The sequence below is a fragment of the Pseudomonas sp. FW305-70 genome (assembly GCF_058783925.1).
Window position 1 is genome coordinate 1 of sequence record NZ_JBYSYZ010000032.1, and the last position, 55,646, is coordinate 55,646.

At 60.6% G+C, this 55,646-nt stretch carries 55 protein-coding genes and 1 pseudogene (1 of these 56 running past the window's edge); 34 read left to right on the forward strand and 22 right to left on the reverse strand.

Features of this window, described 5'->3' with window-relative positions:
- Positions 1–246: 246 nt before the first annotated feature.
- Positions 247–486: pseudogene (locus tag AC3WN7_RS20805) on the reverse strand (YebG family protein); the annotation flags it as partial.
- A 276-nt stretch (positions 487–762) separates the two neighbouring features.
- Here AC3WN7_RS20805 and AC3WN7_RS20810 point away from each other — a divergent pair.
- Positions 763–1,263 carry a phosphate-starvation-inducible protein PsiE gene (locus AC3WN7_RS20810; protein ID WP_015093539.1) on the forward strand — a complete coding sequence of 167 codons (501 nt, stop codon included), beginning with the start codon at positions 763–765 and terminating at the stop codon, positions 1,261–1,263.
- Here AC3WN7_RS20810 and AC3WN7_RS20815 read toward each other — a convergent pair.
- Both AC3WN7_RS20815 and AC3WN7_RS20820 read right to left on the reverse strand, forming a co-directional pair.
- Positions 1,260–1,577, reverse strand: a complete 318-nt coding sequence (locus tag AC3WN7_RS20815; RefSeq protein WP_102674856.1) for a DUF3509 domain-containing protein — start codon at positions 1,575–1,577, stop codon at positions 1,260–1,262. The two genes, AC3WN7_RS20810 and AC3WN7_RS20815, sit on opposite strands and share 4 nt — an antisense overlap.
- Positions 1,578–1,888: 311 nt before the next feature.
- Positions 1,889–3,265 carry an L-serine ammonia-lyase gene (locus tag AC3WN7_RS20820; protein WP_102674854.1) on the reverse strand — a complete coding sequence of 459 codons (1,377 nt, stop codon included), beginning with the start codon at positions 3,263–3,265 and terminating at the stop codon, positions 1,889–1,891.
- Between the two features lie 135 nt (positions 3,266–3,400).
- Here AC3WN7_RS20820 and AC3WN7_RS20825 point away from each other — a divergent pair, with 135 nt between their 5' ends.
- The 5 genes from AC3WN7_RS20825 to AC3WN7_RS20845 all read left to right on the forward strand — a co-directional run bounded on the left by AC3WN7_RS20825 (position 3,401) and on the right by AC3WN7_RS20845 (position 9,432).
- Positions 3,401–4,348, forward strand: a complete 948-nt coding sequence (locus AC3WN7_RS20825; protein WP_102674853.1) for a LysR substrate-binding domain-containing protein — start codon at positions 3,401–3,403, stop codon at positions 4,346–4,348.
- A gap of 214 nt (positions 4,349–4,562) precedes the next feature.
- Positions 4,563–4,970 carry an HPF/RaiA family ribosome-associated protein gene (locus tag AC3WN7_RS20830; RefSeq protein WP_007970346.1) on the forward strand — a complete coding sequence of 136 codons (408 nt, stop codon included), beginning with the start codon at positions 4,563–4,565 and terminating at the stop codon, positions 4,968–4,970.
- Between the two features lie 235 nt (positions 4,971–5,205).
- A complete protein-coding gene (locus AC3WN7_RS20835) occupies positions 5,206–5,778 on the forward strand; it encodes an RNA polymerase sigma factor (RefSeq protein ID WP_102674852.1) in 573 nt (190 codons plus the stop codon).
- Complete coding sequence (locus tag AC3WN7_RS20840; protein ID WP_102674851.1) at positions 5,775–6,764, forward strand: FecR family protein; 990 nt, start codon at positions 5,775–5,777, stop codon at positions 6,762–6,764. The genes AC3WN7_RS20835 and AC3WN7_RS20840 overlap by 4 nt, the downstream gene beginning before the upstream one ends.
- Before the next feature lie 238 nt (positions 6,765–7,002).
- Positions 7,003–9,432 (forward strand): TonB-dependent siderophore receptor, encoded by a 2,430-nt coding sequence (locus tag AC3WN7_RS20845; RefSeq protein ID WP_102674850.1) that lies wholly within the window; start codon positions 7,003–7,005, stop codon positions 9,430–9,432.
- A gap of 156 nt (positions 9,433–9,588) precedes the next feature.
- Here AC3WN7_RS20845 and AC3WN7_RS20850 read toward each other — a convergent pair whose 3' ends face one another.
- Positions 9,589–10,464: a helix-turn-helix domain-containing protein gene (locus AC3WN7_RS20850; RefSeq protein WP_095965845.1), complete on the reverse strand. Its 876-nt coding sequence runs from the start codon at positions 10,462–10,464 to the stop codon at positions 9,589–9,591.
- Positions 10,465–10,615: 151 nt separating this feature from the next.
- On the opposite strand from AC3WN7_RS20850, the gene AC3WN7_RS20855 reads away from it, so the two are divergent.
- Entirely contained in the window at positions 10,616–11,518 is a 903-nt protein-coding gene (locus AC3WN7_RS20855) for a DMT family transporter (protein ID WP_102674849.1), read from the forward strand.
- Positions 11,519–11,524: 6 nt separating this feature from the next.
- On the opposite strand, the gene AC3WN7_RS20860 is transcribed toward AC3WN7_RS20855, so the two are convergent.
- The gene (locus AC3WN7_RS20860; RefSeq protein ID WP_095965843.1) at positions 11,525–12,034 is read right to left on the reverse strand and encodes a DUF2165 family protein; all 510 of its coding nucleotides are present in this window, start codon (positions 12,032–12,034) and stop codon (positions 11,525–11,527) included.
- Positions 12,035–12,227: 193 nt separating this feature from the next.
- Positions 12,228–13,202 carry a 2-hydroxyacid dehydrogenase gene (locus AC3WN7_RS20865; protein WP_095965842.1) on the reverse strand — a complete coding sequence of 325 codons (975 nt, stop codon included), beginning with the start codon at positions 13,200–13,202 and terminating at the stop codon, positions 12,228–12,230.
- A gap of 213 nt (positions 13,203–13,415) precedes the next feature.
- On the opposite strand from AC3WN7_RS20865, the gene AC3WN7_RS20870 reads away from it, so the two are divergent.
- Positions 13,416–13,673: a hypothetical protein gene (locus AC3WN7_RS20870; RefSeq protein ID WP_095965841.1), complete on the forward strand. Its 258-nt coding sequence runs from the start codon at positions 13,416–13,418 to the stop codon at positions 13,671–13,673.
- 93 nt (positions 13,674–13,766) lie between these two features.
- On the opposite strand, the gene AC3WN7_RS20875 is transcribed toward AC3WN7_RS20870, so the two are convergent.
- The 4 genes from AC3WN7_RS20875 to norR all read right to left on the reverse strand — a co-directional run bounded on the left by AC3WN7_RS20875 (position 13,767) and on the right by norR (position 17,395).
- Positions 13,767–14,093: a hypothetical protein gene (locus AC3WN7_RS20875; protein ID WP_095965840.1), complete on the reverse strand. Its 327-nt coding sequence runs from the start codon at positions 14,091–14,093 to the stop codon at positions 13,767–13,769.
- A gap of 175 nt (positions 14,094–14,268) precedes the next feature.
- Positions 14,269–14,727, reverse strand: coding sequence for a GNAT family N-acetyltransferase (locus tag AC3WN7_RS20880; RefSeq protein WP_015093552.1), 459 nt, complete (start codon positions 14,725–14,727; stop codon positions 14,269–14,271).
- A 27-nt stretch (positions 14,728–14,754) separates the two neighbouring features.
- Positions 14,755–15,657 carry a chemotaxis protein CheV gene (locus AC3WN7_RS20885; protein ID WP_007970363.1) on the reverse strand — a complete coding sequence of 301 codons (903 nt, stop codon included), beginning with the start codon at positions 15,655–15,657 and terminating at the stop codon, positions 14,755–14,757.
- A gap of 187 nt (positions 15,658–15,844) precedes the next feature.
- Positions 15,845–17,395: a nitric oxide reductase transcriptional regulator NorR gene (norR, locus tag AC3WN7_RS20890; RefSeq protein WP_095965838.1), complete on the reverse strand. Its 1,551-nt coding sequence runs from the start codon at positions 17,393–17,395 to the stop codon at positions 15,845–15,847.
- Positions 17,396–17,551: 156 nt separating this feature from the next.
- On the opposite strand from norR, the gene hmpA reads away from it, so the two are divergent.
- A complete protein-coding gene (hmpA, locus tag AC3WN7_RS20895; protein WP_102674848.1) occupies positions 17,552–18,733 on the forward strand; it encodes an NO-inducible flavohemoprotein in 1,182 nt (393 codons plus the stop codon).
- Between the two features lie 271 nt (positions 18,734–19,004).
- Positions 19,005–19,514, forward strand: coding sequence for a disulfide bond formation protein B (locus tag AC3WN7_RS20900; RefSeq protein WP_007970367.1), 510 nt, complete (start codon positions 19,005–19,007; stop codon positions 19,512–19,514).
- Positions 19,515–20,065: 551 nt separating this feature from the next.
- Here the strand turns inward: AC3WN7_RS20900 and AC3WN7_RS20905 are convergent.
- Positions 20,066–20,326: a hypothetical protein gene (locus AC3WN7_RS20905; protein ID WP_041474780.1), complete on the reverse strand. Its 261-nt coding sequence runs from the start codon at positions 20,324–20,326 to the stop codon at positions 20,066–20,068.
- 27 nt (positions 20,327–20,353) lie between these two features.
- Between AC3WN7_RS20905 and cyoA the strand changes: the two genes are divergently transcribed.
- From cyoA to AC3WN7_RS20940, 7 genes are all read left to right on the forward strand, one after another.
- Positions 20,354–21,298, forward strand: coding sequence for a ubiquinol oxidase subunit II (cyoA, locus tag AC3WN7_RS20910; protein ID WP_095965836.1), 945 nt, complete (start codon positions 20,354–20,356; stop codon positions 21,296–21,298).
- A gap of 3 nt (positions 21,299–21,301) precedes the next feature.
- A complete protein-coding gene (cyoB, locus tag AC3WN7_RS20915; RefSeq protein WP_015093557.1) occupies positions 21,302–23,332 on the forward strand; it encodes a cytochrome o ubiquinol oxidase subunit I in 2,031 nt (676 codons plus the stop codon).
- Between the two features lie 3 nt (positions 23,333–23,335).
- A complete protein-coding gene (locus AC3WN7_RS20920; RefSeq protein ID WP_015093558.1) occupies positions 23,336–23,962 on the forward strand; it encodes a cytochrome o ubiquinol oxidase subunit III in 627 nt (208 codons plus the stop codon).
- Positions 23,963–24,298, forward strand: coding sequence for a cytochrome o ubiquinol oxidase subunit IV (cyoD, locus tag AC3WN7_RS20925; RefSeq protein ID WP_015093559.1), 336 nt, complete (start codon positions 23,963–23,965; stop codon positions 24,296–24,298).
- Positions 24,299–24,309: 11 nt separating this feature from the next.
- The gene (gene cyoE / locus AC3WN7_RS20930; protein ID WP_015093560.1) at positions 24,310–25,197 is read left to right on the forward strand and encodes a heme o synthase; all 888 of its coding nucleotides are present in this window, start codon (positions 24,310–24,312) and stop codon (positions 25,195–25,197) included.
- A gap of 230 nt (positions 25,198–25,427) precedes the next feature.
- Positions 25,428–26,066, forward strand: coding sequence for a DUF6036 family nucleotidyltransferase (locus AC3WN7_RS20935; protein WP_173862114.1), 639 nt, complete (start codon positions 25,428–25,430; stop codon positions 26,064–26,066).
- Complete coding sequence (locus AC3WN7_RS20940) at positions 26,050–26,502, forward strand: hypothetical protein (protein WP_095965834.1); 453 nt, start codon at positions 26,050–26,052, stop codon at positions 26,500–26,502. The genes AC3WN7_RS20935 and AC3WN7_RS20940 overlap by 17 nt, the downstream gene beginning before the upstream one ends.
- A 100-nt stretch (positions 26,503–26,602) precedes the next feature.
- Here AC3WN7_RS20940 and AC3WN7_RS20945 read toward each other — a convergent pair whose 3' ends face one another.
- Both AC3WN7_RS20945 and AC3WN7_RS20950 read right to left on the reverse strand, forming a co-directional pair.
- Positions 26,603–26,881, reverse strand: coding sequence for a DUF3077 domain-containing protein (locus tag AC3WN7_RS20945; RefSeq protein ID WP_102674847.1), 279 nt, complete (start codon positions 26,879–26,881; stop codon positions 26,603–26,605).
- 620 nt (positions 26,882–27,501) lie between these two features.
- Entirely contained in the window at positions 27,502–28,920 is a 1,419-nt protein-coding gene (locus AC3WN7_RS20950; RefSeq protein WP_102674846.1) for an aminotransferase-like domain-containing protein, read from the reverse strand.
- A gap of 148 nt (positions 28,921–29,068) precedes the next feature.
- On the opposite strand from AC3WN7_RS20950, the gene AC3WN7_RS20955 reads away from it, so the two are divergent.
- The 10 genes from AC3WN7_RS20955 to AC3WN7_RS21000 all read left to right on the forward strand — a co-directional run bounded on the left by AC3WN7_RS20955 (position 29,069) and on the right by AC3WN7_RS21000 (position 38,382).
- Positions 29,069–30,169 carry an MFS transporter gene (locus tag AC3WN7_RS20955; protein WP_102674845.1) on the forward strand — a complete coding sequence of 367 codons (1,101 nt, stop codon included), beginning with the start codon at positions 29,069–29,071 and terminating at the stop codon, positions 30,167–30,169.
- Between the two features lie 43 nt (positions 30,170–30,212).
- Positions 30,213–31,493: an ATP-grasp domain-containing protein gene (locus AC3WN7_RS20960; RefSeq protein WP_102674844.1), complete on the forward strand. Its 1,281-nt coding sequence runs from the start codon at positions 30,213–30,215 to the stop codon at positions 31,491–31,493.
- 48 nt (positions 31,494–31,541) lie between these two features.
- The gene (locus AC3WN7_RS20965; protein WP_046040191.1) at positions 31,542–32,036 is read left to right on the forward strand and encodes a RidA family protein; all 495 of its coding nucleotides are present in this window, start codon (positions 31,542–31,544) and stop codon (positions 32,034–32,036) included.
- 84 nt (positions 32,037–32,120) lie between these two features.
- Complete coding sequence (locus AC3WN7_RS20970; protein ID WP_095965829.1) at positions 32,121–32,606, forward strand: cupin domain-containing protein; 486 nt, start codon at positions 32,121–32,123, stop codon at positions 32,604–32,606.
- Positions 32,607–32,838: 232 nt separating this feature from the next.
- Positions 32,839–33,483 (forward strand): glutathione transferase, encoded by a 645-nt coding sequence (gene yfcF / locus AC3WN7_RS20975; RefSeq protein ID WP_095965828.1) that lies wholly within the window; start codon positions 32,839–32,841, stop codon positions 33,481–33,483.
- Between the two features lie 32 nt (positions 33,484–33,515).
- Positions 33,516–34,856 (forward strand): KamA family radical SAM protein, encoded by a 1,341-nt coding sequence (locus tag AC3WN7_RS20980; RefSeq protein WP_102674843.1) that lies wholly within the window; start codon positions 33,516–33,518, stop codon positions 34,854–34,856.
- Positions 34,857–34,887: 31 nt separating this feature from the next.
- Positions 34,888–35,760: a branched-chain amino acid aminotransferase gene (locus tag AC3WN7_RS20985; RefSeq protein ID WP_102674857.1), complete on the forward strand. Its 873-nt coding sequence runs from the start codon at positions 34,888–34,890 to the stop codon at positions 35,758–35,760.
- Positions 35,761–35,781: 21 nt separating this feature from the next.
- Positions 35,782–36,540 carry a TauD/TfdA family dioxygenase gene (locus tag AC3WN7_RS20990; protein WP_102674842.1) on the forward strand — a complete coding sequence of 253 codons (759 nt, stop codon included), beginning with the start codon at positions 35,782–35,784 and terminating at the stop codon, positions 36,538–36,540.
- 67 nt (positions 36,541–36,607) lie between these two features.
- On the forward strand, positions 36,608–37,567 hold the full coding sequence (locus AC3WN7_RS20995; RefSeq protein ID WP_102674841.1) for a diiron oxygenase: 960 nt from the start codon (positions 36,608–36,610) through the stop codon (positions 37,565–37,567).
- A 14-nt stretch (positions 37,568–37,581) separates the two neighbouring features.
- The gene (locus tag AC3WN7_RS21000) at positions 37,582–38,382 is read left to right on the forward strand and encodes an N-acyl homoserine lactonase family protein (protein ID WP_102674840.1); all 801 of its coding nucleotides are present in this window, start codon (positions 37,582–37,584) and stop codon (positions 38,380–38,382) included.
- Positions 38,383–38,496: 114 nt separating this feature from the next.
- Here AC3WN7_RS21000 and AC3WN7_RS21005 read toward each other — a convergent pair whose 3' ends face one another.
- Both AC3WN7_RS21005 and AC3WN7_RS21010 read right to left on the reverse strand, forming a co-directional pair.
- Positions 38,497–39,927: an aminotransferase-like domain-containing protein gene (locus AC3WN7_RS21005; protein ID WP_095965823.1), complete on the reverse strand. Its 1,431-nt coding sequence runs from the start codon at positions 39,925–39,927 to the stop codon at positions 38,497–38,499.
- Positions 39,928–40,326: 399 nt separating this feature from the next.
- Entirely contained in the window at positions 40,327–41,031 is a 705-nt protein-coding gene (locus AC3WN7_RS21010; RefSeq protein WP_007970398.1) for a hypothetical protein, read from the reverse strand.
- 116 nt (positions 41,032–41,147) lie between these two features.
- On the opposite strand from AC3WN7_RS21010, the gene AC3WN7_RS21015 reads away from it, so the two are divergent.
- Positions 41,148–41,279, forward strand: coding sequence for a hypothetical protein (locus AC3WN7_RS21015; protein WP_256585698.1), 132 nt, complete (start codon positions 41,148–41,150; stop codon positions 41,277–41,279).
- A gap of 52 nt (positions 41,280–41,331) precedes the next feature.
- Here the strand turns inward: AC3WN7_RS21015 and AC3WN7_RS21020 are convergent, their stop codons facing one another.
- From AC3WN7_RS21020 to AC3WN7_RS21040, 5 genes are all read right to left on the reverse strand, one after another.
- The gene (locus AC3WN7_RS21020; protein WP_102674839.1) at positions 41,332–42,159 is read right to left on the reverse strand and encodes an ABC transporter permease; all 828 of its coding nucleotides are present in this window, start codon (positions 42,157–42,159) and stop codon (positions 41,332–41,334) included.
- A gap of 7 nt (positions 42,160–42,166) precedes the next feature.
- On the reverse strand, positions 42,167–43,039 hold the full coding sequence (locus AC3WN7_RS21025) for an ABC transporter permease (protein ID WP_095965821.1): 873 nt from the start codon (positions 43,037–43,039) through the stop codon (positions 42,167–42,169).
- Positions 43,040–43,049: 10 nt separating this feature from the next.
- A complete protein-coding gene (locus AC3WN7_RS21030) occupies positions 43,050–44,162 on the reverse strand; it encodes an ABC transporter substrate-binding protein (RefSeq protein ID WP_102674838.1) in 1,113 nt (370 codons plus the stop codon).
- An 89-nt stretch (positions 44,163–44,251) separates the two neighbouring features.
- Positions 44,252–45,343 carry an ABC transporter ATP-binding protein gene (locus tag AC3WN7_RS21035; RefSeq protein WP_095965819.1) on the reverse strand — a complete coding sequence of 364 codons (1,092 nt, stop codon included), beginning with the start codon at positions 45,341–45,343 and terminating at the stop codon, positions 44,252–44,254.
- Positions 45,344–45,606: 263 nt separating this feature from the next.
- Positions 45,607–46,512 carry a LysR substrate-binding domain-containing protein gene (locus AC3WN7_RS21040; RefSeq protein WP_102674837.1) on the reverse strand — a complete coding sequence of 302 codons (906 nt, stop codon included), beginning with the start codon at positions 46,510–46,512 and terminating at the stop codon, positions 45,607–45,609.
- Positions 46,513–46,791: 279 nt separating this feature from the next.
- Between AC3WN7_RS21040 and AC3WN7_RS21045 the strand changes: the two genes are divergently transcribed.
- The 4 genes from AC3WN7_RS21045 (at position 46,792) to AC3WN7_RS21060 (ending at position 51,925) form a co-directional block, all read left to right on the forward strand.
- Positions 46,792–48,396: a 5-guanidino-2-oxopentanoate decarboxylase gene (locus tag AC3WN7_RS21045; RefSeq protein ID WP_102674836.1), complete on the forward strand. Its 1,605-nt coding sequence runs from the start codon at positions 46,792–46,794 to the stop codon at positions 48,394–48,396.
- Positions 48,397–48,477: 81 nt separating this feature from the next.
- Positions 48,478–50,226, forward strand: coding sequence for an amidohydrolase (locus AC3WN7_RS21050; RefSeq protein ID WP_102674835.1), 1,749 nt, complete (start codon positions 48,478–48,480; stop codon positions 50,224–50,226).
- Positions 50,223–51,173 carry a CobW family GTP-binding protein gene (locus AC3WN7_RS21055; RefSeq protein WP_102674834.1) on the forward strand — a complete coding sequence of 317 codons (951 nt, stop codon included), beginning with the start codon at positions 50,223–50,225 and terminating at the stop codon, positions 51,171–51,173. The genes AC3WN7_RS21050 and AC3WN7_RS21055 overlap by 4 nt, the downstream gene beginning before the upstream one ends.
- Positions 51,170–51,925 (forward strand): class II aldolase/adducin family protein, encoded by a 756-nt coding sequence (locus AC3WN7_RS21060; protein ID WP_095965814.1) that lies wholly within the window; start codon positions 51,170–51,172, stop codon positions 51,923–51,925. Before AC3WN7_RS21055 ends, AC3WN7_RS21060 begins: the two co-directional genes overlap by 4 nt.
- 127 nt (positions 51,926–52,052) lie before the next feature.
- On the opposite strand, the gene AC3WN7_RS21065 is transcribed toward AC3WN7_RS21060, so the two are convergent.
- Together AC3WN7_RS21065 and AC3WN7_RS21070 are read right to left on the reverse strand one after the other, a co-directional pair.
- Entirely contained in the window at positions 52,053–53,573 is a 1,521-nt protein-coding gene (locus tag AC3WN7_RS21065; protein WP_095965813.1) for a sensor histidine kinase, read from the reverse strand.
- Entirely contained in the window at positions 53,570–54,289 is a 720-nt protein-coding gene (locus AC3WN7_RS21070; protein WP_102674833.1) for a response regulator transcription factor, read from the reverse strand. The genes AC3WN7_RS21065 and AC3WN7_RS21070 overlap by 4 nt, the downstream gene beginning before the upstream one ends.
- Positions 54,290–54,564: 275 nt before the next feature.
- On the opposite strand from AC3WN7_RS21070, the gene msrB reads away from it, so the two are divergent.
- Together msrB and msrA are read left to right on the forward strand one after the other, a co-directional pair.
- Entirely contained in the window at positions 54,565–55,083 is a 519-nt protein-coding gene (gene msrB / locus AC3WN7_RS21075) for a peptide-methionine (R)-S-oxide reductase MsrB (RefSeq protein ID WP_102674832.1), read from the forward strand.
- A 43-nt stretch (positions 55,084–55,126) separates the two neighbouring features.
- Positions 55,127–55,646 carry the 5' portion of a peptide-methionine (S)-S-oxide reductase MsrA gene (msrA, locus tag AC3WN7_RS21080; protein WP_102674831.1) on the forward strand. The gene runs 188 nt beyond the window's last position, so 520 of the gene's 708 nt are visible here — the first part of the coding sequence; it begins with the start codon at positions 55,127–55,129; its stop codon lies off the right edge, out of view.

The following is a 55,646-nucleotide window of genomic DNA, read 5'->3' on the forward strand; positions in this document are numbered from 1 at the left end:
CGCCGCCTTCGGCAGCTCCTACAAGTTGAACGTTATCCCGTGTAGGAGCTGCCGAAGGCTGCGATCTTTTGATCTTCGGACATGAAAAAGGCCCTGACTCCATCGGACTCAGGGCCTGTTCAATTTGGGCCTTGCTTACTTGGCGGCTTTGGGGGCCTTGGCAGGCTTGGCCGGGGTGATCGGCTCAGCGGCTTCAACCACCTCAGGCGCTACAACCGGTTCCACGACTTCAACAGGTGCCGCAAGCAGTTCGGACAGGGCGTCCGGCTGGCTCTTGAACGCCTTGGCGAACACATCGCGATTCTTCGCCATGTAGATCCCGGCTTCTTCCACTTGCTGCTCGGTCAGGGACGGAACGGCTTTTTGCAACACTTCAGCCAGCAACTCGGCCAGTTCGAGCATTTTGTCATGACGGTCAGCTTCGGCTTTATCCATGAACAAGCGCTCCAGATCTCGGCTGCTGCGGTATACCACTTCGACGGCCATTCACCACCTCACATGCCTTCACATTGGTTGTCGGTTTCGACTACTGTATCTATATACAGCTAAAGGATAAGCGAAACCCTGTCGTTTGGGTAGTGGCTTTTTAATGTAGTCCGGTTTCGGCATTTGTCAGGCGAGGCCCTGCACAGGTGCGACCAAACGTCACGGCGCGCAATCCAGAACGCCTCGCCATCATGGGCTGGCCTTTTTTCTGCATACAGAAAAACCGTCACGTCCAACCCGCATCATCCGGTCGAACCGACCTAAGGAAGCATCATCGTGAAAATCAACTGGGCCGAGAAACTGCGGCAGAGCGTGCATGAACTGGCCGAGTCCCTGGGCAATCTGTTCGTCGAGACCTTTCATTACCTGGCGCTGTTCGCCATCGGTGCGGTGACCGCGTGGGCGGCGGTGATGGAGTTTCTCGGGATGATCGAAGAGGGGCACATCAAGATCGATGACATCCTGCTGCTGTTCATCTACCTGGAACTGGGGGCGATGGTCGGGATTTACTTCAAGACCAACCACATGCCCGTGCGCTTCCTGATCTACGTGGCGATTACCGCGCTGACGCGACTTCTGATTTCCAACGTATCGCACCACAACCCGCCGGACCTGGGGATCATTTACCTGTGCGGCGGGATCCTGCTGTTGGCGTTTGCGATTCTGGTGGTGCGTTACGCTTCGTCGCAATTTCCCTCGGTGAAGATTGAAAATCCGCATCGCAAGACCGGCGCGGGCTCCAGTGAACATCCAGAGGTCGAGAAGGGCGAAATCTAGAGCCCGAGCGTGGGGCGCAGCCGCCCTTTGACGGCAGGGGGCGGCAAGTTCCGTCCGCTGCCGGTGGTCATGGCTTCGAGGATGGCCACGGCGCTGTGGCCCTGTTCGATGGCAATGCCGAATTGAATGCTTTGAACCAATCGCTTGAGGCGTTGGGGGTCATTGCGTTGTTCGGCGCTGATCATGCGTTTGGCCACTACGCGCCCACTGTTGGAGAGGGTCAGCATGATGCTGCCGTCCAGGCCCTGAATGCTCAGGTTGATCTGGTAATCCGCTGCAAAGGCATCGGTAATGAGCTGGAAAGGGTTGTCCATGATGCGTCACCGCCTGATTGAACGTGCAGTTGTTGACCGGCCGATATCGGGATTAGTTCGCAACACCAGACCATCGGCCATCTCGCCATCATTGTTCCAATAGGGAAGTAGCAAGGCCCATGCCGGAAAAATTGTCGGACAAAGAACAAGTTCTGCAGGAGCGAGCTTGCTCGCGATGGTCGTCAACGATAACGCGTAAACCCAGACACCCCATGGTGCGTTTTGGTTTTCCGCGAGCAAGCTCGCTCCTACAGCGGGCCGCGTTTTCTGCACGTTTCAGGGCAATAACGGCGGGCGTGCAACCAAAACGGTCAGCACTCCACCCAGTTCACCGCCAGTCCGCCCCGTGACGTCTCCTTGTACTTGTCGTGCATGTCGGCTCCGGTGTCGCGCATGGTGCGGATCACCCGGTCCAGGGAAATGAAGTGCTTGCCGTCACCGCGCAGGGCCATTTGTGTGGCGTTGATGGCTTTCACGGCAGCGATTGCGTTGCGTTCGATGCACGGCACTTGCACTAGACCGCCAACCGGGTCGCAGGTGAGGCCGAGGTTGTGTTCCAGGCCGATTTCGGCGGCGTTTTCCAACTGTTCGGGGCTTGCGCCCAGCACCTCTGCCAACCCCGCGGCGGCCATGGCGCAGGCAGAGCCGACTTCGCCCTGGCAGCCGACTTCGGCCCCGGAGATCGATGCGTTTTTCTTGCACAGGATGCCAACGGCGGCTGCGCCCAGGAAGAACGCGACCACGTCGTCGTCAGACGCATCGGCATTGAATTTCATGTAGTAATGCAGCACCGCCGGGATGATGCCCGCTGCGCCGTTGGTCGGCGCCGTGACCATGCGCCCGCCTGCCGCGTTTTCTTCGTTCACGGCAAGGGCGTACAGGTTGACCCATTCCATCGCTGACAAGGTGGAGGTGATGACATTCGGCTTGCCGATTTCCTGCAGGCTGCGATGCAGTTTTGCCGCTCGGCGTGGAACATTCAGACCGCCGGGCAGGATGCCTTCGTGACGCAAGCCCTGCTCGACGCATTCGCGCATCACCGACCAGATATGCAACAGGCCCTCGCGGATCTCGGTATCACCACGCCACGCCCGCTCGTTGGCCATCATCAGTTCACTGACCCGCAGCCCGTGCTCGTTGCACAGCCTGAGCAATTCGGCGGCGCTGGAGAAATCGTAAGGCAGCACCACATCGCCGGCCGGTGCGATCCCGGACTCGGCTTCGGCGGCTTCGATGATGAAACCGCCGCCCACCGAGTAATAGGTTTGCTCGAACAGCTCGCCGGATTCACCGAAAGCCGTCATGGACATGGCATTGGGGTGGTAGGGCAGGCTTTCGTCACGCAGCAGGAGATCGTGTTGCCAGTCGAAGGCAATGTCCGCCACGCCTGCCAGACACAATTTGCCGGTTTCGCGCAGGGTGTGAATGCGGCTGTCGATGGTGGTGGGATCGATGCTGTCGGGCCATTCGCCCATCAGGCCCATGACGCAGGCGCGGTCCGTCGCGTGACCGACGCCGGTCGCCGACAGGGAACCGTAAAGGCGAATCTCCACGCGTCGCACGTCCGTCAGAAAACCCTGTTCGAGCAGTTGTTGAGCGAAGGTCGCGGCGGCGCGCATCGGACCGACGGTATGGGAACTGGACGGGCCGATGCCAACTTTGAAGAGATCGAAAACACTGATAGCCATGCTAAAGCCTGTACAAGCAATGGAAGAGGAATCGCCGCCATTTTTGTAGGACAAGCGCTATGTCGGCGATACTGCCCGCCAAGGTCCTACGTGACCAACGAAATTTCCTAAGACATCCTTTAGCAGGACTAAACGATGAGCCGTCAATTACATGCCCAGACCTATGTCTGGCTGAACGTGTTTGCCTGTGCCGCGCGGCACCTGTCGTTCACCCGTTGCGCCGAAGAACTGCACATCACAGCGGGAGCCGTCAGCCAGCAGATCCGCCAGCTGGAAGAACGCCTGGGCTTTCGCTTGTTTCACCGCCGTGCCCGTGGCGTGGAACTGAGCGCTGAGGGCCAGCGCCTGGCCATTACCGTCAACGAGGCTTTTGGCAGTATTGACGCGGAATTGCGACGACTGGATGCGGGCATGATCAGCGGGATTCTGCGGGTGCGTTCGATTCCGTCGTTCCTGAGCAAATGGCTGACGCCGCGCCTGCCGCGTTTGCAGCAGCGTTTTCCGGACATCCAGTTGCGCCTGGTGGCCGAGGACAGCAGCGTGCCGTTGCATGAAGGTGACTTCGATCTGGCGATCGACCTGAACGATGGCAGCTACCCGGGCCTGTTATCCACAGCCTTGCTCGATGAGCAGATTTTTCCGGTGTGCGCGCCGAGCCTGTTGCGGGGGCGTCCGCCGCTGCACGGTCCGGCAGACCTGATGCACTTTCCCTTGCTGCACGACATCACTGCCTGGCGCGGCAGCTACGAATATGCGGAATGGGAGTTTTACCTCAACGCCATCGGCTTCGAAGGGGCGGATGTGCGGCGCGGGCATACCTTCAATCGCAATCACCTGACCATCGAAGCGGCCATCGCCGGGATGGGCGTGGCAATTGCCCGACGAACCTTGCTCAATGATGAGCTGGAACGCGGGGCGTTGATCGTGCCGTTTGGCCTGGCGGTGCCCAATCACAAGCGCTACATGCTGCTTTACGCACCGGGGGCATTGAGCCATCCGGGTGTGCGCGCGGTGCACGATTGGTTGGTGGAGGAGGCGGGGGTTTTTCGCAGTCTGCATCCGTTGGGGGAGCAGCAAATGTGAGCAATTGTTACGCAAGAGCAGGGCGACCCAACTCCCGACCTTAACAGCGCTTTTACCGGTTGTCCGGCTTTTTTTGCGATTGAACATTTATCTTTTTTTAGGGGTTGAATTGTTCAGCGTACAGACCGATTGTGTAACCAAGAGGTCACGGTGATGACGCCCAAGGGCTTAGCTGACCGGCCTCTCGCGAGCTAGCTGAAATAAGGGATGAACTATGCAAATCCAAGTCAATAGCGATAACCATATTCAAGGCAGTAAACGACTGGAGGAGTGGGTACGTACGACCATTGAGAGCACGCTCGAACGCTACGAAGAGGACCTGACACGCGTCGAGGTTCACCTGCGGGACGAGAACGGCGACAAGCCGGGTCCCCACGACATGCGCTGCCAGCTGGAGGCGCGGCCAAAAGGCCATCAACCGGTTTCCGTCACCCATAAAGCCTCCACCATGGAGCAGGCGATCGACGGAGCAGCCACCAAACTTGAACATGCGCTGGAGCATATGTTCGGCAAATTACGCGGCAAACGAGCAAATGTGGTGCCCATCGAGAGTGGCGCCCATGCCGACCAGCTGCTGGAAGAAGAGTTTCTGGAAAACGAACAGGCGGCGCTTAACGGCTGACACCTGATTCACTTTTTACCTTCCCATGAGAACGGGCCTGCATTGCAGGCCCGTTCTCGTTTCGGTGGCTTTTGGATTCCATGGTCATTGGCATGGGCTGTAGTGAATCAACGGGCGAGATAGAGGGCTGCACCCGATCTTTTTGCATATGAGAATATTTATCATTAATATTGCGGCCTTGCCGGGCCCCTGACGCTGTCGTGGCCTCCCCGGTTTCCAGGTCGAAACATGAACGATGATGACTCTCCCACCCGACCCCCACGATATCGAGCGTGATCAACCGCGCGGCGACCGTGCACATTTTCTCCAGGTGTTTCTCTCCCAGCGTTCGCAAATGGAAGCGCTGGTGAGTCGGCGTGTCGGTTGCAAGGCGACGGCAGCGGACCTGGTTCAGGATTTGTTCCTGCGGTTCTGGCGGCGGCCGCTGGTGCAAGTCGAGGAGCTCAGTACCTACCTGTTGCGCTGCGCCGGCAACATCGCCATCGATCATTTGCGCAGTGAAGGCACGCGGGTGCGGGCCAGCGAAGGCATGCTGGTGGATTCACCGGACAGCCATGGCAGCGGACCGCAAGCGGCGCTGGAGGCGGGCAACGATCTGCGTCACGTCGAAGCCGCATTGCGCGCGTTACCGCAGCGCACGCGGCAGATCTTTCTGCTCAATCGCATTCACGGCCGTAAATACACCGAGATCGCCAAGGCCATGGGCTTGTCCCAAAGTGCCGTGGAAAAACATATGATGCGCGCCCTCGAAGCCTGCAAGGCTAGCCTTCGGGAACCCGAACCGCGTACGCCAGGGAAAGCACCGTGAACCACTTCGAACGCGTCACCCCGACGCCCGCTCAGGAACAGCAAGCGCTGGCCTGGCTGAGTCTGTTGCATGACCAGCCCGGCAGTGGTGATCAGGCGACTTTCAGTCATTGGTTGCAGGCCGATCCCGCTCATGCCGAGGCCTATGCCCGGGCGCAGGTCTTGTGGGAGCTGAGCGAAGGGCCGGCGCGCACGCTCGCCGATGAAGATGCCCTGGCCTTGCAGAGGTATCTCAACGCCATGGACAAGCCTCGGCGCAGCACGGTCGGGCGTTGGTCCGGTGCGCTGGCGATGGCGGCGTGTCTGCTGTTGATGGTCAGTCTCGGTACAGGCTGGCAGCCCTCGCGCTGGATCGATGACCTGGGTGCGGACTTCGTCTCGGCACCGGGGGAAATCCGCACCGTCACCCTGGCTGATCAGTCACAGGTGACACTGGATGCCGACAGTGCCATCGCCGTGGATTTCAGTCGCGGCGAGCGGCATGTGCAACTGCGCCGCGGCGCCGGGTTTTTCAGCGTTACTCACACCGGTGAGCCGTTTGTGGTGGACGCCGAGAAAGGCCAGGCACGGGTGCTGGGCACGCAGTTCGAAGTCCGCTTGCAACCTCGGGGAGCGCAGGTCACGGTGTTGTCCGGGCGAGTCGGGGTGACGGCGGACCAGGATGCCGAACAGCAAATCCTCACCGCCGGCCAGCAAGTCGCCTACGGCGAAGGCTCGGCGCAAAATCTCCACGCGGTGGACAGCGAAGCGCAGTTGGCCTGGCGCCAGGGCTGGCTCAATTACTACAAGGCGACGCTGGCCGATGTGGTGCGGGATCTGGGGCGCTATTACCCGGGACGGATTGTGTTGCTCAACGATGAACTGGCGGCACGCCGGGTCAGTGGCAGCTTCCCGAGCAGGGACCCGCAGGCGGTGTTGAGTTCGTTGCAGGGGGTGTTGGGGTTTGAGCAGCATCAGGTGTTGGGGCATCTGATTATTTTGCGTTGAAGCTGGCGGCCCCTTCGCGGGCAAGCCCGCTCCCACAGGTACTGAGTCGGTCACACGATTAGGGCAACACACAACCCTGTGGGAGCGGGCTTGCCCGCGAAGGGGCCAGTTCAAACACCACATCACCCGGAATAAAAATATTTTCACATTGTGATGAGGTAAACCCGATCGCCATCCGTGTAGTGACTGAAACTGCGAGTCATTCGCATCCGTTGCGGTTCTACACAGGTCATGAGTCATGAAGTCCAGGGCAAAATCGGGTTCGGTCAAACAATGGTTGGGTGTGTCTGCGTTGAGCTTTTCGGCATCGGCGTTGTTGCCGCTTGGCCTGGCGCTGGCGGCAGAGACGGGCAGCAGTCAACCGCGTGCGCAGTTCAGTTTCTCGCTGGCCGCCAAACCGCTGCCCCAGGCACTGAGTGATTTCAGCCGGGTAACCGGCATCAGCGTCGTTTATACCGATGAAGCGCCGTACGGCCTCAATGCACCGGCGGTCAATGGACAGATGAGTGCCGAACAGGCCCTGCAACGTCTGCTCACCGGCTCGGGATTGACGTTCCGCCGCACCGACGGCCATACCATGGCCCTGGAGCCGCAGCCGACTGAGGGTGCGTTGACACTGGGTGCGACCACCATCACCTCGGTGATGGATGAGTCCATGAGTTACCAGCCGCCACCGACCTCTTCGGTGATGCGCTCTTCGGCCCCGATTCAGGACATCCCGCAGACCATCAACGTCGTCCCGGCCCAGGTGATCCGCGATCAGGCACCGCGCTATCTCGATGACGCGCTGGCCAACGTCAGCGGAATCACCCAGGCCAACACCCTGGGCAGCACCCAGGACTCGGTGATGGTTCGCGGTTTTGGGGACAACCGTAACGGCTCGATCATGCGCGACGGCATGCCGATCGTGCAGGGCCGCGGTCTCAACGCCAGCGTGGACCGGGTCGAAGTGCTCAAGGGCCCGGCCTCGTTGCTCTACGGCATCCAGGATCCGGGCGGCGTGGTCAACATGGTCAGCAAGAAGCCCGAACTTGAGCGGTACAACGCGCTGACGGCGCGCGGTTCGAGCTATGACGACGGCAAGAACGGCAGCGGTGGCACTTTCGACAGCACCGGCGCCCTCGGCGATTCCGGGCTGGCCTACCGCATGGTGCTGGACTACGAAGACGAAGATTACTGGCGCAACTTCGGCGTGCATCGCGAAAGCCTGATTGCGCCGTCGCTGGCCTGGTACGGTGAAAGCACCCAGCTGCTGTTCGCCTATGAGCACCGCGAATTCCTCACGCCGTTCGACCGCGGTACGCTGATCGACCCACGGACCAACCACCCGCTGGATATCTCGCGCAACGAGCGTCTCGATGAGCCGTTCAACAACATGGAAGGGCGTTCGGACCTCTATCACTTCGAGGCCGATCACGAACTCAACGACAACTGGAAAGCCCATTTCGGCTACAGCTGGAACCGCGAAACCTACGACGCCAGCCAGGTGCGAGTGACCGCCATCGACACAAAAAAGGGCACCCTGACCCGCAGCATGGACGGCACGCAGAACGCGATCAGCACCGACCGATTCACCACCGCCAGCCTCGAAGGCAATGTGAATGTGCTCGGCATGCAGCACGACCTGCTGTTCGGCATCGATGACGAGTACCGCAAGATCTACCGCGAAGACCTGATCCGCCAGAAAAGCCTGACCACGTTCAGTTACGTCAATCCGGTCTATGGTCGGGAAGTGGCGGGTACCACCGTCAGTGCGCCCGACAGCGCGCAGACCGATGAACTGCGCAGCGATTCGGCCTTCCTGCAGGATTCCATCCACCTCAACGACCAATGGATTCTGGTGGCCGGCGCGCGTTTCCAGGTTTATGACCAGTACGCCGGCAAAGGCGTGCCGTTCCACGCCAACACCGACAGCAACGGGCAGAAATGGGTGCCGCGCGCGGGCCTTGTGTACAAGTACACCGATACCTTGTCGTTCTACGGCAGCTACACAGAATCGTTCAAACCCAACTCGACCATCGCACCGTTGAGCGGCAGCAGTACCGTGCTTGACGGTGGCATCGCGCCGGAAGAAGCCAAGTCCTGGGAGTTGGGGGCCAAGCTTGATCTGCCGGGCCGTGTCACCGGCAACATCGCGCTGTTCGACATCGAGAAGCGCAATGTGCTGGTGGCCAACGCGGAAGGCCCGACCACGATCTACAGCGCCGCTGGCGAAGTGCGCTCCCGCGGCCTGGAAGTGGACTTGAGCGGGCAGCTCACCGATCGCTGGAGCATGATCGGCAGCTACGCCTACACCGATGCCGAAGTCACCGAAGACCCGGTTTACAAGGGTAATCAACTGCAAAACGTGGCGAAGAACAGCGGCTCGTTGTCGGCCGTCTATGACTTCGGCAGCGTCATTGGCGCTGATCAACTGCGGGTCGGCGCCGGGGCGCGTTATGTGGGGGAGCGCGCGGGCAACGCGGTGAACGATTTCGACCTGCCGAGCTACACCGTGGCCGATGCGTTCGCCACCTACGACACCCAGGTCGACGGGCAGAAGGTCAAGTTGCAGCTCAACGTGAAGAACCTGTTCGACCGCACCTACTACACCTCGGCGGCGAGCCGGTTCTTTGTCTCCATGGGGGATTCGCGGCAGGTGACGTTGTCGAGCACCCTGGAGTTCTGACGATAGACTGTGTCATCGTTCATCGTCGGAACGCCGCCCGGAGCAAGCTCGCTCCCACAGGTTCAGAGGTTGCCTCAAAATCTGAGAGCAGCGCCAATTCCTGTGGGAGCGGGCTTGCCCGCGAAGACGGTAATTGAGGCGCCGAAAATCCCGGGCCTAGCGCAAAAACGCCTGTCGATATTCACCGGGCGTTCCACCCAATGCCTGGCGAAAGCGGTTGGTGAAGTGGCTGGCACTGGAGAAGCCGCAAGCCAGCGCAATCTCCCCCAGTGGCTGCGCTGTCGTGCGCAGCAATTCCCGCGCCCGGTTCAGGCGCCGCGCCAGCAGGTACTGGTGGGGTGGCAAGCCGAAGCTTTCGCGGAACATCCGCGCGAAGTGGTACTCCGACAACGCGCACAACGCCGCCAACTGACCGAGGCTGATGGCCTCGTCCAGATGGCTGTCGATGTACTCCACCAGATGCCGGCGCTGATGCGCGGCCAATCCACCTTTAAGGCGCAGGCCTTGTCGGGCGTTGACCTGGCTGAGCAGGGCATGGCTGAGCAGTTCGTGGGCCAGACTGCTGGTCAGCAGGCGCTCGCCCGGCTCGTCCCAGTTCAAACTGATCAATTGCCGAAAGCGCAGCGCCTGCTGCGGGTCATCGAGAAAGGTCTGCTCGCGCAGCTGCATTTCCCGTGGCTCGCGATCAAGCAGGGTGACGCAGCCGAGGGCAAATTGTTCGGGGCTGAAATACAGGTGTGCCAAGCGGATGTCGCCGTTGATCACCCAGCCTGACTGGTGGTCGGCGGGCAGGATGCACAGTTTGTCCGGGCCGCCCTTGTTGCCGGGCTGGTCGCGACGGAAGGTGCCGGTGCCGCCGGCTATGTAACAGGACAACGTGTGGTGGCTGGGCGCTTCGTATTCCTGGGCGTCGTGGTGATTGCTCCACAAGGCTGCAGACAAGCCGTCACCCAGCTCGGCGCTGTGCTCCAGACGAGCATTCGGCGAGCGGTTGAGGGCTTGAAAGACTTGTAGGGTATCCAGTGCAGCCATGATCGTTGCTCTCTAACACCTGCATCCAACGCCCTGCATCCTACTCCGTAGACGTGCGCCTGCCAGCCGGTCGCCAGACAAAAGCGCAAGTTTATGCAAGTGCGTCCAGGCGTGGCGCCGGACACTGGGCACCTATCGAGGAGCCTTTGTCATGAACCTTTCTTTGTACCTGCTGACCGTGCTGATCTGGGGCACCACCTGGATTGCCCTGAAATGGCAGCTGGGCGTGGTGGCGATTCCCGTGTCGATCGTCTATCGCTTCGGCCTCGCCGCGCTGGTGCTGTTCGTGATCCTGTTGCTCAGTCGGCGCCTGCAAGTGATGAACCGTCGCGGACACCTGATTTGCCTGGCTCAGGGCCTGTGCCTGTTCTGCGTCAACTTCATGTGCTTCCTCACCGCGAGCCAGTGGATCCCCAGCGGTCTGGTGGCCGTCGTGTTTTCCACCGCCACCTTGTGGAATGCCCTCAACGCGCGGGTGTTCTTCGGTCAGAGAATCGCCCGCAACGTGCTGATGGGCGGTGCGCTGGGCCTGCTAGGGCTGGGCCTTCTGTTCTGGCCGGAGCTGGCCGGGCATACCGCCAGTCCGGAAACCGTGCTCGGCCTTGGTCTGGCCCTGTGCGGCACCTTGTGTTTCTCGGCGGGCAACATGCTCTCAAGCCTGCAACAGAAGGCCGGTCTCAAGCCGCTGACCACCAATGCCTGGGGCATGGCCTACGGGGCGGCGATGCTCTCGGTGTGGTGTCTGGTCAAAGGCATTCCCTTCGACCTGGAAATGAGCGCGCGTTATATCGGCTCACTGTTGTACCTGGTGATTCCCGGGTCGGTGATCGGTTTCACCGCCTACCTGACGCTGGTCGGCCGCATGGGGCCGGAACGTGCTGCCTACTGCACTGTGCTGTTCCCTGTGGTGGCGCTAAATGTCTCGGCGTTCGCCGAGGGTTACCAGTGGACCGCTCCAGCAATGGCGGGGCTGGTGATGGTCATGTTGGGTAATGTGCTGGTGTTTCGCAAGCCCAAGGCAAGTGCCAGTCCGGTGGCGGGAAAGCTGGCCTGAAACTATTCAGGAATCCTTTGCCGCCAACAGATAAATAATACCGAAGAACATGTATTGAATGTGGGTTTGTGCCCATTCAAAGGCGTTGGCCTGTTTGGAGTACTCTAAGTCAAACCATTCGTTCAGTATGATGATGTAGATGGTCTGATACGCAAAAATGGCTGTAATAAAGCCGCTTATTGCGAATTTTTTGGCTTCGTGGAACTCGCTGAGTGGTGCGTTGAGTTTACGGTAGAGTTGATAGACTCCAACTATGCAGCTGCATGTGAATATGGTCTCGAGTGTGATCAGTGTCCAGTAAAAGCGGTGGTGAAACAGGGTTGAGCTGATGGCGCGGTAACGGCGGGAATCATTGCCGGTGGTGTCGCTCATGCTGATGATTCGCCCGATATACTCGGCGTATGCAGTGTAGTCGGTAATATTGTTGAGAAGGGTCGTTATACCGAATAATGCCGCCATGAAGACAACTATTAATTTGCTCCGCCTTACCAGGCAGGCTGTGGTGAAATAGCTCATGCAGGATGCTCTCCGAATGTACGGTTGATGCGTTATTGTTTTTCGGAGTTTATAGGTGTTTAGATGGTGTTGGGGGTGGAGTGCTTTGCGAGTTGTGTCGCTTGTTGTATGGGTTGGGTGGTAAGTTATTTAAGGGGATGTTTTCCAGGCTTTATATAAAGTGGCACGCCGATTATGACGTGCCATTGTTTAATCAGGCCTTCCACACCTGCGGATTGACCAGATCCTGTGGCCGTTCGCCCAACAGGGCACTGCGCAAGTTGGACAAGGCACGGTTGGCCATGGCATCGCGGGTCTCATGGGTGGCCGAGCCGATGTGCGGCAGGGTCACGGCGTTGTTCAGCTGGAACAGCGGTGACTCGGCCAGTGGTTCTTTTTCGTACACGTCCAGCCCGGCACCACGAATGCGCTTGTTTTGCAGGGCCTCGATCAGCGCCGGTTCATCCACCACCGGGCCACGAGAGATGTTCACCAGTATCGCGCTCGGCTTCATCAGCGCCAGTTCGCGATGACTGATCAGGTGCCTGGTTTTTTCGCTGAGCGGTACCACCAGGCAGACGAAATCAGCTTCGGCCAGCAACTGATCGAGGCTGCGAAACTGCGCGCCGAGTTCCTGTTCCAGCCCGGTCTTGCGACTGTTGCCGCTGTAGATGACCGGCATGTTGAACCCCAGGCGACCACGTCGGGCGATGGCCGCACCGATATTGCCCATGCCGACGATCCCCAGGGTCTTGCCATGCACATCGCAACCGAACAGCTGCGCACCGACAGTGGCCTGCCATTGCCCGGCTTTGGTCCAGGCATCCAGTTCGGCGACGCGACGCGCGCTGCTCATCAACAGCGCGAACGCCAGGTCGGCGGTGCTTTCGGTGAGCACGTCCGGTGTGTTGGTCAGCATGATTCCGCGTTCGTTGAAGTAGGCCAGGTCATAGTTGTCGTAGCCCACCGAGACGCTGGACACCACTTCCAGCCTGGCGGCGTTTTCCAGTTGGGCGCGGCCGAGTTTGCGCCCAACGCCGATCAGGCCGTGGGCGTGGGGCAGGGCTTCGTTGAACTGGGCGTTGATGTCGCCGTTTTTCGGATTCGGCACGATGACGTCGAAATCCTGTTGCAGGCGTTCGACCATTGCCGGAGTGACGCGGCTGAAGGCCAGGACAGTCTTTTTCATGAGAGGCGGGCTCGTCGGGCGGTGAAGAATGCTTAGCAAGCTACAAGTTTCAAGCGGCAAGCTGCAAGTTTAAAAGTCGCCCCCATCGTTTTTAACTTGAAGCTTGCCGCTTGAAGCTTGTCGCTGCCGTTCCGGTATACTGCCGCACTTCTTATACTGTGGCATGCGGCTCGCTCACCGGGCCCGACATTTCATGCATCACCCGGAGCTTTCATGACTTCCCCGAAACAACCGCCGGTCGCCGACGCCCAGAGCGACGTGCAGGCCGAGCTGCCAGTCAGCGTTGACTCCAGCACCGACAGCGAAGCCAAAGCCGAGATCCCGGCATTCAAGTTCCCGTTCAAGCCGGGCGAACTGGCGGCAGCCAAAGGCTCGAACCAGCCGTGGTACAAGAACGGCGCCAAGAACGGCCACACCAAGACGCCGGGCATGGCGCCGCCGGGGACTCGTCGGTCGATGGGTAAACGCTGAAATTTCCAGTGCCTGGCCTGCCGTCTTCGCGAGCTGGCCAATGCCGGTAGCACAAGTTATTGATCAAACTGCCCGTAACGAAATGTGCGCCACTCAATTGACCTTGGCGGCCGGGCGGATGGAGTCCCATTCGGTGACGTACGCGGTTTTGCTCTTTTTGTTGTAAAGGCACAGCTCGGCGCCTTGTGCACCTTTCATGTGTTTTTGCGGGTACTGGCCCTGGAGCAGGAGCGCGGTATAGCCAACCCGGTCATCGAACTGCGCGGCGTTGCCCACGGGTTTGGCGTCTTTCAGGCCGCTGGCCTTGGTGCAACTGGCGAGTACGGCCTTGTCGTAGGCGGCCCAGGCGTCGGGGCTGGAGGCGTAGGCCTGAGAGGTGAGGGCGGTGAGGCAGAGAAAAGTCAGGGTGGCTGCTTTCATGGTTCAGGCGTCCTTGGATGTACAATGGCCAAGGATGGAGTATGCCTGAAGGTTTTGAGGCGGTTTTGCCGGCCTCTTCGCGGGCAAGCCCGCTCCCACCGTGACCGAGTACGACCACAAATTCTGTGCATGACACATAACCCTGTGGGAGCAGCCCGCTCGCGATTGCGGCGTATCAGTCTGGAACCGGCTCCCGGCGAACGGCACGCATCCCGACACTTTCATACAATCGCCGCGCCCGGTGGTTGTCTTCCAGCACCTTCAAATCCACATATCCTTCGCGCCGTTGCTGGAACACCTTGAACGCCTGCAACAACAAGGCACGCCCCAATCCTCGGCCTTGGAACCGTGGATGCACTACCAGGTTCTTGATGTAAGCGCTGGTCCAGCACTGGCACACACCAACAATGCCTTCGGCATCCCGGGCGATGAAGCACAGCGCCGGGTCATATTCCGGGTCGCTTTCGAACTGCCATTGCCACATCTCCAGCGCTGCCACGCGACCGCCACCTTCGAGGTAACCGAACTCCATCAACCGGTGCACGGCTGCGCCGATTTCGGGATGGTATTCGCTCAGTTGCAGGCCGGCTGGCCAATCGGGTGACGGCACGACTTCAGTGAGGTCGCGCCGCATCAGCCAGCAAAAGTCCTCGGCCAAGGCTCAATATCCCTGTTCGGCGACAGCTTTGGCCGCAGTGATCAGGCACTGGGTCAATTCCGGCGAAGAGAACTTGGTCAGCACCGCGTTTGCCCCTGCCAGTCGTGCTTTCTCGGCGTTCATCGCACTGTCCAGCGACGTGTGCAGCAAGACATAAAGATGTGCGAAGTCCGGGGTTTCCCGCAGGGTGCGGGTGAAGGCGTAGCCGTCCATCTCGGACATTTCGATGTCCGAGACGATCAGGTTGATCTGCTGCGCGGTGCCTTGCAGATCCAGCAGGCAATCGATGGCTTCCTTGGCGCTGCGGGCGGTATGGCATTGCAGGCCAAGGTTGCGCAAGGTGTGCACCGATTGCTGCAAGGCGACCTGGCTGTCGTCGACCACCAGGATACGCGCGTTGCCGAGCAGTTCGGCGTCTTCCATGCTCAGTTCGGTCGGCGCCATTTCGATTTGTGCCGGGGCGATGCCGTGGATGACCTTTTCGATGTCCAGTACCTGCACCAGGGTGCCATCGACCGACGTCACGCCGGTGATGTAGGCGCGCAAACCACCGGAGCCGAAGGGCGGCGGGCGGATGTCGGTGGTCAGGCAATGGACGATCTTGCTCACGGCCTGCACGTGCAGGCCCTGCTTGGAGCGGCTGACATCGGTGACGATCAGGCAGCCGCCGTTCGGGTCTTCCAGCGGACGCTCGCCAATGGCGCGGCTGAGGTCGATCACCGACAGCGATGCACCACGCAGGGTGGCGATGCCTTTGACGTGGGGGTGTGACTCCGGCAACCGGGTCAGCGGCGGGCAGGGAATGATCTCACTGACCTTGAGCAGGTTGATCGCCATCAGTTTGCCGCTGCGCAGGGTAAACAGCAGAAGCGAAAGTGAATCTGCGCGGGCTTTGGTGGAGGACATAGGAACCTTCTCTGGAAAAAGGTGACGGGCAATCGCGGAATCGCCCTGACTTCGATGCCGGGTTATCGACTTGTTTGCAGCAGGCTTTAACTATTGCGGCGAACAGTAAGACGCCATCGCGAGCAAGCTCGCTCCCACAGGGATTGTCGCTGCCTTTGTGGGAGCGAGCCTGCTCGCGAAGCGGCCATCACTTCATGCCGAGCCTTTTGGCCATCCGCCCCAGGTTCGCCCGATCCAAGCCTAGCTCACGGGCCGCGCTTGCCCAGTTGTTGTTGTGCCGTTCCAGGCAGGCACCGATCATTTGACGCTGATAACGCTCGGTGGCCTCACGCAAATCGCCGGTCGGCGCTTGGGTGACGGTGGCGACAGGTTGTTCTGCAGCGGTTTCAACGCTGGCGTTGGGCAAGTCCAGGTCGGCGGCGCTCAGGCTGAGAATCTTCGGCCGTTCCTTGCAGTTGCCCAGGGCTTTCAAGGCGCTGCGGCCGATCAAATGTTCAAGCTCGCGCACATTGCCGGGCCAGTCGTAGGCCAATAACGCGGCCTGGGCGTCACTGTTCAGGCGCAGGCTGTTGAGGCCCATCCGCGAGCGGTTCTGCTCGAGGAAGTAACCGCTGAGCAGCAGCACATCGCGCCCGCGATCGCGCAGGGCCGGCACCAGCAGCGGATAAACGCTGAGGCGATGGTAGAAGTCGGCACGGTAACGACCGCTGCGCACTTCCTCGGCGAGGTCGCGGTTGGTCGCCGCGATCAGGCGCACGTCGACCTGATGCTCCTGGTCCGAACCCAGTCGCTGCAATTGACCGCTCTGCAACACGCGCAACAGCTTGGCCTGCACGGTCAGCGACAACTCACCGACTTCATCGAGAAACAGCGTGCCGCCATTGGCCAGCTCGAACTTGCCGCGGCGGTCGTTCATCGCCCCGGTAAAGGCGCCGCGGACATGGCCGAACAACTCGCTTTCCACCAAGGTATCGGGCAATGCGGCGCAGTTGAGGCTGATGATCGGCTTGTCGGCGCGGGGCGAGGCAGCATGGATGGCCTGGGCCACCAACTCCTTGCCGACCCCGGTTTCGCCGGTGATCAGCACGGTCAGGTCGCTGCCACCGACCAGGTTGATTTCTTCCACCAGTCTTTTATGGGCTTTGCTCTGGCCAATCATCTCGCGATTCTGCTGGCCACTGGCCTGGCGGTAGACCTCGGCGCGTTGATGCTCATCTTCGACCCGGTTATTCAATCGCTCGATGCGCTCGGCGGCGTTGACCGTGGCGGCCGCGAGGCTGGCGAAGGCTTGCAGGGCATCCAGTTCGATCGGTTCGAAGCGCTCCGGATCGAGGGCGTCGAGGGTCAACAGACCCCATGGGCGCTCGTCGATGAACAAGGGGCAACCCATGCAGTCGTGGACTTCCAGATGATCATCCAGGCCATCGACCAGGCCGTCATAAGGATCAGGCAAGTCGCTGTCGGCAGCGAAACGGGTCGGGCCGGGGCTGCCGAGCAGCGCTGCGAAACGCGGGTGCTCGCTGACCTTGAAGCGCCGACCGAGGGTGTCGGTACTCAAGCCGTCGACGGCCAGTGGCACCAGCCATTCACCATCAAGGCGCAGCAGGGCGGCGGCATCGCACGGGAGCAAGGCGCGCATGGCTTCCAGCAGGCGGCGATAACGCTCGCCCTCGGGCAGTTCGCGGGACAGGTCGGAGACCAGGGGCAGCAAAGCGGTGAGCAGTGGTTTTGCAGTCATAGTGACTCCGTGTAGTCGGTATGACTATAAATCAGGCAGTGTCGAAATGACTATAGCGTTCTTAACTTATTGAATTTTAACGATTAAATAGTTGGCACGAAAGCTGATATGCATAGGGTAATCCGTTAGCAACCCAAGAAGACCGGGAGTCACCTTATGCTGAGCGCTCAAGACCGTGCCATCGTCAAATCCACCGTACCGCTGCTCGAAAGCGGTGGTGAGGCGCTGATCACGCACTTCTACCGCATGATGCTTTCCGAATACCCGCAAGTCCGCCCGCTGTTCAACCAGGCCCACCAGGCCAGCGGTGACCAGCCGCGTGCCTTGGCCAACGGCGTATTGATGTATGCGCGCCATATCGATCAGCTCGACCAGTTGGGCGACCTGGTGGCCAAGATCATCAACAAGCACGTGGCCCTGCAGATCCTGCCTGAGCACTATCCGATTGTCGGCAGCTGCCTGCTGCGGGCCATCGCCGAAGTACTGGGCGAAGAGATCGCCACCCCTGAAGTGATCGCGGCCTGGGGCGCGGCCTACGGCCAACTGGCGGACATCCTGATCGGTGCCGAAGCCAGCGTTTACGACCAAAAAGAACAGGCCCACGGCGGCTGGCGCGGGGCGCGGGAATTCATCGTGGTGGACAAGGTCAAGGAGAGCGCCGAGATCACTTCGTTCTACTTCGAACCTGCGGACAAAGGTCCGATCCTCGCGGCAGAACCCGGCCAGTACATCGGCATGAAACTGATCCTCGACGGTGAAGAGATCCGTCGTAACTACTCGCTGTCGGCGCTGGCGAACAAAGGCCAGTACCGCATCAGCGTCAAGCGTGAAGCCGGTGGTCGCGCTTCCAACTACCTGCATGACCAGATGCATGTCGGCGACAGCATCCAGTTGTTCCCGCCATCGGGCGAGTTCACCCTGACCGCCAGCGACAAACCATTGGTACTGATCAGCGGCGGCGTTGGCATCACCCCGACCCTGGCGATGCTCGAAGCGGCGCTGGAGACTCGGCGGCCGGTGCATTTCATCCACTGCGCGCGCAACGGCAGCGTGCATGCCTTCCGCGACTGGATCGATGGCCTGGCCGAGCGTCACCCGCAACTCAAGCGCTTCTACTGCTATTCCGAGGACGATGGCGTGAGCCCGGCGGCGCACAAGGTCGGTTTGTTGAGCCAACAGCAGTTGAAGGCATGGTTGCCGGAGCAGCGTGACCTGGATGTTTACTTCCTGGGGCCGAAAGGTTTCATGGCGTCCATCAAGCGCCATCTCAAGACACTGGGTGTGCCGGAGAAGCAAAGCCGCTATGAGTTCTTCGGGCCGGCAGCGGCGCTGGAGTAAGTGGTTGCGGCGACTCGGGGGACCGAGTCGCCTGCTTCGCGAGCAAGCCCGCTCCCACAATTTGATCTGCATACGACGCGGACCAATGTGGGAGCGGGCTTGCTCGCGAATGCCGCACTGCGGTCCTGAATTGAAAAAAACGCTCGAAAGTTAATCCCTTCTTAACCGCGCTGTCGTCTATTTCCCCGAATCCCCCTCACATGCCCCAGACTCTCAAAGGTCCGGGCCAGCGTGTAGACTGGCGGGCACTCGAATCTTGAAGGGAAACGCGATGAGCGATGAATCCATGCGGTTGGGGCGTGAACGGCGCTACCTGGTGTTGTTGGGCATCATTTGCCTGGCGTTGATCGGCGGCGCGCTGTACATGCAAATTGTCCTGGGCGAGGCGCCTTGCCCGCTGTGCATCCTGCAACGTTATGCGCTGCTGCTGATCGCGATCTTCGCCTTCATCGGCGCGGCCATGCGCAACCGTCGCAGCATCACGGTGTTCGAAACCCTGGTGGTGATCTGCGCGTTGGCAGGTGCAGGCGTTGCCGGGCATCACGTCTATACGCAGTTCTATCCGGCGGTCAGCTGCGGTATCGATGTGTTGCAACCGATTGTCGATGATTTGCCGCTGGCGAAGATCTTCCCGCTGGGTTTCCAGGTCGATGGTTTCTGCTCCACGCCATACCCGCCGATCCTCGGTTTGTCGCTGGCGCAGTGGGCGCTGGTGGCGTTCGTACTGATCGTGGTGCTGGTGCCGCTGCTGACGTCGCGTAACCGCAAAGCGCTGCGCTGAGATCATCTGCCGCTACGTATTGTCGGACAAAAAAGCCCCGTTCCTTGCACAGAGGAGCGGGGCTTTTTTTGTGTTGAGCAGCGCATTCCAGAGACCAGGTAAAAAGACCCTGATGTGGGGCAGCCAGGGGTGCGACACATGTGCGACATGTTGTCACAGAGTCGGTGTCGCAGGGCGTTCATGGAAGCCGGATTGGCACATGGAATGGTAACGAAATTGGGCTGTTTTGCAGGCTCCCGGTTTTTTCCGTTCCGAACCCGAACAGGCAGTTTTAACAGGGGCTTACGAATGGCCAGAGTCCCCGTCATATCGGGCCTCTGGCAGGGTCAAGGGCACCAGGGAGGCACCCGATACTGTCTGAACTGTGGGCGGAAGACCTACTTATTTTGGTGTTTTTGTTGAGAATCAATTTCGATAAGATGCGCCACTTTTGCGAAAACAGTGAATGATTGTTGCCGGTTCGGATAAAAATTATTTCGGGATGAGACATGGTTTATAAAACGCTACATATCTACAATCGCCCGCACTGAATTCCCGACGCTGCTCAAATCTTAACCAGGTATGTGCAGGAACAGGGTGTCGAGAGGTCTGGTGGCTTCATGCGATGCCCAGGTGTCGGAGCCTCCAACTACCCGCACCAAATGGAATTGGTCTGTAACAAGGCCTTTGACCACGAATTCGAATAAGAACTCACCGCAGGCCCGGGATTTGTCGTACAGCGTCTGACGCACGACGGGCATGCCCTTATTCAATCCAAGAAAAATGCCAACCCTTGGCAGGGTGAAGTGTTGGCGATCAAAACCCAACTGCATTGCGCAAGCTGCTTTAGAGGTCGTGAGATGAGTAAAAACAGGTACCCCAGACTACTAGGCTTATTGCCGCTGATCGGCACGTTGTTGCTGTCAGGCTGCAACATGACCTTGCTCAATCCCAAGGGCCAGGTCGGTCTGGACGAGCGAAACCTGATCATCACCGCAACGCTGCTGATGCTGTTGGTCGTGGTTCCGGTCATCGTCATGACCTTCCTGTTCGCCTGGAAATACCGCGCGTCCAACACCAGCGCCACCTACACCCCGAAATGGAACCACTCCACCAAGATCGAGATCGCGGTGTGGGCCGTTCCGGTGCTGATCATCATTGCCCTGGGTTACGTCACCTACAAGTCGACCCACGCTCTGGACCCGTACAAGCCACTGGAATCGGACGTGAAGCCGGTGACCATCGAAGTGGTCGCGCTGGATTGGAAGTGGCTGTTCATCTACCCGGAACAAGGCATCGCCACGGTCAACAAGATCGTGTTCCCGGCGCACACCCCGATCAACTTCCGCATTACCTCTGACGCCGTGATGAACTCGTTCTTCATCCCTGCGCTGGGTGGCCAGATCTACGCGATGGCGGGCATGCAGACCAAGCTGCACCTGATCGCCAACGAAAACGCTGAGATGGACGGTATCTCCGCCAACTACAGCGGTGCTGGTTTCACCGGCATGAAATTCAAAGCGATCGCCACTTCCCAGGAAGAATTCGACGCCTGGGTAAGTGAAGTCAAAAAGGCACCTAAACAGCTTGAACAAGCTGAATACGCCGCCCTTGCCAAGCAGAGCCAGAACAACCCAGTCGAGCTCTACTCCTCGGTGACGCCGAACCTGTTCCAGACCATCGTCGACAAGTACGAAGGCATGAAACCGGGTCCGAAAGTGAAGCACGAGAAAGAAGAGAAAGAAGTGGCCGCTACGCAAGGAATGGACATGAACGCGCATTCAGCTGCCGGGGCAGAGGAGTAAACGATGTTTGGTAAATTAAGTTGGGAAGCGGTCCCGTTCCACGAGCCGATCGTGATGGTGACCATCGCCATGATCGCGCTCGGTGGTCTGGCGCTGTTCGCTGCAATCACCTACTTCAAGAAGTGGACCTACCTGTGGACCGAGTGGCTGACGTCGGTCGACCACAAGAAAATCGGCGTGATGTACATCATCGTCGCCATGGTCATGCTGCTGCGCGGTTTTGCCGACGCCATCATGATGCGTACCCAGCTGGCCATGGCCACCGAGGGTTCGCCTGGCTACCTGCCACCTGAACACTATGACCAGATCTTCACCGCCCACGGTGTGATCATGATCATCTTCATGGCGATGCCATTCTTCACCGGCCTGATGAACCTTGCAGTGCCGCTGCAGATCGGCGCACGTGACGTTGCCTATCCGTTCCTGAACTCCCTGAGCTTCTGGCTGCTGGTTTCCGGCGTGGTGCTGATCAACCTGTCTCTGGGCGTCGGCGAGTTCGCCAAGACCGGCTGGGTTGCCTATCCGCCGCTGTCGGGCCTGCAATACAGCCCTGGCGTGGGGATGGACTACTACATCTGGGCGCTACAGCTATCGGGTCTGGGGACAACGCTGACGGGGGTCAACTTCCTGGCCACCGTGCTGAAAATGCGTACCCCTGGCATGAAGCTGATGGACATGCCGATCTTCACCTGGACCTGCACCTGGGCCAACGTCCTGATCGTGGCTTCGTTCCCGATCCTGACCGCTACCCTGGCACTGCTGACGCTTGACCGTTACATGGATTTCCACATTTTCACCAACGAACTTGGTGGCAATCCGATGATGTACGTGAACCTGTTCTGGGCATGGGGTCACCCTGAGGTGTACATCCTGATCCTGCCAGCGTTCGGTATCTTCTCCGAAGTCATCTCGACCTTCACCGGCAAGAAACTGTTCGGCCACCACTCGATGGTCTACGCATCGGGTGCGATCTCGATCCTGGGCTTCATGGTTTGGCTGCACCACTTCTTCACCATGGGTTCGGGTGCCAGCGTCAACGCTTTCTTCGGTCTGGCGACGATGCTGATTTCCATCCCGACGGGTGTGAAACTGTTCAACTGGCTGTTCACCATCTACCAGGGCCGTCTGCGTTTCACCAGCCAGGTGCTGTGGACCCTGGGCTTCATGGTGACCTTCGCCATCGGTGGCATGACCGGCGTACTGCTGGCCATCCCGGGTGCCGACTTCGTTCTGCACAACAGCCTGTTCGTGATCGCGCACTTCCACAACGTGATCATCGGCGGTGCGGTATTCGGTTACATCGCAGGTTTCGCGTTCTACTTCCCTAAAGCGTTCGGCTTCAAGCTGCACGAAGGCTGGGGCAAGGCAGCGTTCTGGTTCTGGATCTCGGGCTTCTTCGTCGCATTCATGCCGCTCTACGCTCTGGGCTTCATGGGTATGACCCGTCGCCTGAACGCCACCACCAACCCTGAGTGGGTGCCGTACCTGTACGTCGCCATGTTCGGTGCGGTGATGATCGCCGTGGGTATCGCTTGCCAGCTGATCCAGCTGTACGTCAGCGTGCGTGACCGCAACAAGCCGGAAAACATGTGCGAACACGGTGACCCGTGGAATGCCCACACCCTGGAATGGTCGACTTCGTCGCCACCACCGTTCTACAACTTCGCCGTGCTGCCGAAAGCCGACTGCATCGACCCGTTCACCGAAGCCAAGGAAAACGGCACCGCTTACAAGGCTCCGGCCAAGTACCAGCCGATCCACATGCCTAACAACACCGCCACCGGTGTGGTCATGGGTGCTCTGTTGACCGTGTTCGGTTTCGCGATGATCTGGCACATCTGGTGGCTGGCAATCGCTAGCCTGGCCGGCACCGTGATCTACTTCGTGATCCACGCGGCCCGTGATGATCAAGGCTATATGGTGCCGGTCGATGTGATCGAGCGCATCGAAGCCGAGCAGCACAAGCGTCTGGTAGCGGCAGGGAAAATTCCGGCCACCGCCACCCGTGTTGAAACCTCGTTGGAACAGGCTTAAACCATGTCGAATTTAGTGACCAATGCTGGACACACCCATGTCGATGGACATGGGCATGATGACCACCACCACGACTCGGGCGAGATGACCGTATACGGTTTCTGGCTCTACCTGATGACCGACTGCATTCTGTTTGCGTCGATCTTCGCGGTGTACGCGGTACTGGTTAACAACGTAGCGGGTGGCCCGTCGGGTCACGACATCTTCGAACTGCCATACGTACTGGGCGAAACCGCTCTTCTGTTGTTCAGTTCGATCACCTACGGCTTCGCCATGCTGGCGTTGTACAAGGGTAACAAGAAGGCGGTGCTGGGCTGGCTGGGCATGACCTTCCTGTTAGGTGCAGGCTTTATCGCCATGGAGATCAATGAATTCCACATTTTGATCTCCGAAGGCTACGGCCCTAGCCGCTCAGGCTTCCTGTCTGCGTTCTTCACCCTGGTTGGTACCCACGGTCTGCACGTGACCGCCGGTCTGATCTGGATGGGCATCATGATGTACCAGGTGCAGAAAAACGGCCTGACGGCGACCAACAAGACCCGTCTGAGCTGCCTGAGCCTGTTCTGGCACTTCCTGGACGTTGTCTGGATCTGCGTATTCACCGTTGTTTATCTGATGGGGACTATGTAAATGGCTAACCCAGCTCATTCCCACCACGACGACGCCGGTCACGGCAGCTACAAGTCGTACGCCATCGGCTTCATCCTGTCGGTGATCCTGACCGTCATTCCATTCGGTCTGGTGATGTACCCGACGCTGCCGAAGTCGATCACCCTGTTGATCGTCCTGGCGTTCGCGATCGTCCAGGTGCTGGTGCACCTGGTGTACTTCCTGCACCTGGACCGTTCGGCCGCGCAGCGTAACAACGTGATTGCGTTTGTCTTCGCCGCGATCGTGATTGTCCTGCTGGTTGGCTTGTCGCTGTGGATCATGTTCAGCATCCACACGTTCATGATGGCGAAGTGAGGTAGATCCGCATGTCCCTTAAGCACTTTATCCAAATCACCAAACCGGGGATCATTTTCGGTAACGTGCTTTCTGTGGCAGGCGGATTTTTCCTGGCCTCCAAAGGGCATGTCGATCTGGCCATCTTCCTGGCCGCCATGATCGGCACGTCCCTGGTGGTTGCCTCCGGTTGCGTGTTCAACAACTGCATCGACCGCGACATCGACCTGAAGATGGAACGCACCAAGAACCGGGTGCTGGTCCAGGGCTTGATCTCCCTGAAACTGGCGCTGGTTTATGCAACTGTCCTGGGTGTCGCCGGCGTTGCGCTGTTGTACAAGGTGGCCAACCCGTTGGCCGCGTTGTTCGCGGTCATCGGCTTCGTGATCTACGTCGGCTTCTACAGCCTGTACCTCAAGCGCAAGTCGGTTCACGGCACGCTGGTGGGCAGCCTGTCGGGCGCCATGCCGCCGGTCATCGGCTACGTCGCGGTGAGCAACACCTTCGACATGGCCGCGCTGACCCTGCTGGTGATGTTCAGCCTGTGGCAGATGCCGCACTCCTACGCCATCGCGATCTTCCGCTTCAACGATTACCTGGCCGCATCGATTCCGGTGCTGCCAGTGAAGCGCGGTATCCAGGTGGCCAAGAAGCACATCCTGATCTACATCCTGGCCTTCCTCGTGGCGACCTTGATGCTGACCTTCAGCGGCTACGCCGGCATGAGCTACCTCGCTGTCGCCGCGGCCATGGGCATGTACTGGCTGTACATGGCCTGGACCGGCTACAAGGCAGTGGATGACACGGTCTGGGCACGCAAGCTGTTCGTGTTCTCGATCTTCACCATTACCGCGTTGAGCGTGATGATGTCCCTGGACTTCAAAGTGCCGACCGAGTTGCTGCTGACGTACGCGCCTTAAGCGTCGGATGCTGTAAAAAAAGCCCCGCCTTCGAGAGAAGAGCGGGGCTTTTTGTTGGGGTTTTTCTGGTGCCGCCGCCGCGAGCAGGCTCGCTGACCATGGGGCGAACGGACAGGCGAAAATGCTTACGAATGTACCAGCACTGTCCTACGGGGCTTTCAGGTTGAGGGTCGGAAGTCGTATCTCTAGCCTCGGAATGCTGTCATCACAAGCATCCCAGAGGCTCTACGATGGAACTGCCAGAGGTAATCACCCCGCGCGTTAATACGAATACAGCGTTAGGGCAGGCTTTGATTTCGATGTTCAAATCTGTCGAAGCGGAGTTGGAACTTGAGAACGCAGGACCCGGGGCGGTCAAAATCATCGTCTTCGGTGGCTGCGCTGTTCACCTTTACACCCATCATCGCGTTTCCACCGACGTCGATGCCGAGATTTATGAGGCTCATGTCCCCGACGGTTTGCACCTGCAAACCATGCTTGCAGAGATACCCGAACAATATGTCGATGAGCGATCAGGTCGTTTGATGGAGCTGAACTACGACCTTCAATACAACACCAGTTTTGGCCCGATTCACGAGGACTATTGGGAGCGGAGCCTTCCCTTTGAGGAATTTCCGGTTGAATCCCCGCTGCACGTTCATATTGCAGCACCTGTCGACATTGCCATCTCCAAACTGGGCAGAGCGACTGATCAGGACATTGGTGATATCAAGGCACTTCTCAGGGCGGGCTTCATACTGACCAGCGAATTCCGTCGACTGGCGTTGCAGGCAATTGATGTATATGTTGGCAATAAAGAGCCACCCATCTCCGTTCTTACGAATATTTTGCACGATTACCTGGAGAACCCAGATGACGAAGCCCCTTAACGGCCACGTCCTCTCATCCGCATTGGACACGCTGGTAACAAGACCTTTGAATCAAGCGGATGACGCAGCGCTCGTGAGCGCCGCCAAAGCGGTCTGGTACTCGAATTCAAACCTGGAAAGCGAGATAACCGCTTTTTTGAATCGTCACACTGACGAAGTTGAGGTTCGGCGCGCGGGCTATCTGCTCGAGCGATTCACTCGATTTACTTGCTTATCGGATCTCCGGGTGTCGGAGACCCTAAATGTCCTCGAGCTATTTGCACATTCGACTTCCAGGCAAGTTGCGACGCTACAAGCCGTCACGCCATTACGTCGACGTCGTGATGAGCTCGCTGTCTCTTGGGGATTGAGTGAGGGCCTCGGCCTGAAAGCCCAAACCCTCATGCCTTTCCAGACCCGGCACTACGAAGCTGAGCAGCGGGCAATGTTTTCCTGAACCCAGCTTGCAACAAAACGACTGCCTCGTTCCGCCCTGAAGTGACAACAATCGTCAGCTTGTAAGCCCCACCCTTCGAGAGGAGGGTGGGGTTTTTTGTTTATGCGCGGTTGTTACACGGCGCATCGAGCACCTTCACCACGTCATCGATGATCGCCTTGCTCATGTCCTGCAAAAAGTGCGACGCCCAGGCGTGCCGGTCGGAGTCGCGAACCGTGGCGGCGTCTGAGGCGAGCAGTTTGGCGAGGTGGAGCAGGTCGGAGGCGTGGTAGAGGGCTTCGATCACCGGGACACCGGCGTTGATGCGGAACAGTGGTTCGTTGGCGTGGTAGGAGAAGGGGGTGAGGCCGATGGTTTTCAGGTCTTGGGGGTTGGTCATTGGGCTTCACCTCCTGTTGGGCTGGAGGTGGAGGGGCATGACTGGTGTAGCAGACGGATCGATAGCGTTCATTTGTAACTCCTGCATAAGTGAAGCTGTCCCGTTCGTTCTCAGGCGAATGGGTGGCAGCTGTGCGCAGGCTGAGAAACCGGAGATGCAGGACCCGGCAGACCCTAAGGTCTCCCACACACAGCCGCCATAGCACGAAAATTCAGGCGTAAAAAAACGCCAACAATCGTGGGGCGTAGCTGCGTGGCATCTTACTCGGGTTCTCAGGCCCGGTCGCTGAATTGGCAGCGACGGGGGGCGAAGTTAGCCGGCAAGGATGAGGTCGGCAATCGTAGCGATCTGCTGGCCGGGGATGGCCGGGACACCACAACCCCTGTGGGAGCGGGCTTGCTCGCGAAGGCGGTGTGCCAGGCAACATTGATGCTGGATGTGACGGCCTCTTCGCGAGCAAGCCCGCTCCCACATTGGATTGGTGGTGCCGTCACTTTTATGTACGACGCTGACCCCCTGTGGGAGCGGGCTTGCCCGCGAAGGCGGTGCGTCAGGCGACATTGATGCTGGATGTGACGGCCTCTTCGCGAGCCCGCTCCCACAGGATTGAGAGCAGTCAGTTATTTATGGGGTTTATCCAGCAAGCGGAAAAACCGCTCACGCACCTGCAGACTATCGCTGTGCGCCACGTTGAAGCGCAGGAACTGACTGGCATTCGGCCCTTTGCTCAGCAAGGTACCCGGTGCCAATACCATGTTATTTTCCAGGCCTTGGCGAGCCAGATTCTCGGCGTGCAAGCCCTCCGGCAACTGCGCCCAGATAAACACGCCTTCGCCGGGCAACGAGGAAAGCGAACACCCGGCCTGAGCCAACCAACTGGCCACTCGACTGTTGGATTCATACAACCGGTCCACCGTGCGCCGCGCATGCTTGGCGTAGCTGCCGTCGCTGAGCATGGTGCAGGTAATCTGCTCCGCCAGTTCCGAGGTCACGCCACCACAGGCCATTTTCAGGGCGACCATCCGTGCCGCCAGTTGTGGCGAGAGCACGGTGTAGCTGACGCGGCTGTTGGCGGTCAGGGTCTTGGAGAAGCCGGACACATAACTCACATTGTCCAGCCCGCTGGCCGCCAGGCGCGGGGTGCGGCGTTGCTGGATATCGCAATACAGATCGTCTTCGACGATGTGGAAGCCATGGCGGTGGCTCAGTTCCAGCAAGCGGTAGACCTGGGCCGGGGTGAACGAGTGGCCGGTGGGGTTATGCAGTGTGCTGTTGGTCATGTACAGCACGGGTTTGTGGGCGATCAGCAGTTGCTCGAGCGCGTCGAGGTCCATGCCGTCGCAATCCCGGGCGATGGTGATGACTTTGGCCCCGTGCAGCGCCAGGTTGGCGTGCATGTTGAAGTAGCAGGGGGCATCGAGCAGTACGGTGTCGCCGGGTTTGACCAGCAGGCGCATCAGCAGGTCGATGGCCTGCATGGTGTTGGCGGTGGTGATGATCTGGTCCACCGGCGCTTCGATGCCGAAGGTCGCCAGTTTGACCCGCAAGGCCTGGCGCAACGGCAAGTAACCGCCGGCCACGCCGTACTCGCCCATGCGCAACGATGTCGCTCGCAGGGTACTGCGCACGGCTTTCTGCAATTCTTCGGCGGGTAGCCACGAGGTCGGCAGGAAACCGCAGCCGGGGCGCAGCGCACCGTTGTCCAACAGCAGTGCGCGGCGAATCACGCTGAGGGTGTCCTGGGGTTGCAGGTCCGGGCCGGTACCACTTTTCAGCGCCGCTTCGGAGCGATGCACGTAATGCCCCGAGCCCTGGCGCGACACCACCAGCCCCTTGGCCCGCATCCGGTCCAGGGCATCGACCACCGTGGACTTGCCCACGTTCATCAAGTCGGAGAGTTCGCGAATCGGCGGCAGCTTGGCGCCGTGGGGCAGGCCCCCGGTGCTGATGGCTTGCGTCAGCTGATCGACGATCTGCTGCACCAGCGGCGCGCCGGGCTGGAATTCAATGGCGGCAATGACTGCACGTTGAACCTGCATTTTACTGGTCTCTCCGGCAGTAAAGTTCGTTGGATTCTATACGAACTTGCCCTGATCAGGACAAGCCTCTCTCTCTACCATGCCCTTACAGACTTTTCTGAATGTCGGCCTTGGTTGGCGGGCGTTCATCCGGTTCCTGAGGTGCTGCATGAGTGTCGAAACAACGGTCGCGGTGGCCAAACCGGTCATTAACCTGCGGTTATTCACGATCCGGATCATCACGGCTGTCTCGCTGTTCGCGGTGCTGGGCAAGGCCAACGTCTGGCTCGACACGGCCACCAACAGCATCCTGGCCCTTGGATATCGCGCCTTGTTGCTGCTGTTGCCCCTGACTTTACTGGTGCTTGGCCGCCGCTCCCTGAGCGTCACGCTGCTGTGTGCCGGCCTGGGCCTGGTGCTGCTGGCGCTGACCAGCAATCAAGGCATGGTGATGTTTGCCGCCGCACTCTTTGCCTACGGCATTGCCATAGCCGGTTACCTGATCAAGAGCGAAGCGGCCCAGACCAAGGAAGGTGCGGCCTACAACCGCGTGGCCATGAACATGGGCAGCCTGGTGGCCGGTTTGATCCTGCTGTCGCCGCTACTCACCCCAACGATGTTTTTCCTCGGTGCGGCGGCGTTCGTGTTGCTGTGCCTGCCGATCGCCCTCGGCGCGACCTTCACCAGCGAACCGGTGCTGGCCCGTCCGGCCAGTCAGGTCGGCAGCCGCTGGGGTAACAAACTGCCGTGGGTGATCGCCGGGATCATCATGGGCATCAAGCTGTTCGGGGTGTTCTCGATCCTGCCACAGGCGATCCTGCTCAAGACCGGCGAGTTGCCGGCCTGGTACGGCTTGATGCTGATCCTCAACAGCGCCGTGGTGGTGTTCGCCCAGGTGCCGGTGATGAAGCTGATCGAGCGCACCGGGCGCTTCAAGGTCGTGGCGGTGATCGGGATCATCGTCGGCGGCTTTGCCGTGCTGTCTTCGCCCGCCGCGTTCCACGTCGAAACCCTTGTCGGGGCGCTGATCTGGGTGGCGTTGCTGTCGATCGCCGAATGCGCCTTCAGCTACCTCGATTACTTCTCGGTCAAGCAAAACAACATGTTCGTCAAGGAAGTGTCCCTGGGTGTGGGGGCCGGGCTGACCGTGTTGATCATGCGAGTGGTGCCGGCGCCGTACAACGCGCTGGTCCTCGCCGCCATCGGCGCCGGCGGGATCCTGGCCTGGTACTGGCTCAACCGTCAATCCAATGCGTCGTTGCATGACTGAGTCATCGCCGTTGCGGTTTTCACTTTGCAGGTCGGGGGCATTAATGAATACGACTTCATGCGTGGTAGTGGTCGGGTACAACGGCAATCGGGTTCACGACATCCAGAAACTGCGCGAGCTGTGCAAGTCGCTCTACAACGCCAGGCTCATCCTGCTGGTCGAGAAAATTCAGCCGCATGACGACCAGGTGGCCGATCACGTCTGCAGCACTTCGCTGGCCGAGAAAGATGTGGCGGCATCCCTTGAACTGGTGGTGGGGTGCCTGAATGCCGACAACTGGAAACTGATCGGCGTACTACCGTTCTCCGATCGCGGCGTGCTGCTTGGTGCAGCGCTGGCCAGCCACTTCGGCCTGCCGGGCATTACCCCGGACGAAGCGCGGGCGGGGCTGGACAAGCAGATCTTTCGCCGGCTCGAAGCGGCGGCCGGCACCTCCCCTGAAGAATACCGGCCAGTGTTTTCCGCACGAGTCGAAAGCCTGCCGGAACTGCGCCAGCGCGTCGTCGAACTGGGCGGCAAGGCCTTCATCAAACCGGCCTGCGAAGGCGCCAGCCGAGGCTGTCGCGTCATCCATCACCCTTCGGAATGCGATGACGCCTGGCTCGCCCTGAAGCCTTATCGCGAAGGCGGCATCGTCCTTGAAGAGCTGGTGCAGAACGCACGCGAATACAGCTGGGACTACGTGGCCGGCAGCACCTGGGTGACTGAAAAAACCACCACCGAAGGCGCCTACCGCGCCGAGATCCAGCAAGTCGTCCCTGCACCGCTTGCGGCGCAGGTTCAGGCACGCTTGATGGCTGCCGGTCGGCATATGGCGGGTCTGGTGTCCGGGGACAACGGTGCCTGGCACAACGAAGTGTTCCTGCGCCGCGACAACCTGACCAGCGCCGTGGAAACCAACATGCGCCCTGGCGGCATGCACATCTGGGACCTGGCCAAGCGCGCCTTCGTCAATTTCGATCCGTGGGAACGCTGGGTGCGCTGGGCGGTGGAAGGCAAGACCGAGCAGCATGAGCCAGTGGCTCGCGGCTACTGCGGCATTCGCCTGCTAAGAGCGCCAGCCGGCGGCATCCTGCGGGCAACACCAGACATCGAGGCCCTGGCCCGCGTACTGCGCATCGACCTGGTGGAAGGGCAGTACGCCAAGCGGATTGGCGACTCGGTCAGCGCGCTGGTCAAAGACAACTTCTCATTCATCGGCCACATCGTGTTGTTCAACGAACACTACGGGCAACTGAGCAACGACCTGTTGCGCCTGGCCGAGTCGATTGAGTCACGCATTGAGGTGACTAGCCTGGCACCGGCCACCCGCGCCGTGTGCTGAGTCCGCAAGCACCCGTTTTTTGCATTACTGATCAAGAGGGTTCGATCAATGATCCAGCACATGACCTGCGATGAACGCTTCATCGCCCTGGCCAAAGAGTTTGGTTATGACATCTACGGCGAAAACACCGCAGGCGGGCATTACGCGCCGCTGATCCGTCATCACGATGAGCTGTACATCAGCGGCCTGGTGCCACGCATGAACGGCAAGATCCATTACCCCGGCCGCGTCGGGCTGGACCTCAGCATGGCCGATGCGCAAGCGGCCGCCAGCATCAGTGCGATGCGCGGACTGGCGTTGATCGTCGATGCCATCGGTTCGCTGGACAAGATCAAGTCATTGATCCGGGTAACGGTCTATGTGAAGTCCACGGCGGATTTTGTCGACTTGAGCGAAGTGGCCAACGGCGCCTCGGATGTGTTCAGCCACGTGTTGGGCGATGCCGGTAAACATACGCGCACTACAGTCGGTGTTTATCAATTACCCAAGAATGCCGCGATAGAAGTGGATATGATCGCCGCCTTGCGCCCATCGGTTTTGTAAATTAATTTCAGACTTTACAGCGCTGAACCCTATAACTTAAGGTTTAGCGCTAAAGTGTGGGAAATAAAAAGAAAGGGCGTGCGAATGGATAACTTTCAAGGTGCGTTTTTTTCATATAAGGACTTTCGTCAGAGCCTGCATCATCGACCGCAAAGTGCCAAGGTGTGGAAAGGCACTGAGTTGGCGGGAATGCGTCAGACCCTTGAGGCCAGCGACGTGGATATTGTCGCCTTGGCTCACGACAAGAGCATTGACGGCTGTGCAGTGACGCCCGGGATGGCGATCGCCATGCAATGGCTGAACCCCGGTGTGACGCTCAACGGTCACGCCCATTCCTGGTGGCATCTGTTCGTTATCCAGTGTGGCAGTGGCGTGCTGAGCCTCGGCGATGCCGATGGGGTCAACATCAGCAGCGGCGACGTGCTGCTGGTGCCGGCCTGGACCCGGCATGGCTTCGTCAACACCAGCAAACACGAGCCTCTGGCGATGCTGAACATGAGCAACATGCCACAAATGGCACTGCTCTCGAACTTTGCCGACAGCCATGGCCTGATCACCACCCAGCCGTAATTACCCAACGAATCAACCCAGGGAGCCAACCTTCGTTGGCTCCCTTTTTTTGTTTTACAGGCCTGCCCCTGTATCTCCATTTGCAGCGCTTTTGGCGGCGTGTCTGCCGGTAAAGAGCCACTTTCTGTATCGATTGAAACGGACAAATTCTGTATCTATTCAGCCTTCATTCAACTAACTACGATCACTTCCAATGCACGTTAATCCCTGCAGTCAGTCAATGGAGTGCTCTATGGAAAACAGGAAGCTAAAACTGTATGTCGGCGCCGATCATGTCAGCGCTTTCGCGATGTCGGCTTTTGTCGCGCTCAAGGAAAAGCAACTTTCATTTGAACTTGTCACGGTTGATCTGAAATCACGCGAAAACTATGGGGCGAGTTATCGCGATCTTTCGCTGACCTGCAAAATTCCAACGTTAGTTCACGACGATTTTGCCTTGTCGGAATCATCGGCGATTGCCGAGTACCTCGATGAACTCTGCCCGGGGCATAAAAAACTCTATCCGCAAGGCCTCCAGCAGCGTGCCCGCGCCCGTCAATTGCAGGCCTGGCTGCGCAGTGACTTGCTGGTGGTGCGCAAGGAGCGCCCGTTTGACCTGGTGTACTTCGGCAAGAAAAACACCGCGCTGTCCGACGAGGCCCAAGCCGCCGTCGAACGCCTGTCGTTCGTCGCCGACCATTTGCTGGAGGAGGGCGCCGAGCATCTGTTCGGTGACTGGAGCATTGCCGACACCGACCTGGCAATCATGCTCAACCGCCTGGTTGCCAACGGCGATCCGGTGCCGGCACGGCTCCAAGCCTATGTGCGTCGCCAGTGGGACCGCGACAGCGTTCGGGCGTGGATGGACATAGAGCGCAAAGCGCCGGCCATCGCCTAACAACACTCAGGGCAACCACCAGGAGCGCGGCCATGCAAGGACTGTCGGAGCACGAACGCTACAAACCCTATAACTCACGCACCATCCGCGACACACCTTACTGGCACAAGCTGACGCCGGCGTTGCAGGAGGCCATGACCGTCGTGGCCCGGGTCATGCCGTTTCGCACCAACGACTATGTGCTGGGCACGCTGATCGACTGGGACAACATTCCGGACGATCCGGTTTTCCGCATGACCTTCCCCCACAAGGACATGTTGCTGCCAGAGGAATACGCCTCGCTCAAACAACTGATCGAGCTGGATGACAGCGCGGCGATCAAGCGCCGGATCGAGGCGATCTGGCTGCGCATGAACCCGCATCCGGCCGGACAGTTGACCCACAACGGCGTCACGCTCAACGGCAAAGTCCTACCGGGCATCCAGCACAAGTACCGCGAGACCGTGCTGTTTTTCCCCGGTGCCGGTCAGACCTGTCACGCGTACTGCACCTTCTGTTTCCGCTGGGCGCAGTTCATCGGCGAAGAAGAGCTCAAGTTCAACGCCCGAGAGTCCCAGGAGCTGGTCAGTTACCTGCGGGTGCATACCGAAGTCACGGACGTGCTGATTACCGGCGGCGACCCGATGATCATGAACACCCGCTCGCTGGCCGGTTACATCGAGCCGCTGCTGCACTTGCCACACCTCAAGAGCATCCGCATCGGCACCAAATCGGTGGCGTACTGGCCGCAGCGTTTTGTCAGCGACAAGGATGCGCCCGAGTTGCTGGAGCTGTTCCGGCGCATCGTCGCGGCGGGAAAAAACCTGTCGATCATGGGCCACTACAACCACCCGGTGGAGATCCGCCAGGCCATCGCCCGCCAGGCCATCGAGCGCATTCGCTCGACGGGCGCGACGGTGCGCATGCAGGCGCCGGTGATCCGCCACATCAACGAAAACCCCGCCGATTGGGCCGCGCTGTGGACCGAAGGTGTGCGGCTCGGGGCCGTGCCTTATTACATGTTCGTCGAGCGTGACACCGGTCCCAGCCACTACTTCGCGATGCCGCTGGCCCGGGCCTTCGAGATCTTCCAGGCCGCGTACCGCACGGTGTCCGGGCTGGCGCGCACAGTGCGCGGGCCGTCCATGAGCACCTTCTACGGCAAGGTGTTGATCAACGGCATCGAGACTGTCGCCGGGGAAAAAGTCTTTGTCCTGCAGTTCCTCCAGGCACGCAATCCGCAATGGGTGTTGCGCACGTTCTACGCGCGCTTCGATCCGCAGGTGACCTGGTTCGACGACTTGCAACCGGCCTTCGGCGAGCGCTCGTTCTTCTTTCAGACCGAGCTCGCCACCGTGCCGGAATTGATACCGGTGTTGCTGGAAACGGCGTAGGAACATTCATGAACAATGGGGAGATATGGATATGAGCGGTATCCCGTTTGATCAGCGCGAGGGTGTCATCTGGCTCGACGGCGAGTTCGTCGAGTGGTCCCGGGCGCAGTTGCATGTGCTGACCCATGGCCTGCATTACGCGAGCACCGTGTATGAAGGCGAGCGGGTCTACAACGGCAGGATCTTCAAGCTGCGCGAGCACAGTGAGCGGCTGTACCGCTCGGCGCACCTGATGGATTTTGCCATCCCCTATGAGCTGGCCGAACTGGAAGCGGCGAGCCATGAACTGCTGCAACGCAACAAGGTGGTCGAGGGTTATCTGCGCCCGGTGGCCTGGCGCGGCAGTGAAATGATCTCCACCTCGGCGCGCTTCAACCGTGTGCACGTGGCCATCGCCTGCTGGCAGTGGCCGAGCTATTTCGACCCGGCGGCGCGCATGGCCGGCATCCGCTTGAAAACCGCGAGCTGGCGCCGTCCGCCACCCTGCAGCAGCCCGTTCGAGGCCAAGGCTTCCGGGCATTACCAGATCGCCACGCTGAGCAAGCACGACGCCGAGAACACGGGTTACCACGATGCGCTGATGCTCGACTGGCGCGGCCACGTCGCCGAAGCCACCAGCGCCAATGTGTTCTTCGTCAAAGGCCGGACGCTGCATACGCCGCTGCCGGATTGTTTTCTCAACGGCATTACCCGGCAAACCGTAATCGAACTGGCCAGGGCGTTGGATTATCAGGTGGTTGAGCGGACGATTCTGCCTACGGAGCTTGGCGACTTCGATGAATGTTTTCTCACCGGCACCGCCGCCGAAATCACCCCGGTGCAGAGCATCGATGAGCGCCGCTATCGACCGGGCGACGCCTGCCGCGACTTCATTGCCGCCTACACCTCAACCGTAAACGCCTGATCACCTGCCAGGAATCTCACCATGTCGGATCAAGGGATTGTTGCGTCTCAACCTTACATTTTGCTTGGCCATCGCCATGAAGAACTGTCGACGCTGGGCTGGACTGTGCTGACTGCGGACGAATTTGCCGATGATGTCACCGGCACCTTGCAGGCGTTCGGTCGGATCATTCCGCAGTTCAACGGCCAGACGGCCTTTGCCATTACCCGCAAGCCAGGCTACGAAGACTTGCCCTATTCCCAGAGCATGAACGGCATTGGCCCGCACACTGAGGCGCCGGTGTACGGCCCGCCGCCGCGTTATCTGGCGTTGCATTGCCATAAGCAGGCCACGTGCGGGGGCGGGCACACCGGTTTGGTGGACGGCTACGAATTTCTCAAGTCCCTGGAGCGCAGTGAACCAGAACTGCGTGAGTGGCTGGATGACACGCCGGTAGAATTTGTCGCCACCGCCAAACCGGGCGAACCGGGACAACGGCGGGTCAAGGAGTACATCCTCACGCCTACGGAGGACGGGGATATTTTCCGCTTCAGTTACAACCAGTTTCACTATGGCGATGTAAACCCGTCAAAGGAAGCTCTACAACAATCCCTGGTCGCCAACAGCTCCTCGCCGCTGGCCAGGTTTGCCGCGCTCGGCGAGGCGTACTTCGTCGAGCACAACATTCCGGTGCTGATTCCCGACGGATGCCTGCTGATTTGGGACAACTGGCGGATGATTCACGCCCGCAGTCGTTACACTGATCCGGCGCGCAACCTGACCCGCTATTGGTTGGCCTGATTTTTCCGGCGCCCTTCATTCTTTTGGCGTACCCCTTGGCGGGTACGCGTCTTACAGGTATCGCGTCATGCAAACAGCAATCGAGATCGCCCAGGTCGATCATCAACTGATCGTGCGGCTCAACCAGGCCTGGACCAGGCGCGCCTCCGTCTGTGCGCCGGACAGGGCCCAGATCATTGAAGCGTTCGACCCGCTGCGCCCGGATTACCCGGAGTGCATGGTGCCGTTTTTCCATCACCCGACATTCCAGGCCTTGAGTGACGAGCTCAAAAGCAGCGTGGTGACCTGGGGCTGGATCGGCTACAACCTGCGCACCGTCACCGCCGAAGAACACATTGTCAATCCGGCCCTCAGCGTCATTGCCAATCAGTACCTGGGCAAGGACGACTGGCATTTTCGCGAGGCCATGCAACAGACCCTGATCGACGAGCACTACCACACACTGATGCACCTGCGCGCCATCGAACGGACCAGACTGGAGCGGGCGCTGGATCAGAATCTGGATCTGCCGCCGTCCGTCACTTACCTGCGCCTGAAGGCCTTGCAGGCAGAGCTGACCGAGCCATGGCAGCGGGATCTGGCGGCGATCACCTTTGCGGTGGTGGCCGAAATCAGCGTCAACGCCTATCTGGATCTGCTGGCGGATGACCAGACCATCCAGCCGCAGAACCGCCAGGTGGCCGAGCAGCACAACCGCGACGAATACGCCCACAGCAAGGTGCTGGCTGAAGTGGCGAAGGTCATGTACGCGAACATGCAGCCGACCCAGCGGGAGTTTTTCGCTCGCAACCTGTCGGTGGCGCTGAGTGCTTTTATCGCTCAGGACTACTCGATGTGGGAGGCGATTCTGACGCAACTCGGGGTCGAGGAGGCGGTGTTGATCATTGCCGACACCCGCGAGAGCAACAAGAACGCGACCATCATGCGCGACTACAGCGGCCTGCATAAGCTGGCACAGGACCTGGGCATCAGCGACCAGATCGATTTCGACTTCCGTCCGACCCTCAAAACCACGGCGGCCGCCTGAGCCCGGAGGTGTCTATGTCCATGCCTGTGTACGAAGTGTTCGCCATCCGTGTCGGCGCAAACGCCCAGCGCACCGCCAGGGAGAATTTTCTCTACGACGCCTGTTGCGGTGATCCGAATGCGCCGATGCCGCTGGATTACTACTTCTGGGTCATCCGCAACGAGCAGCAGGTGATCGTGGTCGACACCTGTTTCCAACCGGCCACGGCGGATCGGCGCAATCGCCAGATGTACCGCCTGCCGGAGGAATCCCTGCGACAGCTGGACATCGATCCGGCCCGGGTCGAACACCTGATTCTGACCCATTTGCATTGGGACCATGCCGGCAACCTCGGGCTGTTTCCGAAGGCGACCGTGCATTTGCAGGAAGCGGAACTGCGTTTTTGCACCGGGCCGAAAATGTCCCATCGCACGGTGAACAAAACCTACGAGGTCGAGGACGTGATGTCGGCGCTGCCGCCGCTGTTCGAAGGGCGGATGCGTTTGCACAGCGGCACGGTCGAAGTGTTGCCAGGTGTGACCCTGCACCCCGTGGGCGGACACACGCCGGGCAGCCAGGTGGTGCGCGTGAACACTGAGCGCGGCTGGATTGTACTGGCCTCGGATGCCGCGCACCTGTGGGTGAATATTCGTGAGCGCAGTCCGTTCCCGATCCTCGATGACCTGGCGCAAACCCTCGAAGCCTTCACCGAGATAGACCGCCTGGCCGATGGCGAAGACCACGTCATCCCCGGCCACGACCCGCTGATCGCCGAGCGCTTCCCGCACTGGAATGACGATCCGCATATCGTTTGTCTGCACCAACCCCCGATCTGAAGATCACCTCAAACCCTGTGGGAGCGGGCTTGCTCGCGAAAGCGGTGTGTCAGACACATCAATTTTGAACGTACTGACGCCTTCGCGAGCAAGCCCGCTCCCACAGTGCCGGTGTTAACCCTGAGCTTTCAGGATACGTCCCAACGTCTGCAGTGCCTCATCAATCCGTGGCGAATACGGCGCACCGCAGCCAATGCGCACAAAGTGATCGAAACGCTCGGTGTTGGAAAAGATATCCCCAGGGGAAATCTGGATGCCGACCTTCAGCGCTTCGTGAAAAAACGCCATGGATGAATGTCGGCGAGGCAATTCCACCCATAACAGCGTGCCGCCTTGCGGGTGGGTCATGCTGGTGCCGATGGGAAAATAGCGGGCGATTGCCGTGCTCATCTGCGCGCGTTGTACGGTCAGGGTTTTCCTCAACCGTCGCAGGTAACGTTCATAAGAGGGTGTGCGCATGAATTCGCTGACCGCCAGTTGCGATAACAGCTCGCACCCCCGCGACTGCGTATGCTTGAGCATCTCCACACGGTCGTGCCATTTGCCGGCGCTGATCCAGCCCAGGCGCATGCCCGGTGCCAGGGTTTTGTTCAGCGAGGCGCAATAGATCACGTTGTCGGTGCGGTCCCAGTGTTTGAGCGTGGACAGCGGCTGCTCGGTGTCCACCAGGTCGCCGTAGGTGTCGTCTTCGATCAGCACGGTGTTGTGCTCGGCGCACAGTTTCACCAGCCGTGCCTTGTTGGCGTCGGGCATGATGCTGCCCAGCGGGTTTTGCAGGTTGGGAATGACGATCAACGCCGTGACCCGTTCAGGGCCTTGCAGCAGCAGTTCCAGGGCCGCCAGATTGAGCCCGGTGTGAGCCGAGGCCGGGACTTCCAGTACTCGCAGGCTCAGGCTTTCGATAATTTGCAGCAGACCGTAGAAGGTCGGCGACTCCACGGCCACGGTGTCGCCGGGGCGGGTGATTGCACGCAAGGCCAGGTTGATCGCTTCGGTGGCGCCGTTGGTGATCACGATCCGCTCGGGGGCCAGGTGGGTCTTGCTGACTAGCGCCCGCCGCGCCAGGAGGTGGCGCAATGCGCTGTTTCCGCAGGTCGAGCCCGCGACGCCGAGCAGGCGGGTGTCGTAGCGCAGCGACTTGATCATGTTGTCTTGCAAGGTCTTCAGCGGATAAAGCTCCGGCGCGCAGTAGGCGCTGGCAAAATTGACCTTGATCGTTGCGCGCTGACTGGCCTTGAGCACCGTTGAAACCTGTTGATGAATGCCGACATAGGCGCTGGTATCCAGCGCTGGCGCCGAGGCAACCGGGGCGGGCCTGGGCAGGGCGTCGGGCTGGCGAATGTAGTTGCCGGAACGCGGTCGGGCTTCCAGCACGCCGCAGTCTTCCAGTTCCCGGCACACCTGTACCGCGGTCGACAGGCTGACGGCGTGTTTTTCCATCATCAAGCGGATCGAGGGCAAGCGCTCACCGGTTTTCAAGGTGCCGCTGCGGATAGCGTCCAGATAGTGATTGGCCAGTTGGCGATACAAAGGGGTCGTGTTCATGATGACCTCAGCAGTTGCACCACCGAGGTCTGGGCTGGAAAGTGAGTTGACGCTCCCCGCAGGCGGACCCGTGGTGCTCATGGGTGAAGGGAAGGGTTGTTCAGCGTCGATACTGGAAGAGTAATCGCGGTTTTGCCCGAATCACGGGCAATAAAAAGCCCCGCACGGATGGCGGGGCTCTTGAGTCAGTCGCTGAGGACCTTGTGGTGAAGGGGGTTGCCTGTGGCGAGGGGGCTTGCCCCCGTTCGGCGGCGAAGCCGTCGTAAACTCGGTGAATGCGGTTTTCCTGAAAGACTCAAATAGGTTGATTGGGGTGGCTGCGCCACCCAACGGGGGCAAGCCCCCTCGCCACAGGCAAGCTCCTCAGCACAGGCAAGCCCCTGACCACAACTGCCGCGATTACTGCGCGGCGATGCTATACCCATCGAACGCCGTCTGCTGTTGCAGGGCGGTGATGATGTTCTTGCGGTTGACCGCTTGCTCGGCGCCGCTGTTGTCCAGGAACGTCTCGCTTTCCAGTTCCGCCTCATCGCCTTCGCCAACGAAGGTGAAACCGAGGAACTCCAGGGCTTCACGGTCGACGTTCAGGCGCGAGCGCGGGGTGCGCAGCGGCAGGGTGACGCTGATGCCGTCCTTGCTGATGGTGAACACTTCGACTTCTTTCTTGGCCTTGGCGGCCTTGCTCTTGCCGCCGCTCGGGTTGCTGATGGCCTGGTGCGTCTGGTTCAGCACCTTCAGGGCCAGGCCGTAGACGATCTCCTGGAACGCCGGGTCGTCCTTGAAGCTGGAGAGGATGCGGCTGATCGGAAACTTGCTGCTCAGGTCTTCCAGCGCGGCGATGTCGGCGGCTTCGGCGTCCTTGAGTTGCTTGAGCTGGCCCATCAGTTCATAGGCCTTGTCGTCGTCGAAGCTGTCGTGGGCCTGCCGAATGGCGGCGCGCAGTTCGCGGATCTGGTCACTTTCGCGGGTGGACTGGAAAGCGTCCAGCACCATCTCGCTGATGGTTTTCGCCTGGGGTACGTGTTGTGAAAGATTGATGGAGTTTTCGTATTCCGCTTTGGACGACAAGGTGACTACGGATTCAGCGGTGTTGGAATCGGACATTGAAATTTCACTACTTCTTTGAACTTGAATAGGGGCGAGAAAGCCCGGGGGCTTTTTCAGGCCGCCTAATCTATTGGACCGGGACGGCGTTGTCACGGATGAACAGGCGGCTGGTCATGATTTCGCTTTCTGTAGGAGCGAGCTTGCTCGCGATGGACGTTAACGATGACGCGTTCATTCTGGATGAGCGCGGTGCCTTTGAGATCATCGCGAGCAAGCTCGCTCCTACAGGGGATTGCGGCGGTTGAACGAAAAAAGCCCCGCGCTTGTATGGCAAGCGCAGGGCTTTTTTTGAAGTGCTTACGGATGCAGGAGTTTCTGCGCCCGCTTATCCGCCAGATGCTGAACCACCAACCGTCCGATCAGCACCAGCAACGTCAGCGAGATCAACAACACCGAGATCGCCGCGACGCTCGGGTCGACGTTATCGCGCAAGCCGCTCCAGATGCGCTTGGGCAGGGTGTCGACGTTGACACTGGTGATGAACAGCGTCACCGCCACTTCTTCCCAGGACAGGGCGAAACCCAACAGCGCGGTGGAGGCCAGACCCAGTTTCAGGTTCGGCAGGATCACCATGAACGTGGTCTGCATCAGGCTGGCGCCAAGGTTGCGCGAGGCCAGTTCGATGCGCCGGTCGATCTGGCTGAGGGCCACCAGCATGGTCACTACACCGTACGGCACCACCATGATCACGTGGGCAATCACCACGCCGGTCAGGGTGTCGTAGCCCATGCCCGGCGCGAAGCGACCGAGCTTGGTCTCCATGAAGTACAGCACCAGTGCGGAAATCACCGGCGGGATCGCCATCGGCAACAGCACCAGGCCGATCAGGGCCGTGGCCCATTTGGAGCGCATGTACCAGATGCCGAGGCTGAAACTGGCGGCCAGCAGGGTGGCGATGAGGCTGGTGGCGAAGGCGATGCTCAGGCTCTGGCTGATGGCGTGGAACCAGTCCGGGTTGCTCACCAGCGCTTCGTAGTGGCGCAGCGACCAGTTGCCTTCGGGCATCGACAGGAAGCGCTTGCTGGTGAACGACACCGGAATGACCGTCAGCAGCGGGAACAGCATGAAGGCCATGGCGACCACGGCCAACAGCCGCGTACTCAGGCTTGTGCGATGGGTATTCATAGTGATCTCAGCCTACCAGTCGGTTGACGCGGGTCATTTTCAACAGCACCCAGATCAGCGCGCTGACCAGGGCCAGCAACACCACGCTCAGTGCCGCGCCCAGGCCCCAGTTGCTGGTCTGGAACATTTGCAGGAACACATACTCGGCGATCATCACCGTTTGCCCGCCACCCAACAGCACCGGGGTGATGAAGAAGCCCAGGCAGAACACGAAGACCATGATGAACGCGCCCAGAATGCCCGGCAGGGTCTGCGGCAGCAGCACTTGCCAGAAGGTGCGCAAGGCACCGGCCCCCAGGCCGCGCGAGGCCATGAGCACACGCTGGTCGAGTTGACGCATGGTCGACAGCAGCGGGAACACCGCATACGGAATCATCACGTGGAGCATGCCGATGACCACGCCTATCTCATTGCGGCTCAGTTGCAGCGGCTGGTCGATCAGCCCCATGCCCATCAGGCCGTTGTTGAGCACGCCGTTGCTGCGCAGGGCGATCAACCAGCCGAAGGCCCGCACCAGCACGGAAATCCAGAACGGAATGAAGATGCAGATCTCCACCACGCGCTGCCAGAACGGCGGGCTGAACACCCAGCAGTAGGCCAGCAGGTAACCGATCATCAAGGCCAGGCCACTGACGGTCAGGCACAGGCGCAACGTGCGCCAGAGCATTTCGTGGATCGCCGGGTCGGTGGCGATGCGCTGGTACTGCTCGATGCCCGGCGTCGGCAGCGAGAAGCTCCAGCCGACCACGCCGAGGAATGGCAGCACGTAGAAGACCAGCAGCAACACCGGCAGCGGAAACAGCAACAGGCCGCGCTCCAGGCCCGGCGAGCTGAAGCGGGGCTTGGGGGCGGTCAGGGTCGAGGTCAGGGTGGTGGTCATGGTCACAGGCTCACTTGGACAACCGCGTCAGGTACTCTTCCAGGGCTTTGGAGTAGTTGTCGGCGTACCACTGGGCGTTGAGAGCGATCTGCTTTTTCAGGTTTTCTTCGGAGGCGCAGTTGGCTTCCAGTTGCTTGGTCGACATCAGCTTTTCCGTGGCGCTGTTGGAAGGCCCGTTGCCCAGCAGTTCGAACAGCTTGAGCTGGCCTTCAGGCTGCAAGGCTTGCTGGATGAACTGCATGGTCGGTTGAGTGCCGCCGGGGTTGCCGTTCAATACCGCCCAACTGCTGGAGTTGATGAAACCGTTGTCGAAGCTCCAGCGCACGCGGTTGTCGGTGTCTTCGCTGAGCAGCTTGGCGCGGGTGTGCCAGATCGCACCCACCGACACCTCGCCGTCGACCATCAGTTGCTGGCTCTCGGCCCCCGAACTCCAGAACGACAAGACGTGCGGCTTGATCTCGTCGATCTTCTTCAGGGCCCGTGGCACGTCCAGCGGGTACAGCTTGTCAGCTGGAACGCCGTCGGCCAGCAACGCCGCTTCGAGCATGCCGTTCATCCATTTGTACAGCGTGCGCTTGCCGGGGAATTTCTTCACGTCCCAGAAATCGGCCCAGGTCTTGGGCCCGTTTTCACCGAATTTTTCGCTGTCCCAGGCCATCACGTAGCTGAACTGGTAGCTGGCGATGCCGTAATCGGAAGAGAGCGCCGGGGCCACCTGATCGCGCTTGATGGTGTTGTAGTCCAGTGGCTGCAGGATCTTTTCCCGGCCCAGCACGATGGCGCTGTAGCTCTCGACGTCGACCACGTCCCAGCTCGGTTGGCCGCTGGCCAGTTGCGAGCGGATGGCGCCTTCGGTCGGGCCGGCTCCGTCGATGCGCACCTGGATGCCGGTGTTCTTGGTGAAGGTGTCGGTCCACGCCGAGCGGAACGCGTTCAGGGCGTCGCCGCCCCAGTTGACCACCACCAGCGGCTTGTCCGCCGACCAGCTGATGCCGCTGCGCAGCGCCAATGGCACCGCGGCCAGCAGGCCCATGGCCTGGATGAAGGTGCGGCGGTTGATCTGACCGTCGCGGGCCTTTTCGATAAGCACTTCGATGCAGTCTTGTTGGTGATCCTGGCGCATGGGCAAGTCCTCAGTTGGCGGGTGCCTGCATGGGCACCGGCCTTTTTGTTGTCATTGGAAGAGAGCTTTGTGACGCAGTTTTTTGCGGTTCAGGCCTGTAGCAGGAAGCTTTGCTGCACCGGCCAGCTCAGCCACACCGGCGCGCCGCCGGGCATCGACGCCCCCGGGTGATTGCCGGGTACGGACAGGTTGATCGGTAGCGTGTCGCCGCCGACCTTGAGCGCCAGATGGGTGCTGGAGCCTTGATAAACCTTGTCGGTGAGTTGCGCGGGCATCACGTTGTAGCCCTCCCGGGTCGGGCACTCGCTGTGCAGCTCCATGTGCTCGGGGCGCACGGCCAGCACGATCGGTGCCGCACTCAGTGCGTTCGGCGCCTGGGCATGCAATACGCTGGTGCCGCAGCGGCCGCTGGCGGTCTGGCCGTTGCGGGTCAGGTTGTCCAGCGGGAACAGGTTCATCTTGCCCAGGAACTCGGCGACGAAACGGCTCTCGGGGCGGTTGTAGATGTTCTCCGGGGTGTCGACCTGGGTCAGCTTGCCGTGGTTGAAAATCGCGATGCGCGAGGACAGCGCCAGCGCTTCGTTCTGGTCGTGGGTGACGAACACGAAACTGGTACCGACCTGACGGTGGATGCGTTGCAGCTCGGTTTGCAGTTGTTCGCGCAGGTTCTTGTCCAGCGCCGACAGTGGCTCGTCGAGCAGCAGAAGTTCCGGCTCGAACACCAGCGCCCGGGCAATCGCCACGCGCTGCTGCTGGCCGCCGGACATCTCGGCGGGTTTCTTGTGCATGTGTGCACCGAGGCCGACCACTTCAAGGATGTGCTTGACCCGGCGATTGCGTTCTTCAACGGGGACTTTGCGGATGCGCAGCGGGTAGGCCACGTTGTCGGCCACGCTCATGTGCGGGAACAGCGCATAACCCTGGAACACCATGCCGTAGTTCCGCTTCTCGGCGGAACGCCGGATGATGTCGACGCCTTGCTCCATCAGCTTGCCCGAGGTCGGGCTGAGGAAACCGGCCAGAATCATCAGCAAGGTGGTTTTGCCCGAGCCGGACGGACCCAGCAGGGTAAGAAATTCACCTTGGCGAACGTCGAGATCGACGTTATCCAGCGCCGCGAAACGGCCGTAATACTGGCTGATACCTTGAGCGCTGAGCTGAATCGCTGAACGGCTGGACACTATGGAGTTCCTCTTTTTATTGCCCATAAGACGTACGAGGACGGATGCGAATCCGAAATGGGCTTTGGGCTTATTATTGTTAAAAATATCGCTACATCAATGGAATTATTTTGCTCGTATTGGTTAGTTTTTTTACCCAATTTGAGGGCCTGTAGGAGCGAGCTTGCTCGCGATGGTCGCCAACGATTACGCGCCCAAACTGACACCCAACGGTGTTCTCTGGTTTTTCGCGAGCAAGCTCGCTCCTACAGGGGAATGGGGTGTCAGAGGGTGTCCTGCCAGGTCTGGCGGGACGATTGCAGCTGGGTCTTGACCCAGTTGCCGAAGGCCTGGACCACGGCGCGGTCGGCCTTTTGCGGGTCTGCCGCCAGGTAGTAGCCACGGTGCAAATCGATGGTGATGTCGAACGGGCGCACCAGCAAACCCTTGGATAACGCATCACCGCTGATCAGGTTGTCACCAATGGCGATGCCCTGGCCGGCAATGCACGCGGACTGGGCGCAGTGCGCATCGGAGAACAGGATGCCGCCCGTCGCGTTGACCGCGGAAGCCCCCGCGGCGGTCAGCCACACGCGCCAGTCCGAGTAGTCGGTCATGTGCAGCAAGGGGTAGCTGCTCAGTTCCTGCGGGCTTTTCAGACCGCCCAAGGCGTTGATCAGGCGCGGGCTGCACACCGGAAAGAAACGCAATGCCACGATCTCCTCGACGATCATTTCCGGCCAGTCGCCAATCCCGTAGGCGATGCACAGGTCGGCAGCCGCGTTGGTTACGTCATCCGGCGTGCGGGGCGAAATCAGCTGCAGTTGCACTTGCGGGTACTGACGCAGAAACGCACCGATGTGGTGGCACAACCAATAGGTGGCGAACCCCGGCGCACAACTGACGCACAGCCGCCCGGAGATTTCCTGGTCGTCGACCAACTGCCCGGCGTCGAGCAGGTTCAACAGAATCCCGTGCACTTCCCGCGCATAGCGTTCGCCCTGATACGTCAGGCCGATGCCTCGGCCAATGCGCTCGGTCAGGGCGAAACCGACACACTCCTCGAGCTTGCTGATCTGGTGGCTGATGGCGCTGCGGGTCAGGTTCAGTTCACGGGCCGCGACCGACACGCTGCCCAGACGGGCAACCGCATCCAGCGCACGAAGGGCTGTCATCGAAGGGAAACGCATAAATCATCCCGCTGAAAGTTGAAAGAAACAGGCAATCGCTGAACCCCTGTGGCGAGGGAGCTTGCTCCCGCTCGACTGCGCAGCAGTCGCTGGTAATGGGGCCCTACGCGACCCAGCGGGAGCAAGCTCCCTCGCCACAAGGTTAGCGCTTGCTCTTCTGTATGGTGACGTAAATCGAACAGTCAGGCCAAAAAAAATCGATTGTTGTATCGGTTGATTCAACAATACTAGCCCCATTCGTCGTTGGGCCGAGCTGGCCCCTTATCCAAGAGGTGCTGCATGACCCGTTGTGCCGAGGCGCTCGTTCAGTTGCTGGAAGGCTATGGTGTTGAAACCGTCTTCGGTATTCCCGGCGTGCACACCGTCGAGTTGTATCGTGGCCTGCACGGCAGTCGCCTGAAGCACATCAGCCCGCGCCACGAACAGGGCGCCGGGTTCATGGCGGACGGTTATGCCCGTGCCAGCGGCAAGCCCGGGGTGTGCTTCATCATCACCGGACCGGGCATGACCAACATCATCACCGCCATGGGCCAGGCCTATGCCGACTCGGTGCCGATGCTGGTGATTTCCACCTGCAACCGTCGCGAACACCTGCGCCTGGGCCATGGCCACCTGCATGAAATGCCGGATCAGCGCGCGCTGGTCGCCGGGGTCTGTGCCTTCAGCCATACGCTGCAACACCCGTCGCAATTGCCGGAAGTGCTGGCACGGGCCTTTGCCTTGTTCGGCTGTACGCGGCCGCGGCCGGTGCACATCGAGATTCCGCTGGATGTGCTGGAGATGTCTGCCGACGGGCTGGACTTGCGTGCGCGTTCATTGCCTGCCGCGCCGGCCCCTGCGCCGCAAGCCATTGATGACGCCGTGGCCCTGATCAACAACGCCAAGCGTCCGTTGATTCTCGCCGGTGGCGGTGCGCGCCGGGCCAGTGAGGCCCTGACCGCACTCGCCGAACGCCTGCAGGCCCCCGTGGCGCTGACCACCAACGCCCGCGGTTTGCTGGCCCCCGAACATCCTTTGTTGCTCGACGGTGTGCAGTCCTCGGCCCATGGTCGCGAACTGTTTGCCGAGGCCGACCTGGTGCTGGCCGTCGGCACCGAGCTCGGGGAAACCGACTACGACTTTTTCGGTCTTGGCCCTATGCAGTTCAAGGCACCACTGATTCGACTGGATATCGATCCCATGCAAATACTCGGCGTACAAGCGGCCGCGGTCGGCTTGCTGGGCGATGCCGGGCAAGGCTTGCTGTTGTTGCTCGATCGACTGCCGCAGCGCCAGGCCGATCCAGCCTGGGCGGCTGAGCGAGTGGGCAAGGTCAACGCCCTCGAACACGCCGGCTGGAGCGCCAGACAATCACGTATGCAAGCGCTGCTCGATACCCTGCGCGATCACTTGCCGCAGCCACTGATCGTCGGCGATTCGACCCAACCGGTGTACCAGGGCGCCCTCGGCTACCGGGCGCCAACCCCCAATAGCTGGTTCAACGCCGGCAGCGGCTACGGCACCCTCGGCTACGGTTTGCCCGCCGCCATCGGCGCCAAACTGGCCCAACCTTTGCGCCCGGTGGTGGCGTTGGTCGGCGACGGTGGCTTGCAGTTTTCCAGCGCCGAACTGATCGCCGCCAAAGAGGCCGGCGTCGGCGTGATCCTGCTGCTGTGGAACAACAGCAGCTACGCCGAGATTCGCGACTACATGAACGCCAAGGCGGTGCCGTTGCTAGGGGTGGACATCCTCACGCCGGACTTCGCTACGCTGGCGCAAAGCTGCCACGTCAGCCATCACCGGGCACGTGATTTGGACGGCTTGCGCGAGCTGCTGGGGCAACTCGGCAGTAGCGATGAGCCGGTGATGATCGAGGTCGACGCCGCCATGTTTCTGGCTGACTAAAACAACAACAATTTTTTCAGGTCGCCGAAACGTAGATCGTCCGGCAGACCTTTCAATCTCCTGAACTCAAAGGTGGCTTACATGGCTGAGTCCGATAACTTTTCCTCTACCCATTCCGTGCAGGGGACCTACGCCGACCTGATCCTCGCCAACGGGCGTATCTACACCCAGGACCCGGCCAACCCGTGGGCCGAGGCCGTGGCCATCCGCGACGGCAAGTTGATCGCAGTCGCCAGCCTCGGCCAGATCGAGATGTTCAAGGGCCCGACCACTCGCGTGCACGACCTGCAAGGCGCATTCTGCATGCCGGGCCTGCACGACATGCACACGCACCCCGACCTCGCGCTGGCGCCGCGCTACGCCGATGACCTCGACGTCGGCATCGAAGACCCGACCCCGGAGCAGTTGCGCGAAAGCATCCTCGCCTATGCCGACAGTCATCCCGGCGACGGCTGGATCTACGGTCAGTACTGGGTGCGCTACACCTTCCGCGAGGCCGGCCTGACCCCGGGCCGCGAGTGGCTCGACAGCGTCATGCCGGACCGTCCGGTGGCTCTGCTCGACCGCATGTGGGGCACCATGATGGTCAACTCCAAGGCCCTGGAGCTGGCCGGCATCGATCGCCACACGTCCGACCCGCGTAACGGTTATTTCGAGCGTGACGAGCTGAGCGGCGAACCTACCGGCCTGATGATCGACGGTGCCTACGCGATGATCCACGCCGCCATGCCACCGACACCGGTCAGCGTGCTGCGTCGCGCCTACCGCGATGGCGTGCACTTCCAGAGCTCGCGCGGCGTCACGGCGAGCAAATACGTGCACGTCTGCGAACAGCGTTTGCAGGCCCTCAAGGAACTCGACGACTGCGGCGAACTGACGGTGCGCATCGAAGCGGCGATCAGTTGGCAGGACGACATCTTCCCGGTGCGTCGTCGCTGGGAGCTGCTGGCCGGCGAACGTCACTACTACCGCAGCGCGCGCCTGAGCGCCAACGCGGTGAAGTTTCACTTCGACGGCACCGTGGAGCCGAAGTCTTCGTACCTGCTGACCCCGTGGCCGCAGGAGTCGAGCTGGCGCGGCAAGCTCAACCTGACCCCGGAACACATCACCGACATGGTGGTGGACATGGACCGCAAGGGCATCCGCGTGATCGCCCACTGCACCGGTGACGGCGCGTCCGATGTGTTCCTCGATGCCGTGGCCGAGGCCCGTCGTCGCAACGGTTTCAGCGGTGTGCGCCACCAGTGCGCCCACAGCACCTTGCTGCACCCCGGCAACCTGCCGCGCTTCAAGGAGCTGAATGTCATCGCCGAATTTTCCCCGGCCGCCTGGTACCCGACGCCGTTTGCCAGCGGCGCGCGTTCCGGTTACGGCCAGGAACGCCTCAAGCGCATCTACGATTTCAAAGGCGTGCTCGCCGCCGGTGGCACTGCGGTGATGGGCACCGACTGGCCGGTGGCGTCCATCGACCCGTGGCTGGCGCTGGAAACTATGATCACCCGGCAGAACCCATGGAACGACGACCCGGCGTGCTTCGGCGACCCGATCAGCCTCGAACAGGCGCTGACCGTGATCACCAGCAACGGCGCCGTGGCCATGGGCCTGGAACACAGCACCGGCAGCCTGCAAGTGGGCAAGTCGGCGGACCTGATCGTCATCGACCGCGACCTGTTCGCTGCACCGGCACGCAACTACATCCACAAGACCCAGGTGCTGCTGACCTTCGTTGAAGGGCAGCTGGTCTACGACCGCCACTCAACCCTGGAAACCGTCGGCCTCAAAGCCGTCTGGCAAGGCGAACCACCGGTGCTGGAGGGCAAGGCAGAATGACTTCCCCACGTATCGCCGTGACCGTGGTGTCGGGTTTTCTCGGCGCCGGTAAAACCACACTACTCAACCGCATGGTGCGCCGTGCCGAAGGCAGTCGGCTGGCGGTGATCGTCAACGATTTCGGCGAGCTGAACATCGATGCGGCCATCGTTTCCGAAGTCACCGACGCGGTGTACAGCCTGCAAAACGGCTGCATCTGCTGCACGGTGCAGGAAGACCTGCTGGCGCAACTCGCCAGCCTGGCGCAGCTTGAACCAAGGTTGGAGCGTATCGTCATCGAGTGCAGCGGTGTGTCCGATCCGCAGCGCATCGTGCAAACCCTGGCCTACCCGCAACTGCGCAGCCAGATGCAACTGGACATGGTGATTACGGTGGTCGACGTCACCCGCCATCTGCAACTCGACGGTGAATACGCGCGCCTGGCTCGGGCGCAGGTGGCCGCTGCCGACCTGCTGTTGCTGAACAAGACCGACCTGGTCGACGAGGCGCAGTTGCAGGCGTTGCGCAATGCACTGGGCGCCAGGACGCGTGTGCATGAAAGTGTGCAAGCCGAGTTGCCCGATGCGTTGTGGCTGGATACCGATCTGGACCTTGAGCCTCGGGCGCAGAAACCGCTGACCCGGGTGTCCGATGGCGATCACGGCGAGATGTTCAGCAGCTGGTTGTGGCAGAGCAACGCGGCCCTCGATGTCGAGTGCTTGCGTGGCTGGTTGAGGGCGCTGCCCAGTGATGTATTCCGGGTCAAAGGCCTGGTGTTGCTGACGCCGGGCAGCACGGCGCACTGGCTGCAACATGTCGGCACCCGCAGTCAGTTTCTGCCGGCGCTGGATGACGCCCAGGCCAACACCACACGCCTGGTGTTCATCGCTCGCCGGGGCTTCGATGGCTGGGAGGCCTTGGGGCAAGGGCTGGAAGATTGCACTGCGAAAGAGGTAGCCGGGGTATGACATCGACAGAGCAACGTCTGCGTGAAGAGTTGGCCGCCTGCTACCGCTTGATTGCGCACTTTCGCATGACCGATTTGATCTTCACCCACATCTCGGTGCGCATTCCGGGGCCGGAGCATCACTTTCTGATCAACCCCTACGGGCTGATGTTCGACGAAATCACCGCGTCCAATCTGGTCAAGATCGACCTCGATGGCCACGCTGTGGAGTCGTCGCCGTACCCGGTGAACCCGGCCGGTTTCGTGATCCACAGTGCCATCCATGGTGCCCGTGACGATGCGCAATGTGTGCTGCACACCCACACCAAATCCGGGTGTGCGGTGGCGGCGTTGAAGTGCGGGTTGTTGCCGGTCAATCAGATTTCCATGGAGTTCTACGGTCGCGTCGCTTATCACGATTACGAAGGGGTGGCGCTGGACCTGAGTGAGCAGCAACGGCTGGTGGCGGACCTGGGTGACAAGCCGGTGTTGATGCTGCGCAACCATGGCTTGCTGACGGTGGGCGAAACGGTGAGCCAGGCGTTCCTGCGCATGTACTACCTGGAAAAAGCCTGCGAAATCCAGTTGGCCGCGCAAGCGGCCGGTGAAGTTGTTCTGCCGTCGCACGAGGTCTGCGCGCATACCGAACGCCAGTTCAATGATCCGGGGCGGCCGTTGGATGAGGGCGAGTTCGATGACCCGGATGCCATGCAACTGGCCTGGGCGGCCTTGTTGCGGATGCTGGATCGAGTGGCGCCGGGTTATCGCGACTGATCCAGATCCTGTGTTGTTTGAGCCGGCCTCTTCGCGAGCAAGTCGGATCGCCGCACCGCCGCTCCCACAGGGGAATGCATTCCAAATGTGGGAGCGGGCTTGCTCGCGAAGCAGGCGCCGCGGTCTGTCAGGCCTGCCTCGGCGTATTGAGGTTCATCGACCGCACCGCCAGCGCCGACGCTGTCTCTTCATCGATCGGCAACGAAAAACGAAAGGTCGCCCCCCGTCCCGGCACATCGATCAACTGAATCTCGCGCCCGTGCAATTGCAGGATGCGATGCACGATCCGCAGCCCCAGCCCGCCATCACGCCGTGCGCCGCCGATATTGAACGGGCGCAGGAACAAGCCTTCGCGCAGTTCCGGGGCAATGCCCGGGCCGGTGTCGCTGACCGTGACCTCGATGAATGACCCTTGCGGGCGCAGGCCCAGTTCGATGTCTCCACCTGGCGGTGTATGGCGCAGGGCATTGTCGAACAGGTTGGTCAGCACCCGCTCGATCAAGCCGAGATCCGCGCAGGCCGCCGAGGCGTTTGGCGCGAACCTGGCCTTGAGTTCGACCTGGCGCGCTTCGGCGGTGAGTTCGAATTTCTGGAAGATGTCCTGGGCCAGGTCGGTCAGGGAAAAGCGTTCCAGCACTGGCTGCACGAAGCCGTGTTCCAGCCGCACCAGTTCCAGCAACGACTGCGCCAGACCTCCGACCTTGCGGCTCTGGTCCAGTGCGATGCCGAGGTAGCGACGGCGGTCGGCAGGGGACAGCGTGGCGTCCTTGAGCGACAGGGTTTCCAGATAACCGTGCAGCGAGGCCAGCGGCGTGCGCAAGTCGTGGGAGATGTTCGCAACCAGTTCGCGGCGCTCCTGGTCCTGGCGGGTCAACGAGCGCCATTGTTCGCCCAGGCGGGCCTGCATCTGCCGGAACGCGGCATCGAGCACGGCGATTTCATCGTGGCTGGCGGCTTTTTCCACCGCGACGGGCAGGGCCGGTGTGACTGGTACGCCGTCGATGTCGAACTGGCTGACGGTTTCGGTCAGGCGGCGCAACGGCCGGGTGATCAGGGCAAACGCGGTGAGGCCGGCAATCAGGCACAGCAATGCCACAAGGCCAATGGACAGCAGCGCTGTGTTGAGCGCCGCGCTGGTTGCACCGCGTTCGGCCAGGCGGTCGTGATCCTCACCGAGCAGCACCACGTAGAGATAGCCCACCGGCTTGCCATCCACCTTCAGCGGTGCTGCGCTGAACACCTTGCGCGCATCGACGCTGCGCGGGTCGTCGCCGGGAATGGGCAGCGGATCGCCCCGCAGCAGGCGCTGGATCGGCGCGAGGTCGACCCGCTCCCGACGGATCCGGCCTTCGGGCGCGGCACTGCCGATAAGCTTGCCCTCGGTGTCGAGCAGGTACACCTCGACACTGGGGTTGACCTGCATCAGCTTGCTGAACAAATCACGCACGGCATTGGGCATCAGGCCCTGGGTGTCCATCAGCACCGTGTCGCTGGCGATGTGCTGCGCCAGGTCCCGGGACAAGCCTTGCACCACTTCCTGTTCATGCAACTTGTTGGAGCGCACCTGCATCCACGCCGACGTGCCGCAGCACACCAGCAGCAGCACGGCGAACACCAGGGACAGGCGTTGCGTCAGGGTCAGCCTCATGGCCGCGGCTCCTCCCCGGTGGCGAATTTGTAGCCGCGGCCCCAGACAGTGAGGATGCGTACAGGCTGCGCCGGATCGGTCTCGATCTTGGCGCGCAGGCGGTTGATGTGGGTGTTGACCGTGTGCTCGTAGCCTTCGTGGCTGTAGCCCCACACGGCGTTGAGCAGGTCCATGCGCGAAAACACCTTGCCGGGCTGGCGGGCGAAGAAGTACAGCAAGTCGAACTCCCGGGGCGTGAGGTCCAGGCGTCGTCCGTCGAGGGCCACCTCGCGGGTGATCGGGTCGATCGCCAGGCCGTCGGTGAGCAGGCTGCCGGCGTCCATCTTCAGGTTACGCGCCATGGCATCGACCCGGCGCAGCAGCGCCTTGACCCGGGCCACCAGCTCGAGCATGGAAAAGGGCTTGGCCAGATAGTCGTCGGCGCCCAGTTCGAGGCCGAGAATCCGGTGCACTTCGCTGGAGCGCGCGCTGGTGATGATGATCGGCGTGTAGCGCGCCATGGCCCGGGCGCGGCGGCAGATTTCCAGGCCGTCGACACCGGGCAGCATCAGGTCGAGGACCAGTGCGTCCCAGTTGCCTTGCTGCAGCAGGCGCATGCCTTCATCGCCATCGGCGCTGTGCACCACCTCGAACTGCTCCTCGCGAAGATGCAGGCAGATCAGGTCGGCGATGTGCTGGTCGTCCTCGACCACGAGGACGCGTTTGGTCTGTTCCATCCAGGTCAATCCTTCGGTGCATGGTGCGAATGGCAACCACTGTAGGAGCGAGCTTGCTCGCGAAAAACTTGAGGGTACCGTGGGGTATCAGGTATCCCACGTCATCGTTGGCCTCCATCGCGAGCAAGCTCGCTCCTACAGGTGGGGCTTAGGCATTGTGCGGGTTTTTCAGCGCCCGAGTTATCACGAATTGTTTAACTTCCCGTGAGGATTTGGCGATCACCCAAAGCCTAGGCTGAGTTCCATGAAACACCCCTGGATTTTTGGAGACGAGCATGTTTTCACGACGGCAATTTCTTCTGGCGAGCGGCGGGTTGGGCGTTGCGGCCTTGGCAATCGGCCTGTTGCCGAAGTTTTCCACAGGCTCGGCCTTGATCAGTGAGGCCAGCGCAGCGGAAACATTCGAAGTGACCCACAGCGACAGCGAATGGCACGCGATCCTCAGTGACGAGCAGTACGACATCCTGCGCGAGGAGGGCACCGAACGGGCCTACAGCAGCCCGCTGAACAATGAGCACCGCGACGGCACCTTCGTCTGTGCCGGTTGCGATCTGCCACTGTTTTCCTCGGCCACCAAGTTCGACAGCCGCACCGGCTGGCCGAGTTTCTGGGCACCGCTGGACAAGGCCGTGGCCACCCGTCAGGACCGTGCGTTCGGCATGGTCCGCGAAGAGGTGCACTGCCGGCGCTGTGGCGGGCATTTGGGTCATGTCTTCGACGACGGCCCGAAACCTACCGGCCTGCGCTACTGCATGAACGGCCTGGCGATGAAGTTCGAGCCCCGAGCCGTCTGATTTTTGACTGCCTGTCCCCTTGGATCATTCAGGAGTTCCTTACATGAAAAACCTGCTCACCTGGCGCCGTACGCTGTTGGCACTGGCCACCGTTGGCGTTATCGGGTCATGCTCGGCGTTCTCTCTCAGTGGTGCTGAAAAAGCCGTCGTTATTCCGCCGCCGGCCCTCGACGAAACCACTCACGCTCAAAGCGCAACGGCAGTGTTCGCCGGCGGTTGTTTCTGGGGCGTGCAAGGGGTGTTTCAGCACGTCAAAGGTGTGAAAAATGCGGTTTCCGGTTACGCCGGTGGCGCGGCCAACACGGCGCAATACGAGCGTGTCAGCAACGGCAATACCGGCCATGCGGAGTCTGTCGAAGTGACTTTCGATCCGAGCCAGGTCAGCTACGGCACCTTGCTGCAAATCTACTTCTCGGTGGCGCACAACCCGACAGAACTCAATCGCCAGGGACCGGACACCGGCACCCAGTATCGTTCGGCGATCTTTACCAAAAGTGCCGAGCAGCAGCGGGTCGCACAGGCCTACATCGCCCAGCTCGACGCCGCCCATGCCTTCGACAAGC

Bases quoted from the DNA above. Each gene is read 5' to 3' on its own strand.
- AC3WN7_RS20830 (WP_007970346.1), top strand. From the start codon at position 4,563: ATGCAAATCCAAGTCAATAGCGATAACCATATTCAAGGCAGTAAACGA.
- AC3WN7_RS21040 (WP_102674837.1), bottom strand. From the start codon at position 46,512: ATGCGTTTCCCTTCGATGACAGCCCTTCGTGCGCTGGATGCGGTTGCC.
- AC3WN7_RS20920 (WP_015093558.1), top strand. From the start codon at position 23,336: ATGTCGAATTTAGTGACCAATGCTGGACACACCCATGTCGATGGACAT.
- AC3WN7_RS20820 (WP_102674854.1), bottom strand. From the start codon at position 3,265: ATGGCTATCAGTGTTTTCGATCTCTTCAAAGTTGGCATCGGCCCGTCC.
- AC3WN7_RS21020 (WP_102674839.1), bottom strand. From the start codon at position 42,159: ATGAATACCCATCGCACAAGCCTGAGTACGCGGCTGTTGGCCGTGGTC.
- AC3WN7_RS20935 (WP_173862114.1), top strand. From the start codon at position 25,428: ATGGAACTGCCAGAGGTAATCACCCCGCGCGTTAATACGAATACAGCG.
- AC3WN7_RS20970 (WP_095965829.1), top strand. From the start codon at position 32,121: ATGGATAACTTTCAAGGTGCGTTTTTTTCATATAAGGACTTTCGTCAG.
- AC3WN7_RS20950 (WP_102674846.1), bottom strand. From the start codon at position 28,920: ATGCAGGTTCAACGTGCAGTCATTGCCGCCATTGAATTCCAGCCCGGC.
- AC3WN7_RS21045 (WP_102674836.1), top strand. From the start codon at position 46,792: ATGACCCGTTGTGCCGAGGCGCTCGTTCAGTTGCTGGAAGGCTATGGT.
- AC3WN7_RS20940 (WP_095965834.1), top strand. From the start codon at position 26,050: ATGACGAAGCCCCTTAACGGCCACGTCCTCTCATCCGCATTGGACACG.
- AC3WN7_RS21025 (WP_095965821.1), bottom strand. From the start codon at position 43,039: ATGACCACCACCCTGACCTCGACCCTGACCGCCCCCAAGCCCCGCTTC.
- AC3WN7_RS21010 (WP_007970398.1), bottom strand. From the start codon at position 41,031: ATGTCCGATTCCAACACCGCTGAATCCGTAGTCACCTTGTCGTCCAAA.
- hmpA (WP_102674848.1), top strand. From the start codon at position 17,552: ATGCTGAGCGCTCAAGACCGTGCCATCGTCAAATCCACCGTACCGCTG.
- AC3WN7_RS21050 (WP_102674835.1), top strand. From the start codon at position 48,478: ATGGCTGAGTCCGATAACTTTTCCTCTACCCATTCCGTGCAGGGGACC.
- AC3WN7_RS20995 (WP_102674841.1), top strand. From the start codon at position 36,608: ATGCAAACAGCAATCGAGATCGCCCAGGTCGATCATCAACTGATCGTG.
- AC3WN7_RS21015 (WP_256585698.1), top strand. From the start codon at position 41,148: ATGATTTCGCTTTCTGTAGGAGCGAGCTTGCTCGCGATGGACGTTAAC.
- AC3WN7_RS20825 (WP_102674853.1), top strand. From the start codon at position 3,401: ATGAGCCGTCAATTACATGCCCAGACCTATGTCTGGCTGAACGTGTTT.
- AC3WN7_RS20965 (WP_046040191.1), top strand. From the start codon at position 31,542: ATGATCCAGCACATGACCTGCGATGAACGCTTCATCGCCCTGGCCAAA.
- cyoB (WP_015093557.1), top strand. From the start codon at position 21,302: ATGTTTGGTAAATTAAGTTGGGAAGCGGTCCCGTTCCACGAGCCGATC.
- AC3WN7_RS21055 (WP_102674834.1), top strand. From the start codon at position 50,223: ATGACTTCCCCACGTATCGCCGTGACCGTGGTGTCGGGTTTTCTCGGC.
- AC3WN7_RS20980 (WP_102674843.1), top strand. From the start codon at position 33,516: ATGCAAGGACTGTCGGAGCACGAACGCTACAAACCCTATAACTCACGC.
- AC3WN7_RS20835 (WP_102674852.1), top strand. From the start codon at position 5,206: ATGATGACTCTCCCACCCGACCCCCACGATATCGAGCGTGATCAACCG.
- AC3WN7_RS20885 (WP_007970363.1), bottom strand. From the start codon at position 15,657: ATGTCCTCCACCAAAGCCCGCGCAGATTCACTTTCGCTTCTGCTGTTT.
- AC3WN7_RS20845 (WP_102674850.1), top strand. From the start codon at position 7,003: ATGAAGTCCAGGGCAAAATCGGGTTCGGTCAAACAATGGTTGGGTGTG.
- AC3WN7_RS20960 (WP_102674844.1), top strand. From the start codon at position 30,213: ATGAATACGACTTCATGCGTGGTAGTGGTCGGGTACAACGGCAATCGG.
- AC3WN7_RS20865 (WP_095965842.1), bottom strand. From the start codon at position 13,202: ATGAAAAAGACTGTCCTGGCCTTCAGCCGCGTCACTCCGGCAATGGTC.
- cyoA (WP_095965836.1), top strand. From the start codon at position 20,354: ATGAGTAAAAACAGGTACCCCAGACTACTAGGCTTATTGCCGCTGATC.
- AC3WN7_RS20850 (WP_095965845.1), bottom strand. From the start codon at position 10,464: ATGGCTGCACTGGATACCCTACAAGTCTTTCAAGCCCTCAACCGCTCG.
- AC3WN7_RS20990 (WP_102674842.1), top strand. From the start codon at position 35,782: ATGTCGGATCAAGGGATTGTTGCGTCTCAACCTTACATTTTGCTTGGC.
- AC3WN7_RS20945 (WP_102674847.1), bottom strand. From the start codon at position 26,881: ATGACCAACCCCCAAGACCTGAAAACCATCGGCCTCACCCCCTTCTCC.
- AC3WN7_RS21000 (WP_102674840.1), top strand. From the start codon at position 37,582: ATGTCCATGCCTGTGTACGAAGTGTTCGCCATCCGTGTCGGCGCAAAC.
- AC3WN7_RS20875 (WP_095965840.1), bottom strand. From the start codon at position 14,093: ATGAAAGCAGCCACCCTGACTTTTCTCTGCCTCACCGCCCTCACCTCT.
- cyoE (WP_015093560.1), top strand. From the start codon at position 24,310: ATGTCCCTTAAGCACTTTATCCAAATCACCAAACCGGGGATCATTTTC.
- AC3WN7_RS21005 (WP_095965823.1), bottom strand. From the start codon at position 39,927: ATGAACACGACCCCTTTGTATCGCCAACTGGCCAATCACTATCTGGAC.
- AC3WN7_RS21030 (WP_102674838.1), bottom strand. From the start codon at position 44,162: ATGCGCCAGGATCACCAACAAGACTGCATCGAAGTGCTTATCGAAAAG.
- AC3WN7_RS20860 (WP_095965843.1), bottom strand. From the start codon at position 12,034: ATGAGCTATTTCACCACAGCCTGCCTGGTAAGGCGGAGCAAATTAATA.
- AC3WN7_RS20955 (WP_102674845.1), top strand. From the start codon at position 29,069: ATGAGTGTCGAAACAACGGTCGCGGTGGCCAAACCGGTCATTAACCTG.
- yfcF (WP_095965828.1), top strand. From the start codon at position 32,839: ATGGAAAACAGGAAGCTAAAACTGTATGTCGGCGCCGATCATGTCAGC.
- AC3WN7_RS21065 (WP_095965813.1), bottom strand. From the start codon at position 53,573: ATGAGGCTGACCCTGACGCAACGCCTGTCCCTGGTGTTCGCCGTGCTG.
- AC3WN7_RS20880 (WP_015093552.1), bottom strand. From the start codon at position 14,727: ATGCGGCGCGACCTCACTGAAGTCGTGCCGTCACCCGATTGGCCAGCC.
- norR (WP_095965838.1), bottom strand. From the start codon at position 17,395: ATGACTGCAAAACCACTGCTCACCGCTTTGCTGCCCCTGGTCTCCGAC.
- AC3WN7_RS20905 (WP_041474780.1), bottom strand. From the start codon at position 20,326: ATGCAGTTGGGTTTTGATCGCCAACACTTCACCCTGCCAAGGGTTGGC.
- AC3WN7_RS20870 (WP_095965841.1), top strand. From the start codon at position 13,416: ATGACTTCCCCGAAACAACCGCCGGTCGCCGACGCCCAGAGCGACGTG.
- AC3WN7_RS20900 (WP_007970367.1), top strand. From the start codon at position 19,005: ATGAGCGATGAATCCATGCGGTTGGGGCGTGAACGGCGCTACCTGGTG.
- msrB (WP_102674832.1), top strand. From the start codon at position 54,565: ATGTTTTCACGACGGCAATTTCTTCTGGCGAGCGGCGGGTTGGGCGTT.
- AC3WN7_RS21070 (WP_102674833.1), bottom strand. From the start codon at position 54,289: ATGGAACAGACCAAACGCGTCCTCGTGGTCGAGGACGACCAGCACATC.
- AC3WN7_RS20855 (WP_102674849.1), top strand. From the start codon at position 10,616: ATGAACCTTTCTTTGTACCTGCTGACCGTGCTGATCTGGGGCACCACC.
- AC3WN7_RS20985 (WP_102674857.1), top strand. From the start codon at position 34,888: ATGAGCGGTATCCCGTTTGATCAGCGCGAGGGTGTCATCTGGCTCGAC.
- cyoD (WP_015093559.1), top strand. From the start codon at position 23,963: ATGGCTAACCCAGCTCATTCCCACCACGACGACGCCGGTCACGGCAGC.
- AC3WN7_RS20815 (WP_102674856.1), bottom strand. From the start codon at position 1,577: ATGGACAACCCTTTCCAGCTCATTACCGATGCCTTTGCAGCGGATTAC.
- AC3WN7_RS21060 (WP_095965814.1), top strand. From the start codon at position 51,170: ATGACATCGACAGAGCAACGTCTGCGTGAAGAGTTGGCCGCCTGCTAC.